Source organism: Mesorhizobium sp. B2-4-1, assembly GCF_006442185.1.
Lineage (GTDB): Bacteria > Pseudomonadota > Alphaproteobacteria > Rhizobiales > Rhizobiaceae > Mesorhizobium.
In genome coordinates this window covers 1-56,476 of sequence record NZ_VFVN01000011.1, presented here as the reverse complement: position 1 = coordinate 56,476, position 56,476 = coordinate 1, and the positions used below count along the sequence as shown (strand labels likewise).

55 protein-coding genes and 3 pseudogenes (1 of these 58 cut by a window edge) are annotated in these 56,476 nt (G+C 63.6%); 39 read left to right on the top strand and 19 right to left on the bottom strand.

Annotated elements, in window-relative coordinates; translation table 11 throughout:
- The 10 genes from FJ949_RS24405 to FJ949_RS24360 form a co-directional block, all read left to right on the top strand.
- Window positions 1-732: the 3' portion of an ABC transporter permease gene (locus tag FJ949_RS24405; RefSeq protein WP_140499911.1), read on the top strand. Its footprint begins 57 nt before the window's first position; only the last 732 of its 789 coding nucleotides appear in the window; the start codon falls outside the window, past its left edge; its stop codon occupies window positions 730-732.
- The gene (locus tag FJ949_RS24400; RefSeq protein ID WP_140499909.1) at window positions 732-1,796 is read left to right on the top strand and encodes an ABC transporter ATP-binding protein; all 1,065 of its coding nucleotides are present in this window, start codon (window positions 732-734) and stop codon (window positions 1,794-1,796) included. The genes FJ949_RS24405 and FJ949_RS24400 overlap by 1 nt, the downstream gene beginning before the upstream one ends.
- Window positions 1,797-1,854: 58 nt before the next feature.
- Window positions 1,855-3,105 (top strand): aconitase X, encoded by a 1,251-nt coding sequence (locus FJ949_RS24395; protein WP_140499907.1) that lies wholly within the window; start codon window positions 1,855-1,857, stop codon window positions 3,103-3,105.
- Window positions 3,102-3,551, top strand: coding sequence for a DUF126 domain-containing protein (locus FJ949_RS24390; RefSeq protein WP_140499906.1), 450 nt, complete (start codon window positions 3,102-3,104; stop codon window positions 3,549-3,551). The genes FJ949_RS24395 and FJ949_RS24390 overlap by 4 nt, the downstream gene beginning before the upstream one ends.
- A gap of 246 nt (window positions 3,552-3,797) precedes the next feature.
- Entirely contained in the window at window positions 3,798-4,394 is a 597-nt protein-coding gene (locus tag FJ949_RS24385; RefSeq protein ID WP_140499904.1) for a thioredoxin family protein, read from the top strand.
- A gap of 27 nt (window positions 4,395-4,421) precedes the next feature.
- Window positions 4,422-6,047, top strand: coding sequence for an FAD-binding protein (locus FJ949_RS24380; protein WP_140499902.1), 1,626 nt, complete (start codon window positions 4,422-4,424; stop codon window positions 6,045-6,047).
- Window positions 6,044-6,370 carry a ferredoxin family protein gene (locus tag FJ949_RS24375; RefSeq protein WP_140499901.1) on the top strand — a complete coding sequence of 109 codons (327 nt, stop codon included), beginning with the start codon at window positions 6,044-6,046 and terminating at the stop codon, window positions 6,368-6,370. Before FJ949_RS24380 ends, FJ949_RS24375 begins: the two co-directional genes overlap by 4 nt.
- A 13-nt stretch (window positions 6,371-6,383) precedes the next feature.
- Window positions 6,384-7,220: an ABC transporter ATP-binding protein gene (locus FJ949_RS24370; RefSeq protein ID WP_140499899.1), complete on the top strand. Its 837-nt coding sequence runs from the start codon at window positions 6,384-6,386 to the stop codon at window positions 7,218-7,220.
- 12 nt (window positions 7,221-7,232) lie between these two features.
- Window positions 7,233-8,132, top strand: coding sequence for an ABC transporter permease (locus FJ949_RS24365; RefSeq protein ID WP_140499897.1), 900 nt, complete (start codon window positions 7,233-7,235; stop codon window positions 8,130-8,132).
- Window positions 8,133-8,168: 36 nt separating this feature from the next.
- Window positions 8,169-9,188, top strand: coding sequence for an aliphatic sulfonate ABC transporter substrate-binding protein (locus tag FJ949_RS24360; protein ID WP_140499896.1), 1,020 nt, complete (start codon window positions 8,169-8,171; stop codon window positions 9,186-9,188).
- 51 nt (window positions 9,189-9,239) lie between these two features.
- Here the strand turns inward: FJ949_RS24360 and FJ949_RS24355 are convergent, their stop codons facing one another.
- Window positions 9,240-10,268 (bottom strand): LacI family DNA-binding transcriptional regulator, encoded by a 1,029-nt coding sequence (locus FJ949_RS24355; protein ID WP_140499894.1) that lies wholly within the window; start codon window positions 10,266-10,268, stop codon window positions 9,240-9,242.
- A 455-nt stretch (window positions 10,269-10,723) separates the two neighbouring features.
- On the opposite strand from FJ949_RS24355, the gene FJ949_RS24350 reads away from it, so the two are divergent.
- The 9 genes from FJ949_RS24350 to FJ949_RS24310 all read left to right on the top strand — a co-directional run bounded on the left by FJ949_RS24350 (window position 10,724) and on the right by FJ949_RS24310 (window position 19,164).
- Entirely contained in the window at window positions 10,724-11,821 is a 1,098-nt protein-coding gene (locus FJ949_RS24350; protein WP_140499892.1) for a Gfo/Idh/MocA family oxidoreductase, read from the top strand.
- A 42-nt stretch (window positions 11,822-11,863) separates the two neighbouring features.
- On the top strand, window positions 11,864-12,778 hold the full coding sequence (locus FJ949_RS24345; protein WP_140499891.1) for a sugar phosphate isomerase/epimerase: 915 nt from the start codon (window positions 11,864-11,866) through the stop codon (window positions 12,776-12,778).
- Window positions 12,779-12,833: 55 nt separating this feature from the next.
- On the top strand, window positions 12,834-13,778 hold the full coding sequence (locus FJ949_RS24340) for a substrate-binding domain-containing protein (protein WP_140499889.1): 945 nt from the start codon (window positions 12,834-12,836) through the stop codon (window positions 13,776-13,778).
- 58 nt (window positions 13,779-13,836) lie between these two features.
- A complete protein-coding gene (locus FJ949_RS24335) occupies window positions 13,837-14,841 on the top strand; it encodes an ABC transporter permease (protein WP_140500161.1) in 1,005 nt (334 codons plus the stop codon).
- A 2-nt stretch (window positions 14,842-14,843) separates the two neighbouring features.
- On the top strand, window positions 14,844-15,620 hold the full coding sequence (locus tag FJ949_RS24330; protein WP_140499887.1) for an ATP-binding cassette domain-containing protein: 777 nt from the start codon (window positions 14,844-14,846) through the stop codon (window positions 15,618-15,620).
- Window positions 15,621-15,624: 4 nt separating this feature from the next.
- A complete protein-coding gene (locus FJ949_RS24325) occupies window positions 15,625-16,806 on the top strand; it encodes an aldose 1-epimerase family protein (RefSeq protein WP_140499885.1) in 1,182 nt (393 codons plus the stop codon).
- Window positions 16,807-16,891: 85 nt separating this feature from the next.
- Complete coding sequence (locus FJ949_RS24320; RefSeq protein ID WP_140500160.1) at window positions 16,892-17,974, top strand: fatty acid desaturase family protein; 1,083 nt, start codon at window positions 16,892-16,894, stop codon at window positions 17,972-17,974.
- Between the two features lie 28 nt (window positions 17,975-18,002).
- Window positions 18,003-18,314 carry a MocE family 2Fe-2S type ferredoxin gene (locus tag FJ949_RS24315; protein WP_140499883.1) on the top strand — a complete coding sequence of 104 codons (312 nt, stop codon included), beginning with the start codon at window positions 18,003-18,005 and terminating at the stop codon, window positions 18,312-18,314.
- Between the two features lie 49 nt (window positions 18,315-18,363).
- Complete coding sequence (locus FJ949_RS24310; RefSeq protein ID WP_140499881.1) at window positions 18,364-19,164, top strand: 3-methyl-2-oxobutanoate hydroxymethyltransferase; 801 nt, start codon at window positions 18,364-18,366, stop codon at window positions 19,162-19,164.
- On the opposite strand, the pseudogene FJ949_RS24305 reads toward FJ949_RS24310, so the two are convergent.
- Both FJ949_RS24305 and FJ949_RS24300 read right to left on the bottom strand, forming a co-directional pair.
- Window positions 19,129-19,560, bottom strand: a pseudogene (locus FJ949_RS24305) (aromatic amino acid lyase); the annotation flags it as partial. The gene FJ949_RS24310 and the pseudogene FJ949_RS24305 sit on opposite strands and share 36 nt — an antisense overlap.
- Window positions 19,559-20,218, bottom strand: a pseudogene (locus FJ949_RS24300) (ornithine cyclodeaminase family protein); the annotation flags it as partial. The pseudogenes FJ949_RS24305 and FJ949_RS24300, both read right to left, overlap by 2 nt.
- 84 nt (window positions 20,219-20,302) lie before the next feature.
- Here FJ949_RS24300 and FJ949_RS24295 point away from each other — a divergent pair.
- From FJ949_RS24295 to FJ949_RS24265, 7 genes are all read left to right on the top strand, one after another.
- Window positions 20,303-21,736 (top strand): DHA2 family efflux MFS transporter permease subunit, encoded by a 1,434-nt coding sequence (locus FJ949_RS24295; protein ID WP_140499879.1) that lies wholly within the window; start codon window positions 20,303-20,305, stop codon window positions 21,734-21,736.
- A 271-nt stretch (window positions 21,737-22,007) separates the two neighbouring features.
- Window positions 22,008-22,994, top strand: a complete 987-nt coding sequence (locus tag FJ949_RS24290) for an ABC transporter permease (RefSeq protein ID WP_140499878.1) — start codon at window positions 22,008-22,010, stop codon at window positions 22,992-22,994.
- 118 nt (window positions 22,995-23,112) lie between these two features.
- Window positions 23,113-24,138 carry a sugar ABC transporter substrate-binding protein gene (locus tag FJ949_RS24285; protein ID WP_140499876.1) on the top strand — a complete coding sequence of 342 codons (1,026 nt, stop codon included), beginning with the start codon at window positions 23,113-23,115 and terminating at the stop codon, window positions 24,136-24,138.
- A 260-nt stretch (window positions 24,139-24,398) separates the two neighbouring features.
- A complete protein-coding gene (locus FJ949_RS24280; protein ID WP_140499874.1) occupies window positions 24,399-26,522 on the top strand; it encodes an SMP-30/gluconolactonase/LRE family protein in 2,124 nt (707 codons plus the stop codon).
- Window positions 26,519-27,568, top strand: coding sequence for a hypothetical protein (locus tag FJ949_RS24275; RefSeq protein WP_140499872.1), 1,050 nt, complete (start codon window positions 26,519-26,521; stop codon window positions 27,566-27,568). Before FJ949_RS24280 ends, FJ949_RS24275 begins: the two co-directional genes overlap by 4 nt.
- A complete protein-coding gene (locus tag FJ949_RS24270) occupies window positions 27,568-29,064 on the top strand; it encodes a sugar ABC transporter ATP-binding protein (protein ID WP_140499871.1) in 1,497 nt (498 codons plus the stop codon). Before FJ949_RS24275 ends, FJ949_RS24270 begins: the two co-directional genes overlap by 1 nt.
- 258 nt (window positions 29,065-29,322) lie before the next feature.
- On the top strand, window positions 29,323-29,730 hold the full coding sequence (locus FJ949_RS24265; protein WP_140499869.1) for a carboxymuconolactone decarboxylase family protein: 408 nt from the start codon (window positions 29,323-29,325) through the stop codon (window positions 29,728-29,730).
- Between the two features lie 11 nt (window positions 29,731-29,741).
- Here the strand turns inward: FJ949_RS24265 and FJ949_RS24260 are convergent, their stop codons facing one another.
- The 11 genes from FJ949_RS24260 to FJ949_RS24210 all read right to left on the bottom strand — a co-directional run bounded on the left by FJ949_RS24260 (window position 29,742) and on the right by FJ949_RS24210 (window position 39,790).
- Complete coding sequence (locus FJ949_RS24260; RefSeq protein WP_181172154.1) at window positions 29,742-30,629, bottom strand: amidohydrolase; 888 nt, start codon at window positions 30,627-30,629, stop codon at window positions 29,742-29,744.
- Window positions 30,629-31,705, bottom strand: coding sequence for a VWA domain-containing protein (locus FJ949_RS24255; protein WP_181172155.1), 1,077 nt, complete (start codon window positions 31,703-31,705; stop codon window positions 30,629-30,631). The genes FJ949_RS24260 and FJ949_RS24255 overlap by 1 nt, the downstream gene beginning before the upstream one ends.
- Before the next feature lie 101 nt (window positions 31,706-31,806).
- On the bottom strand, window positions 31,807-32,688 hold the full coding sequence (locus FJ949_RS24250) for a MoxR family ATPase (RefSeq protein WP_140499866.1): 882 nt from the start codon (window positions 32,686-32,688) through the stop codon (window positions 31,807-31,809).
- An 8-nt stretch (window positions 32,689-32,696) separates the two neighbouring features.
- Window positions 32,697-33,701: a molybdopterin cofactor-binding domain-containing protein gene (locus FJ949_RS31030; RefSeq protein ID WP_140499865.1), complete on the bottom strand. Its 1,005-nt coding sequence runs from the start codon at window positions 33,699-33,701 to the stop codon at window positions 32,697-32,699.
- Between the two features lies 1 nt (window position 33,702).
- Window positions 33,703-35,070 carry a xanthine dehydrogenase family protein molybdopterin-binding subunit gene (locus tag FJ949_RS31025; protein ID WP_140499863.1) on the bottom strand — a complete coding sequence of 456 codons (1,368 nt, stop codon included), beginning with the start codon at window positions 35,068-35,070 and terminating at the stop codon, window positions 33,703-33,705.
- Window positions 35,071-35,080: 10 nt separating this feature from the next.
- A complete protein-coding gene (locus FJ949_RS24235) occupies window positions 35,081-35,563 on the bottom strand; it encodes a (2Fe-2S)-binding protein (protein WP_140499861.1) in 483 nt (160 codons plus the stop codon).
- Between the two features lie 52 nt (window positions 35,564-35,615).
- Window positions 35,616-36,410, bottom strand: coding sequence for an FAD binding domain-containing protein (locus FJ949_RS24230; protein ID WP_140499860.1), 795 nt, complete (start codon window positions 36,408-36,410; stop codon window positions 35,616-35,618).
- Window positions 36,411-36,420: 10 nt separating this feature from the next.
- The gene (locus FJ949_RS24225; RefSeq protein ID WP_140499858.1) at window positions 36,421-36,864 is read right to left on the bottom strand and encodes an SRPBCC family protein; all 444 of its coding nucleotides are present in this window, start codon (window positions 36,862-36,864) and stop codon (window positions 36,421-36,423) included.
- Between the two features lie 117 nt (window positions 36,865-36,981).
- A complete protein-coding gene (locus tag FJ949_RS24220) occupies window positions 36,982-37,809 on the bottom strand; it encodes an AraC family transcriptional regulator (protein ID WP_140499857.1) in 828 nt (275 codons plus the stop codon).
- A 177-nt stretch (window positions 37,810-37,986) separates the two neighbouring features.
- Window positions 37,987-38,985: an ABC transporter permease gene (locus FJ949_RS24215; protein WP_140499855.1), complete on the bottom strand. Its 999-nt coding sequence runs from the start codon at window positions 38,983-38,985 to the stop codon at window positions 37,987-37,989.
- Between the two features lie 61 nt (window positions 38,986-39,046).
- The gene (locus tag FJ949_RS24210; protein WP_140500157.1) at window positions 39,047-39,790 is read right to left on the bottom strand and encodes an ATP-binding cassette domain-containing protein; all 744 of its coding nucleotides are present in this window, start codon (window positions 39,788-39,790) and stop codon (window positions 39,047-39,049) included.
- Window positions 39,791-40,245: 455 nt separating this feature from the next.
- Here FJ949_RS24210 and FJ949_RS24205 point away from each other — a divergent pair, with 455 nt between their 5' ends.
- The gene (locus FJ949_RS24205) at window positions 40,246-41,235 is read left to right on the top strand and encodes a sugar-binding protein (protein WP_140499854.1); all 990 of its coding nucleotides are present in this window, start codon (window positions 40,246-40,248) and stop codon (window positions 41,233-41,235) included.
- Between the two features lie 181 nt (window positions 41,236-41,416).
- A complete protein-coding gene (locus tag FJ949_RS24200) occupies window positions 41,417-42,199 on the top strand; it encodes a FadR/GntR family transcriptional regulator (protein WP_140499852.1) in 783 nt (260 codons plus the stop codon).
- A gap of 136 nt (window positions 42,200-42,335) precedes the next feature.
- Here the strand turns inward: FJ949_RS24200 and FJ949_RS24195 are convergent, their stop codons facing one another.
- The gene (locus FJ949_RS24195) at window positions 42,336-43,274 is read right to left on the bottom strand and encodes an NAD(P)-dependent oxidoreductase (RefSeq protein ID WP_140499850.1); all 939 of its coding nucleotides are present in this window, start codon (window positions 43,272-43,274) and stop codon (window positions 42,336-42,338) included.
- Between the two features lie 118 nt (window positions 43,275-43,392).
- Between FJ949_RS24195 and FJ949_RS24190 the strand changes: the two genes are divergently transcribed.
- Window positions 43,393-44,289, top strand: coding sequence for an NAD(P)-dependent oxidoreductase (locus FJ949_RS24190; protein WP_140500155.1), 897 nt, complete (start codon window positions 43,393-43,395; stop codon window positions 44,287-44,289).
- A gap of 103 nt (window positions 44,290-44,392) precedes the next feature.
- Complete coding sequence (locus tag FJ949_RS24185) at window positions 44,393-45,169, top strand: FadR/GntR family transcriptional regulator (protein WP_140500153.1); 777 nt, start codon at window positions 44,393-44,395, stop codon at window positions 45,167-45,169.
- 33 nt (window positions 45,170-45,202) lie between these two features.
- Here the strand turns inward: FJ949_RS24185 and FJ949_RS24180 are convergent, their stop codons facing one another.
- On the bottom strand, window positions 45,203-45,490 hold the full coding sequence (locus FJ949_RS24180) for a DUF3175 domain-containing protein (RefSeq protein WP_140499848.1): 288 nt from the start codon (window positions 45,488-45,490) through the stop codon (window positions 45,203-45,205).
- Window positions 45,491-45,688: 198 nt separating this feature from the next.
- On the opposite strand from FJ949_RS24180, the gene FJ949_RS24175 reads away from it, so the two are divergent.
- The 7 genes from FJ949_RS24175 to FJ949_RS24145 all read left to right on the top strand — a co-directional run bounded on the left by FJ949_RS24175 (window position 45,689) and on the right by FJ949_RS24145 (window position 53,719).
- Complete coding sequence (locus FJ949_RS24175) at window positions 45,689-46,933, top strand: MFS transporter (protein WP_140500151.1); 1,245 nt, start codon at window positions 45,689-45,691, stop codon at window positions 46,931-46,933.
- Between the two features lie 164 nt (window positions 46,934-47,097).
- Window positions 47,098-48,126 (top strand): LacI family DNA-binding transcriptional regulator, encoded by a 1,029-nt coding sequence (locus tag FJ949_RS24170; protein WP_140499846.1) that lies wholly within the window; start codon window positions 47,098-47,100, stop codon window positions 48,124-48,126.
- Window positions 48,127-48,435: 309 nt separating this feature from the next.
- Window positions 48,436-49,563: a sugar ABC transporter substrate-binding protein gene (locus FJ949_RS24165; protein ID WP_140499844.1), complete on the top strand. Its 1,128-nt coding sequence runs from the start codon at window positions 48,436-48,438 to the stop codon at window positions 49,561-49,563.
- 79 nt (window positions 49,564-49,642) lie between these two features.
- A complete protein-coding gene (locus FJ949_RS24160) occupies window positions 49,643-51,190 on the top strand; it encodes a sugar ABC transporter ATP-binding protein (RefSeq protein ID WP_140499843.1) in 1,548 nt (515 codons plus the stop codon).
- Window positions 51,191-51,203: 13 nt separating this feature from the next.
- Window positions 51,204-52,184, top strand: coding sequence for an ABC transporter permease (locus tag FJ949_RS24155; protein WP_140499841.1), 981 nt, complete (start codon window positions 51,204-51,206; stop codon window positions 52,182-52,184).
- Window positions 52,181-53,167 carry an ABC transporter permease gene (locus FJ949_RS24150; RefSeq protein ID WP_140499839.1) on the top strand — a complete coding sequence of 329 codons (987 nt, stop codon included), beginning with the start codon at window positions 52,181-52,183 and terminating at the stop codon, window positions 53,165-53,167. The genes FJ949_RS24155 and FJ949_RS24150 overlap by 4 nt, the downstream gene beginning before the upstream one ends.
- Window positions 53,168-53,236: 69 nt before the next feature.
- Entirely contained in the window at window positions 53,237-53,719 is a 483-nt protein-coding gene (locus FJ949_RS24145; protein WP_140500149.1) for a gluconokinase, read from the top strand.
- A 62-nt stretch (window positions 53,720-53,781) separates the two neighbouring features.
- On the opposite strand, the gene FJ949_RS24140 is transcribed toward FJ949_RS24145, so the two are convergent.
- Both FJ949_RS24140 and FJ949_RS24135 read right to left on the bottom strand, forming a co-directional pair.
- The gene (locus tag FJ949_RS24140; RefSeq protein WP_013530871.1) at window positions 53,782-54,231 is read right to left on the bottom strand and encodes an Rrf2 family transcriptional regulator; all 450 of its coding nucleotides are present in this window, start codon (window positions 54,229-54,231) and stop codon (window positions 53,782-53,784) included.
- Window positions 54,232-54,488: 257 nt separating this feature from the next.
- The gene (locus FJ949_RS24135; protein ID WP_140499837.1) at window positions 54,489-55,475 is read right to left on the bottom strand and encodes a sulfate ABC transporter substrate-binding protein; all 987 of its coding nucleotides are present in this window, start codon (window positions 55,473-55,475) and stop codon (window positions 54,489-54,491) included.
- A gap of 167 nt (window positions 55,476-55,642) precedes the next feature.
- On the opposite strand from FJ949_RS24135, the gene FJ949_RS24130 reads away from it, so the two are divergent.
- Window positions 55,643-55,918, top strand: coding sequence for an antitoxin (locus FJ949_RS24130; RefSeq protein WP_140499835.1), 276 nt, complete (start codon window positions 55,643-55,645; stop codon window positions 55,916-55,918).
- Window positions 55,918-56,315: pseudogene (locus FJ949_RS24125) on the top strand (type II toxin-antitoxin system VapC family toxin). Before FJ949_RS24130 ends, FJ949_RS24125 begins: the two are co-directional and overlap by 1 nt.
- Before the next feature lie 14 nt (window positions 56,316-56,329).
- Here FJ949_RS24125 and FJ949_RS24120 read toward each other — a convergent pair.
- The coding region (locus FJ949_RS24120; protein WP_181172152.1) for a TOBE-like domain-containing protein at window positions 56,330-56,476 on the bottom strand (147 nt) is incomplete at its 5' end.

The following is a 56,476-nucleotide window of genomic DNA, read 5'->3' as shown; positions in this document are numbered from 1 at the left end:
GCCTTCCTGTATTTGCCCATCATTATCATGGCGCTGATGTCGTTCAACGTCTCGCCATTCTACCAGCTGCCATTCGAGTGGACGACGGAATGGTACGCCTCGCTGTGGCAGAACGACCAGCTCATCGCCGCCACCTGGAACAGCATCGAGATCGCCGTCATCACCACGGTCATCTCGACCGTGCTCGGCTCGGCGGCGTCCCTGGCGCTCTACCGCAATGAATTCCGCGGCAAGAAATTCCTGCAGGCGCTGTTGTTCCCACCGATCGCCATTCCCTGGCTGATCACCGGCACGGCGATGCTGATCTTCTTCTTCGGCATCGGCATTGGACGCGGCCTGTTCGCCATCCTGCTCGGCCATGTCGCGCTGGCGCTGCCCTATGTCATCGTCGTCGTCTCGGCCCGGCTGCAAACCTTCGCGCCGGAGCTGGAAGAGGCGGCACGCTCGCTCGGGGCCAATCAGTGGCAGGTGACGAACCGGGTTACGCTGCCGTGGATCATGCCGGGTGTGATCGCGGGCGGCTTGTTTGCGTTCGCCGTGTCGTTCGACCAGTTCGTGGTGTCCTACTTCCTGGCGACGCCGGGGCAGACGACGCTGCCGGTCGAGATCTACGCCGCGATCCGCAAGGGTTTCACGCCCGAGATCAACGCGGTCTCCACCATCATCATCGTGGTGTCGATGGCGCTGATGCTGCTCACAGCGCGCTTCTTCAAATTCGGCGGAGAGAAATAATGGCGGGCGTCCAGGTATCAAACGTCTCGCGCAGCTTCGGCGCGCACAAGGCGTTGGACGACGTCTCGATCGATTTCGTCGATGGCGGCTTCTACGCGCTGCTTGGGCCATCAGGCAGCGGCAAGACCACGCTGCTCAGGCAAATCGCCGGCTTCGATTTTCCCGACAGCGGCCGCATCGCCATCGGCGGCGAGAGCGTCGAGCGGGTACCGGTCGAGAAGCGGCGCATCGGCATGGTGTTCCAGAACTACGCGCTGTTCCCCAATATGAGCGTCGCCGACAATGTCGCCTTCGGCCTGTCGGTACGCGGCGAGGCCAAGGCGGTGATTGCCACCGAGGTGCAACGCGCGCTCGACCTCGTTCAGCTCGGCTCGCTCGGCGGTCGCAAGCCGCATCAGCTCTCCGGCGGCCAGCGCCAGCGGGTCGCGCTGGCGCGCGCCATCGTCACCAAGCCACGCGTGCTTTTGCTCGACGAGCCGCTCGGCGCGCTCGACAAGGCGCTGCGCGTCGACATGCAAATCGAGCTCAAGCGCATCCAGCGCGAGATCGGCATCACAACCATTTTCGTCACCCACGACCAGGAAGAGGCGCTGACGATGAGCGACCGCATCGGTATCTTGCGCGATGGCCGGCTGGTGCAGGAAGGGCCGCCGGAGGAGATCTACGACAGGCCGAAAAGCGAATTCGCCGCCATCTTCCTCGGGGATGCCAACATCTTTCGCGGCGATACCACCGGCAACGGCATCCGCTTGGCGGACGGCACGACGATCGCCGCCGGGGCCGGCGCCAGGCTTGCCGCCGGCGCAAAGGCAAGCTGCGCCGTGCGTCCGGAGCGTATTCGGATTGCCCTGGATGCCGGAACTTCGGGCGGCGATGCCAACATACTGAAGGGCCAGGTTTGCAAACGCATCTTCGCCGGCAACAACAGCACCTACTTTGTCGAGCGTGCCGGCCAGACGCTGAAGGTCATCGTCCAGAACACCGGCGCTGACAGGCTGGCGGAAGGTCAGCATGTCGTACTACGCTGGTCCCCGCAGAGCACGGTGTTGATCCCTGCGGGGTAGTTCACTGAACTGCTGGCGTTCCTTCGCGCCATAAGATCGAGTAGGGGCCAGAGCGGCAATGACGTTGGAATTGACTGCCGAGGACCAATCCATGCTCGACGGCGAGCAAGGGCCGTCGGCGGCCGCGGCCATGAAGATCCTCGTCGCCTTTTCCAAAGCCGTCGGAGCGGACAGCCTCCTCGACATTGCCGGCGCCCATATCGATGGCTGCCTCTACCATGGCACGGCAGGGCTCGATTTCGTCGAACGGCTGGTCGAGGGCGGCGGCCGCGTGCAGGTGCCGACGACGCTCAATGTCGGCTCATTCGATCTCATCCATCCCGGCATGGTGAAGATGCCCGCGGCGGAGGAAGCGCCGGCGCGGCGGCTGATGAAGGCGCATATCGAGCTCGGCTGCCAGGCGACCTTCACCTGCGCGCCCTACCAGACGCGGTTCCGGCCAGATTTCGGGCAGCAGATCGCCTGGGGCGAATCCAACGCCATCGTGTTTGCAAATTCGGTGATCGGCGCGCGCACCAACCGCTATGGCGATTTCATCGACCTGTGCTGCGCCATGACGGGCCGCGCGCCGGCCTGGGGCCTGCATCTGAGCGAGAACCGGCGCGGCCGCATCCTGTTCGAGCTGGACTTTGCTGAGCCAGAGCCGAGCGACGCCCTGTTCGTCGGCGTCGGACTGATCATCGGGCAACCCAGCGGCGATCGCGTTCCGGTTGTCACAGGTCTGCCACGGCCGCGCGACGAGGACCAGCTGAAGGCGCTGGGCGCGGCAGCAGCGACTACCGGCGCCGTGGCGCTGTTCCATGCGGTCGGCATCACGCCCGAAGCGGGAACGCTCGACGAGGCGTTCCATGGTCAAGCGCCGGAAGAGACGATCCGCATCACGCGCGCCGATATCGATCATGCACTGGCCAAGCTGTCGCGCGTACCCGACGGGGCGCCGCTGGCGGCCGTGTCGCTGGGCACTCCGCATTTCTCGCATGCGGAATGGATGCGCCTGCTGCCCTTGCTGCGTGCCATCGCGCCGGGCAGGGGCATCCCGATCTATGTCAACACCGGTCGCGCGACGCTGACGCGATTGCAGGAGGAGGGCGCGCTTGATGGCACACAGGCGTTCGGCCTGATCCCCGTCGCCGACACCTGCACCTATGTCACTGCGATTCTGGAACGGCTCGACGGCGTGGTGATGACCAATTCCGGCAAATGGGCGCATTACGCTCCGGGCAATATCGGCGTGACGGTTGCGTTCGCGGATATGGCGGATTGCATCCGCTCCGCCGCGGTGGGGCATGTCATGCGGGGCGCGTCATGACCGCGCCGGTGGAACCGGGCGTCGTCCAGCGATCCGGCACCTTCCAACTGGCCGGGAGTGCCGAGGGCCGGGCGTTGGTATTCTCGCAACCGCTGAGCTTCTGGGGCGGCGTTGATGCCACGACAGGCGACATAACGGATCACTCGCATCCTGGCCTCGGCCAGAACGTCGCCGGGAAAATCCTGATCATGCCGAGCGGGCGCGGCTCCTCGTCCTCATCCTCGGTGCTGGCCGAGGCAATCCGCAGGGGCACGGCTCCGGCCGGCATCCTCCTGGAACGGCCTGACCCGATCCTGGCAGTGGGCGCCATCGTCGCGGAATTTCTCTACGGGATCAGCATGCCGCTGGTGGTCTGCGACATTAACGGCATTGTTTCCGGCGAGCGGATCGCGATCGATGTCGGCGGGGATGACAGGGCAATTGTCCGCAAGGAAACCGTTTCCTGACCAAGCTCGACGCGGACGACGAAGGCAGTTGCGGCTTCGCTCCCCGCCAAATCTCATTTCTTTCAAAACGGCCTTCCGTTCGAACAAACTTTTCGCCCGGCCCGAAACATTGGCACGATATTCCAAGCGGCGCGGTTGACCGGAGGCGGGTTGTCTAGCCTATAATTCTACTAAATTCATAGACTAACTTCGTCCGGCGCTGCACGGCATGGTCCGTCTGAGCGGCAGCAAGAAGGGAGCGCATTGATGCCGAAGACAGAATCCAACTCGATCGAGCTTGGCACCAAAGCGGCCGATTTCCTGCTGCCCGACGCACAAGGCGTGCTGCACCGGCTCGGCGATTTCGATGCAAAGCCCGCCTTGCTCGTCGCCTTTATCTCCAACCGCTGCCCTTTCGTCGTGCTGATCCGCGAGCAGCTTGCCGCTTTCGCCAGGGAATATGCGGGCAAGGGGCTGCAAGTGGTGGCCATCAATGCCAACGACCATGAGGCGCATCCCGAAGAGACGCTGGCCCGCATCGGCGAGGAAGTGGAGAAATTCGGCTATTCCTTCCCCTATCTCAAGGATGCCTCGCAGCAGACGGCGAAAGCCTATGGCGCGGCCTGTACACCCGACTTCTTCCTGTTCGGCGCCGGCCGGCGGCTTGCCTATCATGGCCAGTTCGACGATGCGCGGCCGGGCAATGGCAAGGCGGTGACGGGTAACGACCTGCGCGCGGCGGTCGACGCGGTGCTGGAGGGCGGCAGGCCCGCCGCCGACCAGGTGCCGTCGATCGGCTGCAACATCAAATGGAGCGCCGGCAATGAGCCGGCGTGGTTCTCGGGCGCTGCGCGCGCTGCTTAGCGCCTCGCACTCCTTCGCAGAGCATCCATGTCCATGCCTCAAAGATCCGCGTCCGACAGGCTGCAACTCCAGACCGACGTGCTCGTGCTGGGCGGAGGCCCGTCCGCAGCCTGGGCGGCGGTCGCCGCTGCCGAAAGCGGCGCGCAGGTGGTGCTGGCCGACAAGGGCTATCTCGGCACCAGCGGCGCCACCGCGCCGTCCAATACGGGTACCTGGTGCGTACCGCCGGGCGACAACAGGCATGCGGTGGTCGAGCGACGCTGGCAGCGCACCGGCGAGCTTGCGGACCAGCGCTGGATGCTGCGCTGCGTCGACACGGCCTATCGCAACCTGCTCAGGCTTTCCGAGTGGGGCTATCCGTTCCCGAGCGAGGATGACGGCCGGCTCTACATCGCCAATCTGCGCGGGCCCGACTACATGCGCTTCATGCGCCGCCGTGTGCTTCTGGCTGGCGTTACCGTGCTCGACCATCATCCGGCGCTGGAACTCCTGTCGGATGGCGATGCCGTCGTAGGCGCGGCCGGTATCGGCCGGCAGGCCGGCCAGGACTGGCGCGTCGACGCCAACGCAGTGGTGCTGGCGACCGGCGGCTGCGCTTTCCGTGAGCGCATCCTCGGCGGGACTGGACTGACCGGCGACGGCTATCTGATGGCGGCGGAGGCCGGTGCCAGCCTGTCGGGCATGGAGTTTACCGGCAAATACACGTTGGCGCCCTTTGGGTCTTCGCTGAACAAGGGGCTGCCGTTCCGCTGGGCCTCATTCCATCGCGAGGATGGATCGCCGATCCTGGGCCCTGCCGGTGAGCCGCTGCGCAACGGCATCGGCGACCGCGAGGACGAGGTGGCGCGCGCATTGATCGGGGGACCGGTCTATGCGCGGCTCGATCAGGCGGAGCCGGCGCTGCAAGGCTGGTTGCGCCAAGGGCAGCCGAACTGCTTCGTGCCTTATGACCGCGCCGGTGTCGATCCATTCACCGAGCTGTTCCGCATCACCCTGCGCGCCGAAGGCACGGTACGCGGTACCGGCGGCATCGACATCGTCTCCGACGACTGCGCCACCGGCGTGCCCGGCCTCTATGTCGCAGGCGACGCCGCCAGCCGCGAGATCATGACCGGAGCGGTATCGGGCGGCGGCGCCGTCAATTCCTCCTGGGCGCTGGCCAGCGGCTGGTGGGCGGGCAAGGGCGCCTCGATCCATTCGAAGCGTCGCGGCGGCAGGGCGTTCCGCGACACCGTCGAACCACTCGGTCAGGCCGGCCTGCGCCCGGCGGCCTCGCCGCGTGCCGACATCGCTGCAGGCGAGGTCATCGAGGCGGTGCGCAACGAGGTGACGCCGCTCGACAAAAATTTCTTCCGCAACGGCGAGAGCTTGGAGAAAAGCCGGGGGCGGCTGGAGAGTGTCTGGCGCGACGTGCGCGACCATCTGCGGGGCGAAGGGGTGGACCGGGTCCGCGCGCGCGAGGCGGCGTCGATCGCCGCCGCGGGGCGCTGGTCGGTGGCGGCCGCGCTGCATCGGACAGAAAGCCGCGGCATGCATCGGCGCACCGATCTGCAGGGCAAGAACCCGGCCCTCGCGCATCGGCTGGTCATCACCGGCGTCGACGACTTCCGCATTGCCGGGGCGCCGGAGCGCCTGGCGGAGCTGGCGTCATGATCGAGATCGTCTCGGCCGCGCGCTGCGTCGAATGCGACATCTGCGTCAAGGTGTGCCCGACCAATGTGTTCGACGCTACCAAGGACGGCGCGCCTGTGATCGCCCGTCAGGACGACTGCCAGACCTGCTTTCTCTGTGAAATCTACTGCCCGACCGACGCGCTTTACGTGGCCGAGTTCGCCGAGGGGCCGACCGGCATCACGGAAGCGCAGGTCGAGGCACGTCAACTGTTCGGCGGCTACGCCCGCGCGCTCGGCTGGAAGCGCGGCAAGGCCGGCGGCTCTGAATTCGACCCGACGCACCGCATCCGCGTGGCGCAATAGGAAGCGACAGGACATGGACCGCATCGTCGTCAGCGATATCAAGAAGACCTTTCTGCTCAAGCCGGGGCAGTTCGTCACCGTCGACGGCGAGGAGACCGACCGCGTCACCGTGCTCGACGGCGTCGATCTTTCGATCCGCAAAGGCGAGTTCATCACTTTGGTCGGCCCGAGCGGCTCGGGCAAATCTGTGCTGCTCGACATCATCGGCGGGCTGACGCAGGCGAGCGGCGGCGATGTCCAGCTCGACGGCCGGCGCATCACCAGGCCGGATCCCAAGACCGGCTATGTCTTCCAACAATATGCGCTGTTTCCCTGGCGCACGGCGCTGGCCAACATCGAATACGCGCTGGAGGTGCGTGGCGTCGCCAAGGCCGAGCGCACGGTGACGGCGCGCCATTTGTTGTCGTTGTTCGGTCTTGCCGGTTTCGAGGACCGTTTCCCCAACCAGCTCTCCGGGGGCATGCAGCAGCGCGTGGCGATCGCCCGCGCCTTGGCGAGCAACCCGGAAGTGCTTTTGATGGATGAACCCTTCGCCGCACTCGACCAGCAGACGCGCGAGCTCCTGCAGGGCGAGTTGCTGCGGATCTGGGGCAAGATCAAGACAACAGTGATCTTCGTTACCCATTCGATCGACGAGGCAATCTTCCTCGCTGACCGCGTGGTGGTGATGACGGCGCGGCCGGGCGCGGTGAAGGAGATCATAGACATCGACCTGCCACGGCCGCGCGACGGGGACATCCGCGCCAGCGCCGGATTCAACGGATATCGCGGCCGCGTCTGGGACGCGCTGCGCGATGAGGTCAACAAGGCGCAAAAGGACTGGACGCTGTCGCCAGCCTTCAGTCATTGAGGAGGTAGAGCCATGGCTTATCTTACCGAAAAGTTCGGGCCTGACGGCGCTCTTCATCTGTTTGCCGGCGCCGGCGAGACGGCGGCCGCCGCAAGAGTCCCGGCCATCACCGCCCACAGTGCCAAGGTCCGGCGCAAAGGGACGAGCCACGGGACTTTCCTTTACGGCTTGCCGCTGCTCGGCCTGTTCTTTCTCGTGTGGGAAATCGCGCCACGGCTCGGCTGGCTGAACCGCATCTTCTTTCCGCCGCTGAGCGAGGTGCTGGTCGCTTGGTGGAACCTGCTCGCCTCGGGCGTTCTGGTCAAACATATCGGCATCAGCCTGCAGCGCGCTGCGATCGGCTTCGCTCTCGGCGTGGTGGTGGCCATTCCGCTCGGCCTGCTGATGGGGCGCTACTCGCTGTTCGAGAAGATCTCTGACCTGCTTGTGCAGACGCTGCGCAACACCTCGCAATTCGCGCTGCTTCCGGTGTTCATCCTTTTGCTCGGCATCGGCGAGGAATCGAAGGTGGCGATCACCTTCTACTCCTCGGTCTTCTTTCTGCTGGTCAACACGATCAGCGGCGTCAAGTCGGTCGATCCGCTGCTGATCAAGGCGGCGCGCTCGATGGGTACGTCCGACTTCGACCTGTTCCGGAAGGTTATCCTGCCGGCCAGCATCCCCTCTGTTGTCGCCGGCGCAAGGCTGGCGGTGAAGTCGTCGCTGTTCGCGGTGATCGGCGCCGAGATGCTGGCGGCCAAATCCGGCCTCGGTTTCCTTATTCAGAACTCGCAGTTGATGATGGAAACGGCGGACATGTATGCCGGCATCCTGACGCTGACCGTCATCGGGCTCACCGTCAACTATTTGCTCGTCTGGTTCGAGCGCTGGGCGACCGCCTGGAAAGGCCAGTCCGAGTCCTCGCTCATCTGAGCCGTTCACTCATTCCAATCAGCAAGGATTTTCCTCATGTCCAACATTGCATTCGACGGATTTCGCCGGCTGTTCCTGAAGGGCGCCATTGCCGTCGTCATCGGCCTTGGCGGCATGCCCGCCTTCGCGCAGGACAAGCCCGAATTCATCCGCATCGGCAGCACCGCGCCGGGGCACCTCAAATTCGTCCTCGCACAGAAGGACGGCTGGTGGGAAAAGGAGTTCGCCAAGGACGGCATCAAGGTCGAACTTGTCACCTTCAATGGCGGCTCCGAGGCGACGACGGCGCTTGCGACAGGCGCCATCGAATTCACCTATACCGGCAACAATCCCGCGTTGCGCGTCGCCGCCTCCGGCGCCGATGTCAAGCTGATTGGCCTGTCGAGCTATGTGCGGTCGGGCGGCTCGTATATCGTGGTCAAATCCGACTCTCCACTGAAGACGCTGCAGGACCTCAAAGGCAAGAAGGTCGCCTATCTCACCGGTACGGTGCGGCACTCGAATTTCAGCAAGGCGCTGAACAGCGTCGGCCTGACGACCGGTGATGTCGAGGGATTGAACCTGCCTTTCGAGGCATCCGGCCCGGCACTGCTGCGCGGCGACATCGACGCCCTCGTCGAAACGGATTCGACCGCGGCCAAGCTGGTCGACACCGGCGAGGCACGGGTGCTCTTCGACACCAGCACCCATCCGGAATGGAACGTGCCGAACGTCATTTCGATCAACGGCGCCTTCGCGGCGAAATATCCCGACCTGGTCAAGCGGCTGCTGAAGGTCGACATCGAGATTTCGCGCTGGGCCGATGCCCATCCCGACGAGACGATCAAGACATTCGTCGAGGCGACCAAGTCGTCGGAGAAATCGGTACGCAAGACCTATGCGGACGGCGTCTTTCACCAGGATCCGAGGCTGACCGACGATGCGATCGAGGCGCTCAAGGGCGAAGAGAAATTCATGGCCGGTGCCGGGCTTTTGAAGGGCTCGATCGACTACGGCAAATGGATCGACAAGAGCTTTGTCGACGCGGCCGGCGCGGAAGTCGCGGCCGTCCAGTAGCGGGCGTGCTGAACGGGCAGGGGTTCCGGCGCCGCTCCATTTCAGAGAGTATCAGATTTCCGGGATGTTCTCCTTGAAGATCACCTGGAGCCTCGGCTGGTGCAATTCGTAAGGCAGTCTCCGGACCGCATGGGTCAAGGTGTTGAGCGCTTCGCGCGCTTCGACGCGCGGGTTCTGGTCGATGACCGCGTCGAGCGTGCCGTCGAGCAGAAGCTCCTTGGTGCCTTCGGTTACCTCATGGCCGAGGAAAACCATCGATATCGCACGGCCGCGCTCCTTGAGCGCGCGGGCAATGCCGGTGTTGCCCGCGCCGACATTGTAGATCGCGGCCAGGTCGGGGTGCCGCTCCAGAAGGGCTGATGCCTCCGAATAGGCCTTTTCGCGGTCGTCAAGCATCTCGCGCATTTCGACAATCTCCAGATTGGGCGATTCCTCGGCCAATATGTGCCGGAATCCCATCTCGCGTTCCTCATGGCCGCGATAGGAGAGCGAGCCGGCGAACAGCGCCACCTTGCCAGGACGTTCCGACCCCATGAAACGGTTGAGCAGATAGCCGGCCAGGCGCCCGGCGGCGCGGTTGTCGATGCCGATATACGCGACCCTTGGCACATGCAGGATGTCGGAGGCGATGGTCACCACCTTGACGTCGTTGGCCGACAGCGAGCGGATCGCCTCGCGCACCGTCGGATGGTCGAGCGCGATGACGCCGACGCCCTGAGTCTGGCCGCGCAGATCCTGCAAAAGGCGTGCGAGCCGGTCGGGATTGAAGCCCTCTATGGTGGCGATGTGGACATCGAGATCCGGCCGCGCCAAGGCTTGGGCTTCGATGTGGCGATGCAGCATCTTGATGAAGGAATTGGTGCCGGCCGGCAGCGCGAAGTCGAGCCGGATGACATCGCCGGGCAAGGGCTTGAGAGGCGCCCCGTTCGCGCCTTCGGCGATGTAGCCAAGACGCCGCGCCATTTCGAGCACGATTTCGCGCGTGCGCGCCCGCACACCCGGACGGTTGTTGAGAACACGGTCGACGGTGGCGGCGGAAACGCCGGCTTCCCGGGCTATGTCAGTCAGGGTGGAACGCACCGTCTTTCATCTCCTCAATGCATCAGGATCACGCAATGCCGACCGCCGGCCGGGTGGCGACTGCTCTTCGCCATCCGCGATTCTGATGGGAAATGATGTATCCGGCCTTGGCCGATGCGCAAGCAGCCAGGCTAAATCAGATCGCCCGGCAGGATCGCGTCGGCATGGGAAAATAGATTTCCCATCAAATCGAGGCATCATGAGCACTAGATGGATCTCCGTATGATGCATTTCCCTGCCTCGTTGCGATGTTATGAGGTGTTTTGATTATTTATGATGTTGACAGCCTTCCCGTACTGCCGTCAATGTCCCTCATGGCTGTGGAGGAAACATTGGCCCTGAGGGAGGAATTCCAATGCCTGATCCGATCCGCATGCCGCGGCTCCGGTTGCTAGCATCTGGAAGCGCGTTGGCGAGATGACGACGGCCGCGAAGACAGATTCTGGGAGGAAGAGATGGCAGGCAAAGGCTTCGAGCCGGACGTGAAGGTTCGCACCAGGGAATTCAAGATCGGCTGCGTCGGCGCCGGCATGATCATGGCCGAATGCCATCTCGCGGCCTATAAGGAAGCAGGCTTTCCTGTCGTGGCGATCGCTTCGCGCACAAGGGCGAATGCGCAGAAGGTCGCCACGCGCTGGGGCATTCCGACCGTCCACGACACGCCGGAACGACTGATCGAGGATCCGCAAGTCGAGATCATCGACCTGGCTTTCCCACCGGACCAGCAGCCGGCGCTGATCCGCCACGCGCTGGAGCAGAAGCACATCAAGGCGATCCTGGCGCAGAAGCCGCTGGCGCTGTCGGTCGAGGAAGCGGTGAAGCTGCGCGACGAGGCGGCGAAGGCTGGCAAGATCCTCTCGGTCAACCAGAACATGCGCTACGACCAGTCGATGCGCGTGCTGAAGCAGATCATCGACAGCGGCGCGCTCGGCGATGTCGTCTTCGCGCAGATCGACATGCATGCGATCCCGCACTGGCAAGGCTTCCTCGAGGAGTACGACCGGCTGACGCTTGCCAATATGAGCGTGCATCATCTCGACGTGCTGCGTTTCCTGTTCGGCGATCCCGATGAGATCACCACGCTGACGCGCAAGGATCCGCGCACGACTTTCGAACACACCGACGGCATCACCGTCTCGACGCTGCGCTTCCCGTCCGGCGTGCTCGCCGTGTCGCTGGAGGATGTCTGGTCCGGTCCGCGGCAAGAAGGCTACAAGGACGACCAGCACATCAACTGGCGCGTCGACGGCACCAAGGGCGTCGCCAAGGGCACGATCGGCTGGCCGACCGGTGCGGCCTCGACGCTCACCTATGCCTCGGCCGAGACAACGGATGGCGAGTGGGTCAGCCCAAGCTGGGACACGATGTGGTTCCCGCATGCTTTCATCGGCGTGATGGAACAACTCCAGCACGCCGTGAAGACAGGCACGCCACCGGCGCTTTCCGTCGCCGACAACGTCAAGACCATGGCGCTGGTAGAGGCGGGCTATCGCTCGATCGCTTCGGGCCGCACGGTCAAGCTTTCCGAAATCTCGACAAACCCGATCAATTGAAATCACTGGTAACTGAATCGCTTACAGGGAGGAATTCACACCATGATGCAGGCAGGTATTTTCACGGGCTATTTCCCGTACGGCCTCGAAGAGACGGCGAAGAAGATCCGCGGGCTCGGTTTCAACACGGTGCAGCTCGACCTGCATTTCAGGGATATCGACCTGTCCGCCGGGCAGATCACCAAGGACAAGGCCAAGACCGTGCGCGATGTCTTCCGCGACCACAACCTGCCGGTCTGCTGCGTGTCGGGCTACACCAACATCATCCATCCCGACAAGGCAGAGCGCGACAAGCGCGTCGGCTACCTCAAGGAGATCATCCGCAACGCCCGCCATTTCGGCTCGCCCTACGTGATCTCGGAAACCGGCACCTACAACACCGAATCCGACTGGGTGCACCACCCCAAGAACAAGACCGAGGAGGGGTTCGAGGAATGCCGCAAGGTGATATCAGATCTTGCCCAGACGGCCTATGACCATGGCGCGGTCTTCCTGCTCGAAACCTATGTCAACAACGTCGTCGGCTCGGTCGAGGAGACGGTCAAGATGTTCGCGCAGGTCGATCACCCGGGCCTTGGCCTGCTGATGGACCCGACCAACTATTTCGAGACGCACAACATCGACCGGATGGACCAGATCCTGAACCAGGTGTTCGACACGTTGACGGACAAGATCAGGATAGCGCATGCCAAGGACGTCAAGCGCTCGGGCAGCGACAAGTCGGAAAAGCACGCCGACATCGGCGATGAGGATGCCATGGAAAGCCACACCTTCCGCGGCGTCGGCGAGATCGAACTGCCGGCGCCCGGCCTCGGCTCGCTCAACTACGACCTTTATCTTCAGCGGCTTGCCGAGAAGCACCCGAACATTCCGGTCATCATCGAGCACCTGTCGGAAGACGACGTGCCGCGCGCCAAGACATTCCTCGACGGGAAGTTCCGCGCCAACGGCCTGTGACGGCCGGCCGCGCCGCCTGTGCATGGCGGCACGGCTCCAAACAAGGAGGAAAGCAATGTTGAAATTTGCATTGAAATTGGCGGCCGCCGCGACTGTGCTTGCCGGCATCGCGTTCGGGTCGGCCGCGCAGGCACAGGACGGCCAGAAGACCTTTTATCTACTGTCGCATGGCGGCCCGTCGGATGCGTTCTGGATCGACTGGAACGCCGGCGCCACAAAGGCCTGCGACCAGCTCAAGGTGACCTGCAAGATCTCCTTCAGCGGCGGCGACATGGCGGCGCAGAAGGAAGCCTTCAATTCCGCGCTTGCCGCCAAGCCCGACGGCATCGCCACCACCTCGGCGCAGCCTGGCCTGTGGACCGAGGAGGTCAAGGCGGCGAAGGCCGCCGGCATCCCGATCGTGTTCTTCAACACCGACGATCCGGCGACGGGGCGGCAGGCCTATGTCGGCGCCGACCTGAAGGAGGCCGGCACGATCTGGGCAAAGTATCTTGTCGACCACAAAATGGTGAAGCAGGGTGACAAGGTCTTTCTGCCGGTCGAAGTCCCCGGCGCAAGCTACCAGCAGCTCGAGACCGAAGGCATCGCCAGCGTCTTCGATCCGCTCGGCATCAAATATGACGTGGTCGATTGCGGCACCGATCCGGCCGGCATCATCGCCAAGATGACCGACTATATGGTTGCCAACAATCCGCCGGCGATCATCGCGCTCGGCGATTCCGTGGCGGCCAGCGTCAAGCGGGTCTTCGACGGCGCCGGCGTGCCGGCAGGCAAAATCCCGGTCGTCGGCTGGGGCAATTCGAAGGAGACGGCGCAAGCCGTCCAGGACGGTTTCGTCAACGCGGCGGCCTGGCAGTACCCATCGGCGCAGGGCTTCATGCCGGTAGCACTGCTCGGGCTTGCCGCCTCGGGCGAGCCAATCGGCTACGACATCCACACTTTCGGTCTCTACGACGCGTCGAGCGTCGAGCCGATCCTCAAACTCTACGACAAGAAGTGAAAATGGACGCCCGCCGCGCCGGCGGCGGGCGCCTGCAAACAGCATGGTTCAGAACGTCATGGCAGTCACCGCGGAAGAGGGCGCAGCAAGCGCCAGGAGCAGGTCGAGGCTGATGCGCTCGCCGCAATTTTCCTCGTTCATCATCCTCGTCGTCCTTCTCGTGGTATTCGCGATCGCGGACGGCAATTTCCTGTCGCCGCTCAACATCTCCAACATGATGGCGTTCCTGCCCGAGCTCGGCATCATCGCGCTCGGCATGACGCTGCTTCTGACGGCCGGCGAGTTCGACCTGTCGGTCGGTGCCGTATTCGGCCTGGCGCCAGTGGTCGTGATGCTTCTGGTGCAGAACGGCGGGGTGGATATCGGCGTCGCCCTTCTGGCTGGACTTTTACTGTGCATCGCGATTGGGGCGATCAATGGGGTGATCGTCACCAAGATCGGCATCTCGTCATTCCTGGTGACCCTGTCCATGCTGCTGATCGTGCGCGGCGCGGCCCTCTACATCACGCAGGGTTTCCCGCTGAAGTCGTGGGACCAGCCTGGCTTCTTCGTGACGCTGCTTGCCGGCAGCTTCAATATCGGCTCGTTCCGCTTCTACACCTCGCTGTGGTGGTTCGTCGGCCTGTCGTTGCTGGCAATCTACGTCCTGCGCTATGCCAAGCTCGGCAACTGGATCAGCGCCATCGGTTCCAACCGCAACGCGGCAGTGGCCCGCGGCGTGCCGGCGGACGCCGTCAAGATATGGCTGTTCATCGCCACCTCGGTGCTGGCCGGGCTTGCCGGCATGATCAGCGCCTTTCGTATTTCGGCCGCTTCGCCGGTGGCCGGCACAGGCTATGAGCTCGAAGTGATCGCCATGGTGGTGGTTGGCGGCACGGCGCTGACCGGCGGACGCGGCACCATCCTGGGCACCATCGTCGGCGCGCTGATGCTGCGCGCCATCCGTAACGGCATCGTGCTCGTCGGCGTGCCCGGCCTCGCCTACAACATCTTCGTCGGCGTGATCATCCTCGCCATGCTCATCCTGCATGCTTTGCTGCAGAAAAACGCGGCAAGGAGCTGACTATGATGCAAGAAGTGCTTCGGCTGCAGAACCTGCAAAAATCCTTCGGCAGCGTGCGCGCGCTGAAGAATGCCTCGCTGACGCTGAGAGAAGGCGAGATAGTGGCCCTGCTCGGCGACAATGGCGCCGGCAAATCGACGCTGATCAAGGCGATCTCCGGCGTCTTCCCGGTCGATCGCGGTGACATCTATGTGCGCGGGCAGAAGGTTTCGATCCGCTCGACGCGCGACGCGATGGATCTCGGCATCGAGACCATCCACCAGGATACGTCGCTGGCGCCGGATCTCAGTATCGCGCGCAACCTCTTCCTCGGCCGCGAACCGGTCAATTTCAAATGGTTGGGCGTGTTTGCGCCGCTCGATCTCGCCAAGCTGCGCGATGCTGCCTCCTCCCTGCTGAAGCGCGTCGGCATCTCGAAGAAACTCGACGCCGACGCGCTGGTCTCAACGCTGTCGGGCGGCGAGCGCCAGTCGATCGCCATTTCGCGGGCCATGCAGTTCGCCGCCAAGGTGATCATCCTCGACGAGCCGACCAACAATCTCGGCGTCGAGGAAACCCATGGCGTGCTGCGCTTCGTCAAGGAGATGCGTCAGGCCGGCCATTCGGTGCTGCTCATCACCCACAACATCCATCACGTGTTCGAGGTTGCCGACCGCATCATCGTCATGCGCCGCGGCGAGATCGTTGCCGAGCAGACGGTCGCCGATACCGATCTGCTGACCGTGGAAAGCATCATCACCGGCGCCGACCTGTCGGCTCTGATGAAGAGGGCGCAGTGACGGCATGGTAGAGCTTTACGGCAAGACGCTCTCGCGCCGGCAGGTCTCGGAACGCTCCGGCATGCTGTCGCAGTTCGCCGGCGTGCGGCTGATGACGCTCGGCGACGGGGTGGAGCGCGGTGTCCGCATGCTGGAGTTCCGCACCGGCTCCGGCCTGCGCTTCACCGCACTCGTCGACCGCGCGCTCGACATCGCCGATTGCGACTTCAAGGGCCAGGCGATCGGCTGGCACTCGCCGGGCGGTTTTCGCAACCCCGGTCTTCACGACTATGAGGGGGAAGGGGGGCTGGCCTGGGCGCGCTCCTTTTCCGGTTTGCTGGTCACCTGCGGCCTCGACCATATACTGGGTCGGGAAGAGGTGCCGGCCGAGAACTACAACTATCCCGGCAAGAAGACCGTGATCCATTCGCTGCATGGCCGTGTCGGCACCATCCCGGCGCGGCTGACCGGCTACGGTGAGGCGTGGGACGGCGACCGCTGCGTGCTGTGGGCCGAAGGCATCGTCCAGCAATCGGCGGTATTCGGCGAGGATCTGCATCTGATCCGGCGGATCGAGGCGGATGTCGGCGGCAACGAGATCCGGCTGTCCGACCGCGTCGTGAACCATGGCTTCAATCGCACGCCGCATATGTATTTCTACCATGTGAATGTCAGTCATCCCCTGCTTGACGAGGGCTCACGCTACCTCGCGCCAATCCGCGACGTGGTGTGGGCCGGCCATGCCGGCGAGCGCTATGAGGCGCAGAAGGTCGGCTACCGCACCGTGCCGGAACCGCGAATGGGGTTCAGCGAACAGGTCTGGCAGCATGAAATGGACGCCGATGGAAAGGGCGAGGTACCAGTGGCGGTGGTCAACGACCGGCTCGGCCTCGGCTTCGAAATGGTGACGCGGAAAGACCAGCTGCCTTGCGCCTATCAATGGCAGAATTTCCAGGCCGGACACTATGCGCTGGGCATCGAGCCATCGACGCATCATGTGCTCGGCGATCTCGCCGCGCGCGAACGCGGCGAGATGATCTGGCTGGAGCATGACGAAGGCCGCGCCTACGATGCCGTGTTCCGGGTCCTGGACGGCAGGGAAGCGATCGCCGGCGCCGAAGCCAGGATTGCGGCGATCGCCCGCCAGCCCGAACAGGATTATCCTCGGCCTTCCGGCAATTTCCGGAGACTGGCGGGCCCGGCATGAGCGCGACATGTATTCAAAGCAAGCCCTCCGGCCGGCGGACCGGATTGCGAGCGGTGCGAGAAGTTTGGAGGCCCGTGTGAAGACGATGGCAAAAAAGCGGGATTACAGCCTGGTCGGTGAAAGCACCAGAGCCGCGATCGAGACCGGCCTGGCCTCCGCCGAATGGTACCACACCGATGTCCCCCGCAAGGTGATGAAGGAGCTGATGCAGCGTTCCGACGGGCCGGCGATCCGCGACACCATCATCTGGATTGTTGCGATCCTGGCCTCGGCCGCCGGCATCATATGGTTCTGGGGCTCATGGTGGGTGGTGCCGTTCCTATTCATCTACGGCGTGCTCTACGGCTCGTCTAGCGACTCGCGCTGGCACGAATGCGGCCATGGCACGGCCTTCCGCACGCGCTGGATGAACGATGTCGTGTACCACATCGCCTCCTTCATGCTGATGCGCAATCCAGTGCAGTGGCGCTGGAGCCATGCCCGCCACCACACCGACACCATCATCGTCGGCCGCGATGCCGAGATCGCCGTCATGCGGCCGCCGGACCTGTTGAAGGCGGCGCTGGCCTTCACCGGCATCCTCGATTTCCGCTACTCGCTGCCGACGCTCGTGCGCCAGGCGTTCGGCAAGCTGTCCGACGAGGAAAAGAGCTATGTTCCGGAAATGGAATGGGCAAAGGCCGTGACGGCCGCGCGGTGGCATGTTGCCGTGTACATTGCGACGATCGCTGTCGCGGTCGTCCTCAGGTCATGGATACCGGTGGTGCTGATTGGGTTGCCGCGCCTCTACGGCACCTGGCACATGGTGACCACCGGCCTGCTGCAGCATATCGGGCTGGCCGACAATGTCGTCGACCACCGGCTCAACACGCGCACCGTCTACATGAACCCGATCAGCCGGTTCATCTACTGGAACATGAACTATCATGTGGAGCACCACATGTTCCCGATGGTGCCCTATCATGCGCTGCCCAGGCTGCATGAGCTGATCAAGCACGACCTGCCCGTGCCGAACCCGTCGATGTGGCATGCCTATCGCGAGGTCTGGCCGGTCCTGCTCAGGCAGCTGAAATACGAGGACTACTACCTCAAGCGCGAGCTGCCGCCGACGGCCAGGCCCTATCGCGGCGAATTCCATGAGTTCGACATGTCGGCGGCGGCTGAATAAGGATCGCGAATGCTTGCGGGAGACAGAGATGGTCGATTGGATTGAAGCGTGTTCGGTGGACGATGTCGAGGAAGAGGATGTCATCCGCTTCGACCACGGTGGCCGAACCTTCGCGATCTATCGCTCCCCGGACAATGAATTCTTCGCCACCGACGGTTTCTGCACGCATGAGAAGGCACATCTCGCCGACGGGCTGGTGATGGACGACATCATCGAATGTCCCAAGCACAATGGCCGCTTCAACTATAAGACCGGCCAGGCCAAGGGCGCGCCGGTCTGCGTCAATCTTGCGACCTATCCGGTGAAGATCGAAGCTGGCAAGGTGATGATCGAGATCTGAAGCGCGGCACACCGATCCGGCACCGCGGCAAGCAAAAGAGGAACGTTTAATGAGCCGAAAGAGACCGACCGTCGCCGACATGCGCGCCATGAAAGGCAAGCGTCAGCTGACCATGCTGCGCGTGCTGACCCTGGACGAAGCGGAAGCTGCCGAGCGGGCAGGGGTCGATATCGTCTCCGTGCCGCCGGAACTCGTGCTCAACCCGCAATACCGCGATGCGGCACCGAGCCTGTTCACCATGCCGGGAGACAATTTCTACGAAATCGGCACATCGGATGATTTCCTGCGTTGGGCTTTCCGGCTCTACAAGGCCGGCGCCGACGCGGTCTATTGCAGCGCGGGCTACGCCACCATCAAGCGCATGGCGGACGATGCCATCCCCGTCATCGGCCATGTCGGCCTCATTCCATCCCGCGCGACGTGGACCGGCGGCTTCAAGGCGGTAGGCAAGACCGCCGGCGCCGCCATGCAGGTGTTCGAAGCGGTGAAACAGCTCGAGGCCGCCGGCGCCATCGGCGCCGAAATCGAAGTGGTGCCGGTCGAGGTCGCCAAGGCGATCTCCGAGCGTACCTCGCTGATCATGCTGTCGATGGGCGCGGGCACCGGTTGCGACGCGCAATATCTGTTCGCCGAAGATATCCTCGGGCAGAATCGGGGCCACATGCCACGACACTCCAAGGTCTATCGCAACTTCGCCGCTGAATATGATCGGTTGCAGGCGGAGCGGGTGGCTGCATTCTCCGAATATGTCGCCGACGTCAACAGCGGCGTCTATCCCGAGGACAGGCATGTGGTGCACATGGACCCGGCCGAGCTACGCCTGTTCCTGGACAAGGTCGGTCGGGGCTAAGGTCGGCTGCCATCTGTCGCTGGCAAGCGCTGTATGCAGCGCTTCGGCTTCGATGCCGAGCGGCCGATCCTCCTTCAGCGCCGGCACCAGCGCGCGTATCGCCGTATGGATAGCGGCTATGCGCGGCGCCAGCGTCTGCCCGTCGCGCAGGTCGACGGCCTGGGCGGCCGCCATCAGTTCGAAGGCGATCAACCGGCGCCACAGTGCGATCATGGCGGCGCATTTCGAAACGGCCAGAGGCGTTTGCGTGGCATGGTCCTCGAGGTCCTAGGAGACGGGCAGGAAATCGAGCATCACCGGATTGGCCTTGTGGCGGATGGCGGCCAGGATCGATGTTACCGCCTTCTGCAGCGGCACGAAGCCGGCCGATGCGCCGCCGACCGGCGACAGGTATTTCGACCGCGCTCATCGTGCCGTAGGGCAGGACCAGCGCGCCACGCTTGATCCACTCGGTCTTCAGCAGCGGCTGCGGTTCCGGCAGCCGCGAGGCCTCGACGACGATGTCGGCGCCCTCGACGCAACTTTGCCAATCGGCCACCGCCTTGACCGGCTTGCCGAGATCGGTGGAGAGCCTGGCGGCAAAGCCGTCGCGGCTTTCCGGCCGGCGCGAATGGACACGGATCTCGTCGAAGTCGAAGAGGTGGTCGAGCAGCCGCACGTTCCAGTAGGCCGTGCCGCGCGCGCCGATATGGGCAAGCACCTTCGAATTCCTGCGCGCCAGATGCCTGGCGCCGATCGCGGTGACGGCGCCGGTGCGCATGTCGGTGATAACGGTGGCGTCTAGGATGGCGCGCGGCGCGCCGGTGCGCGGATCGAACAGATTGAGGATGCCGAATTCGGAGGGCAGGCCGTGCAGGTAGTTATCGACATAGTCGCCAACGATCTTCACGCCCGCCGCATCGAGCGGCGCCACGTAGCCGCGCAAGACATTGAAATGGCCGTGGAAAGAGGGATCAGGCTCTAGATGAACGCGCGGCTCGATCACCGTCTGGCCGTTGCCTTGTGCCACCAGGCCGGTCTTCATGCGTGCGCGTTCCTCGGCCGCCCCGTTCATCCATAACAGGCCGCGCCGCGACACGAAAGTTTGTTGGCCCTTGCCTGGACGTCGCCGGCCAAATGCTGTTCAAAGCGGTCCGTCATGACTGCCATCCCCGAGACTGAAGTTTTAGCCGACCCAGCCAGCAGTTCGCGGCGTGTGGCGCTGATCGTCGCCATTGCCTTCTTCATGCAGCTCTTGGATTCGACGATCATCTCGACGTCGCTGCCGCAGATGGGCGCCTCCTTCGGCGTGCCGGCGGTGGCGATGAGCATCGGCATCACCATCTATATGCTGACCATGGCGGTGTTCGTGCCGCTGTCGGGCTGGCTCGCCGACCGGTTCGGCGCGCGCAACATCTTCCTGATGGCGATCGCACTGTTCACGCTGGCTTCGCTCGCCTGCGGCTTCTCCGAGAATCTCACCGAGTTCGTCGCGGCGCGCGCCGCGCAAGGGCTGGGCAGCGCATTGATGACGCCGGTCGGCCGCATCCTGGTGCTGCGCAACGCGTCAAAATCGGAACTGCTCAACGCAACCGCGCTCATCACCTGGCCGGCGCTGTTCGCGCCTGTCGTTGGTCCGGTGCTTGGCGGTTTCATCACCACCTATCTCTCCTGGCACTGGAATTTCTTCATCAACATCCCGCTTGGGCTGATCGGGCTGGCGCTGGTCGCCCGCTTCATCCCCGGTGACCGTGAAGCCGATCCCAAGCCACTCGACTGGCCGGGTTTCTTCCTGACATCGGCGGGACTTGCTTGCCTTCTCTGCGGCCTCGAGCGTATCGCGCATCCCGACGACGGCGTGCTGCCGACGGTGCTGCTGGTCGCGGCAGGGATCGTCATCGGCTGGTTGGCGGTGCGGCATCTCCGGCGCGCGCCCCATCCGCTGCTCGACCTGTCCTCGTTCAAGGTGCTGACCTTCGCCATCTCGACGCTTGCGGCCGGCACCATATTCCGCGTCGCGATCAACGCCACGCCGTTCCTGCTGCCGCTTTTGTTCCAGGTCGGCTTTGGCATGAGTCCGGTCGATGCCGGCATGATGATCCTGGCCTATTTCCTCGGCAATCTCGGGATGAAGACGGTGACGACGCCGATGCTGCGCCACTTCGGCTTTCGTTCGGTGATGGTCGTCAACGGCGTCATTGCGTCCGCATCGATCATGGCCTGCGCGGCGATCTCGCCGCAGACGCCGCAGGCGCTCGTGGTGGGGCTGATGCTGATCGCCGGCCTGTCGCGTTCCATGCAGTTCACGGCGCTGAACACGCTGGCCTTCGCCGATGTCGCCGCGGCGCAGCGCAGCTCGGCGGCGACGCTGTCCTCGATGCTGCAGCAGGTGGCAATGCTGTTCGGTGTGGCGATAGCTGCGGCGATCCTCAACCTGTCGCAGATCACCAGGGCCCAGCCGGCGCTGGACCTCGTCGATTTTCGAGTCACCTTTCTGGTGATCGGCGTTATCGGGCTGGTGGCGTCGTTCCGTTTCCTGGTGTTGCCGAGGACCGCCGGCGCCGAGGTTTCCGGCCACATGGCCGGGAACTGAAATCGAATTTTCCCATCCACCGCAGGGTTAAATTCCATCTTCGCCTTGCGCCTTGGTGTCGTGCTTGCGCAAGACGCAGGGATGGCGCAAACAATTGCCAAAAGTGCTGAAGTTTCCGGGCATTGCGCCAGCATCAGCAATCAATGCGTCCACATCGCGAGTCTCGTCGGCAGTCCGTGTTTTGAACGCGGATTCATTTGACGAACCGACGTTGAGCCGATTAGCTTTCTTCCCAGGGGCGGCAGCGCTGCCGCCGGGGTGAAGACAGACAATGAACGCGATCGGTCGGCCGAGTTTCAAGAGCCTGAACCAGGAAGGTATTGTCTTTGCCATAGCGGTGATGCTGTTCATTGCCGCGGCCATAGGCCTGCCGGGCTTCATCGCTCCGAACAATCTCGTTGCCATCGTTCGTTCGGTCTCGGTACTGGGCATATTGGCATTGGGCATGGCGGTCGTCATCATTGGCCGTGGCATCGACCTCTCGGCGGTGGCGATCATGGCGATGTCGGTCGCCTGGTATCTGCAATTGATGAATTCAGGAACGCCTGACGGGCTCGCCTTCGCCTATGTGCTGGCCGGCGTGCTCGCCATCGGCCTGCTCAACGGCTTTCTCGTCGCTTACGCCGACGTGCCGGCGATCTTCGTGACGCTTGCCACCGGCTCCTTCGTCTTCGGCTATGTGCGCTCGCAACTGATCACGCAGGATGCGGTTCCGGTGCCGCAGGGCCATTGGGTGGAACTGCTTGGCGGCCTGCGCTTCCTCGACATTCCCATCGAGGTGTTCGTCTTCGCTGCACTGGCTTTCCTGTTCTTCCTGTTCCTGCGCTACACCAAATGGGGCCGCTACATCTATTTCGCCGGCGATAATCCGGTCGCCGCGCGCAACATCGGTATTCCAGTGCGGCCGATGCTGGTGCTGCGCTATGTGCTTTCCGCCTTCGTGGCGCTGATCGCCGGCCTGCTGACAGCGGCCAGCCTGCATTCGATCAACACCCGCGTCGTCAACTCGACGCTGCTCTACGACATCGTGCTGGTGGCGGTGATCGGGGGCATCGGGCTTTCGGGCGGACGAGGCGGGGTGCGAAACGTGCTGGTCGGAGCGGCGCTGATCGGCATCCTGCTCAATGCGATGACCATCATCGACATTCCGCTGCTCTACCAAAACCTGATCAAGGCGGCGATCCTGCTCGGTGCCATCATCGTCGACGGCATCATCAATCCGCGTGACGAACAGACGGCGCAGCAGGGCGACATCTAGAGCATGATCCCGAAAAGTGGGAACTTTTCGGAAAAGATCATGCTCAAACAGGAAGACTAAACCAAAGCGGACGGTTGGGGCCGGCCGTAAATAACAACGACCAACCAGAGGATGTGACATGAAACTGATCAAAACATTGATGGCCGCCGCGACGGCGCTTGCGGTCACCGCGTTCGTGGCGCCGAGCTTCGCTGCCGACGATCCGGGCCCCGCTGCCTATGCGCAGGCACTCAAGGGCAAACGCGTCATGCTGGTGCCGCTGGCGATGGGCTTCGACCTGGCGCAGGGCTGGGCGCACTATCTGAAGACCGAAGTCGAGGCCTGGGGCGGCACGTTCGAGACGCGCGATCCGAACTGGGTCGTCGATGCCGGCGCGCAGGCGATCACCGATGCCATCTCCTCCGACACCAGGCCTGACGTGCTGATCATCCACGCGCCCGACCTCAATTCCTACTCCAAGCTGATGAAGAAGGCGCAGGCAGCCGGCACCTACGTGATCCTGGTCGACAATCCCGCCAATTTCCCGGCCGATGCCTTTGTCGGCAGCGATTGGGACCGGCTCGGCCAACTCGAGGCGGAAGCCGCGATCAAGGGCTGCGGCGAGAACTCGTCCAAAAAGATCGGCCTTGTGCAGGGCGATCAAGCGAACTCCTCCAGCCTTTATCAGTACGCCGGCATCATGAAGGTACTGGAAAAGCATCCCGAGTTTCAGGTCGTGGCCAAGCCCGACTCCAACTGGGATGCGACCACCTCGCGCAATGTCACGACGACGATGCTGCAGCAGAACCCCGACATCTGCTCGATCATCGACTTCTGGGATGGTGATGCTACTGGCGCGTCGGCCGCGATCCGTGATGCCAAGCTCGAGGGCAAGGTTTTCCTGGTCACCACCGGAGGCGGCGAAAAGGCGGCCGACTGCGACAAGCTGCAGGACGGCACTTATGGCGCGGTTGTCATGACCGACCTTGCCCGGCAGTCGGGGGACATGAACGCCATCATAAAGTTCCTGCTGCAGAGCGGCCAGCCGGCCGGCACGTCGCACACCTACATCTACACGCTGGAGAAGGCGACGACCAAGGCCGACCTCAAGCCCGACAGCTGCTGGGACCTGAAGGCGCTGCAAGCGGAAGCTGCGGCGAAGTAGGTCGCGAGTTTACGCCTGATATCAACATGGCGGCCGGGTTGTACGTGGACAATCTCCAACCTCGGCGCTGCCCCTCACCTTACCCTCTCTTCGTGAAAACGGGGAGAGGGGGGTGTCGACGCTGGAGCCTATCCCTTCTCCCCGTTCTTCACGGGGAGAAGGTGCCGGCAGGCGGATGAGGGGCAGCGGCGAAGTTGAGAATTGCTCCGGAGCGATTACCCGGCCACCTTTTTCTCTTCTCTCGCAATAGCAGTGACCTGATGTCCTTTCGCGAACGCCTCCAGGCCTGGCGCTACAATCTCGTGCCCGACCATCTGGTCGGCGAGATACTGACCAAGCGCTGGACCGACAATGCCATTCCCTTCCTGGCACTGGTGGCAACACTCGGCGTGTTCGGTTCGATCATTCCGGGCTTCTTCAAACTGACCTCGCTGCAGGAATCGACCCGCCAGCTCGGTGAATTCTCGATGGTCGTCACCGGCATGACGGTGGTGATGCTTGGCGGCGGCATCGACCTGTCGGTCGGCTCGATCTTTGCGCTGTCCTGCTTTTCGGCCGTCTATGTCTTCTTCATCCTCGAACAGTCGATCTGGCTGGCGCTGGCCGCTTCGCTTGCCGCCGGCCTCGTCTTCGGCGCCGTCAACGGCTATCTCGTCGGATACCTCAGGCTGCGCGCCTTCCTCACCACGCTGGTGACCTTCATTTTCGGGCGGGCGCTGTTCGACATCCTGGTCACCACCTATGCCGCCGATGTGCAGCTGTCCCAAGCCACCTCCGATGTGCTCGACTTCATCGGCGACGGCACCTTCTGGGGCCTGTCGGTCTCGGTGTGGTTGGCCATTATCCTCGCCATCGTCACTCATATCGCGCTGACGCGCTCGCGGCCCGGCTGGCATGTGCTGGCGGTTGGCGGCTCCCGGCGCTCTGCCCACAATGCCGGCATCCGTGTGCGCCGCACCGTGTTCATGACTTATGTCTTCTCAGGCTTCTGCGCCTCGATCGGCGGCTTCCTCATAGCTTGCCGGCTGAGCGGAGCAGGGCCGGGCACCGGCCTCAACCTCGAGATCATGGCGCTGACCGCGGCGGTGGTCGGCGGTGTCAGCCTCGGAGGCGGGCGCGGCTCGGTGATCAAGGGGCTGATGGGCGCCATCATCGTTTTGACCATGACCAACGGCCTGATCAGGCTGGGCTACGGCACCGGCACCAACCAGATGGTGCTGGGCATCATGCTGGCGGTGGCGGTGACGATCGACATCCGCTGGCTGAAGAACCGCCACAAGGTGCTGAACGAGGTCTATGTCGCGCCGGTCTATCTCAGGATGGGCGAGACGCAGTCGGCGGCGCCCGGCTCCGGCACATCCTACGAACTCGACGACAGGCTGTCGGACGCCGACCATATCGGGCTCGGCGAACTGGAAGGACCGGAAGATGTCATTCTCGACCGTGACGACCACCTCTATTGCGGCACGCGCCATGGCGAGATCGTCCGCTTCTTCGCGCCGGGCTATGTGAAGTCGGAAGTGTTCGCTCATATCGGCGGCTTTCCGCTCGGCCTTGCCTTCGACAAATCAGGCAATCTGATCAGTTGTGTCGGCGCCATGGGGCTCTATTCCGTCTCGCCCGATCGTGAGGTCAAACGCCTGTCGGCCGAAACGTCGCGCTCCTGGACATCGGTCGTCGACGACGCACGGCTGCGCGATCCCAACGACTGCGACATAGCACCGGACGGCCGCATCTATTTCACCGACTCGACCAAGCGCTATGACGCGCATGACTGGGCGCTGGATTCGATCGAGAACCGCGCCACCGGCCGTCTTCTGGTCTATGACCCGAAGGACGGATCGACCAGGACGCTGCTCGACGGCTACCGCTACACCAACGGCGTGTGCATGGCGCATGACGGCAAGTCGCTGTTCTTCGCCGAGAGCTGGGCCTGCCGTGTGCATCGCTACTGGCTGGAAGGGCCGAAGGCCGGCACCGCCGAATGCGTCATCCGGGACATGCCGGGCTACCCCGACAACATCAACCGCGCTTCCGACGGCAATTACTGGATGGCGTGGCTCGGCATGCGCACCCCGAGCTTCGACCTGTCGCTGCGCCATCCCGACATGCGCAAGCGCATGACACGCCGGCTGCCGCAGGACGAATGGCTGTTCCCCAACATCAACACCGGCGGCGTGGTGAAATTCACGGAGAAGGGCGACATCGTCGAGGCGTTGGGCGACCTTACCGGTAGCGCGCATCCGATGGTCACCTCGATGCGCGAGCACAAGGGTTTTCTGTTCGTCGGCGGCATCCTCAACAACCGCATCGGCCGCTACAAGATCTCGGGTGCCGATCCGAACTGGACCAGCCCGGCTTCCTATTGGGGAGCAAAGCGATGATCCTCGATCCCATCCTGGATTTATTTCGCGGCAAGGCGGTGACGATCCCGCCGCTGGATGGCGCTTTCCGACCCAACACGCAGCTTGACGATGCGCCGGCGTTTGCCGAACTGACCGAGCCGGACAATCTGCTGATCTCTGGCGACAAGCTGCTCGCTTCCAGCGGCAACGCCGTTTATTCGATTGCCGCCGGTACCGCGCCCAAGTTGGTCGAGACCTTTGCGTCCACCGTTACCGCGCTGGCGTTCTCGCCATCGGGTGAGCTGACGGTCGGATTGGAAAGCGGCAAGCTCCTGGTCGGCGGTAGGGATGTTTCGCTACCGGCTGGTGTCAGCTGCATCACCGCGCTCGCCTATCCCGGTGACGGCGCTCTGTGGCTGGCCAATGGTTCGGCCGAATTCGCACCATCACAATGGGCGGCCGACCTGATGAAGAAAGGCGCGTCCGGATCGCTTTGGAAGCAGGATGCGGCAGGCGGGACCTTCCGCAAGGTGGCCGGCGCCATCGCCTTTCCCTATGGGCTCCATCCCATCGGCAGGGATGTGCTGGTGAGCGAGAGCTGGCGCCATCAGCTCATCCGCTTCGAGGCGGCAAGCGGCAGCCGCTCGACGGTGTTGACCCATCTGCCCGGCTATCCCGCGCGGCTGTCGCCGGCAGCCGATGGCGGCGCCTGGCTGACCCTGTTTGCGCCGCGCAACCGGCTGATCGAATTCGTGCTGCAGGAGACGCATTACCGTCAGGACATGATCGAGCAGGTGCCGCCGGCCTATTGGATCGCACCGGCTCTGGCCTCAAGCCGCAGCTTCCTCGAACCGCTGCAATGCGGCGGCATCCGCACGATGGGCATCCACAAGCCCTGGTCGCCGAGCCGCTCCTACGGTCTGGTGGTCAGGCTCGACCAGAAGATGCAGCCTCGGTTCAGCCTGCACAGCCGCGCCAACGGCATACGTCACGGCATTTGCAGCGTGGTTGAAAAAGATGGCGAACTGTTCGTCGCCTCGAAGGGCGGCGACTGCGTGTTGGCTGTCGATGCCGGGGGGTTTTGATGGAACCAATCGTGCGCCTGGAGAATGTCACCAAAAATTATCGCGGCGTGCCCGCGGTCAAGAATGTCAGCTTCGAATTGCGCAAGGGCGAGATCCACGCGCTGCTCGGCGAAAACGGCGCCGGCAAGTCGACGCTGACCAAGATCATCGCCGGAGTGGTCGACGCCAGTTCGGGCAAGATGTTCCACAAGGGACGCGAGATCGCTTACGCCTCGCCGCATGCGGCGCTCGAGGCGGGCATCGCAATGGTGTTCCAGGAGACCAGCCTGGTGCCGTCGATGACGGTGGCGCAGAATCTTTATCTCGGCACCGAGAAATTCCTCAACCGGCTGCGCGGCACCTACATTTCCGCGCAGCAGTTCCTGCAGTCGCTGAATTTTCCGGTCGACCCGAACGCCATGGTGGCGACGCTTGGCGCGGCCAAGCGCCAGATGGTCGAGATCGCGCGCGCCGTGCACCACAATGCCGAGATCATCATCTTCGACGAGCCGACCGCGACGTTGACGCCGGAGGAAAAGCGGCACTTCTTCGCGCTGATCCGGCGGCTCAAGGCGCGCGGCGTCTCCATCGTCTTCATCAGCCATGCGCTGGAAGAGGCGCTGCTGATTGCCGACCGTATCACCATCCTGCGCGACGGCGAGTTGGCCATCACCGACGACACGTCGGCCTTCGATCGCGACCGGATCGTTGCCGCCATGGTCGGGCGCACGCTGTCCGGGCAGATCTATCGCCAGCGAGACGAGGCCAGGCTGCGCAAGGCGGGCAAGAAAGTTCTGTCGGTGCAGGACATCTCAATGAGCAATGTCGTGCGCAACAATTCGTTCTCGATCTTCGAAGGCCAGATCACCGGCGTCTTCGGGCTGATCGGCTCCGGCCGTACCGAGACGTTCAAAATCGTGTCCGGCATCTACAAACGCGATTTCCTGCGCGGCGGGGCGATCGAGCTGGACGACAGGCCGGTGCGCTATCTCGTGCCGAGCGAAGCGGTAGCCGACGGCATCGTCTACGTCACGGAGGATCGCAAGAGCGAAGGCATTTTCGAGACGATGGGCATTGCCGAGAACCTGTTCGGCGGGCTGCTGGCAGCCGGCCGCGAAACGGCCTGGGTGATCAACCAGCAGGAAATGCGCGCGCTTTCCGCCGAATGGACCAAGACGCTGAATATCAAGGCGATCAACGACAATGCGCGCGTGGTCGAGCTTTCCGGCGGCAACCAGCAGAAGGTGGTTATCGGCAAGGGGCTGGTGCAGAAGCCGCGCGTCGTCATCTTCGACGAGCCGACGCGCGGCGTCGATGTCGGCGCCATCGCCGAGATCCACCAGATCATCAACCGGCTGGCAGACGAGGGTCTGGCCGTCGTGGTCATCTCGTCCTACCTGCCGGAGATCATGAACCTGTCCGACCGGATCCTGGTCTGCCGCCAGGGCCGCATCGTCGAAGAGTTTTCGCCGGCGGAGGCGACGGAGGAGAAGATTATGTATGCGGCGGTGCATTAGAGGGTGTGTCGGTATTCAGGTGAGGCCGGCCTGCAAACGCCGGCTTCCTGCGCTCCCGGTGCTCACGTACTTCAAGTACGCTCCGCTCCGGTTCTCGGAACCCGTCGTTTTCGACTCGGCCTGACTTGAATCTCGACATACCCTCGCGGTGCTGTTTGCGTCGCAAAAGGCGAATAGGCGAATGAAGTGAATGGATTGGCGGCGGCTGTTCAGCGTCCGATTCAAACGTCCGGCATTGAAAAAACGAAAGGAAACACCATGGCCACCACCAGACTCCTGAGCGATGCCGAGGTGGAGAAAATCCCGGCCTTAAAGGCGGTGTTCGACGACATCCGCGCGACGCGCAAATCCGATTTCGTCAATAATTTCTGGCGCGGGCTGGCCAATGATCCTGCGGCGCTGAAGCGTATCTGGGAACAGCTCAAGGCGGTGATGGTTGCAGACAGTGCGATCGATCCGTTGACCAAGGAGATGATCTACATCGCAGTGTCGACCGCCAATGGCTGCTCCTATTGCGTCCATTCGCACACCGCGGCGGCGCGCGCCAAGGGCATGACAGACGCACAGCATGGCGAACTGGTGTCGATCATCGGGTTGGCGGGACAGACCAACCATCTGGTGACGGCAATGCAGATCCCGGTCGATCCACAGTTCGAGGTGAAGTGAGGAAAGACGCGCTACACCGGCCTGTAAACCTTCTCCGCCGCGTTCCAGAAAATGTCGGCTTCCGCCGCCGTGCCATGCTTCTCCACCGCATCGCGGTGCGCCTTGATCAGTTCGGCGTGGCCGGTCCAGAGCTTCTCGATCGGGAAGTTCGAGCCGAACATCAGATGGTCGCTGCCAAGAATATCGATCGCATTGTCGATGATGTAGGCGATCAGCGCCGGGTCGTTGCGGTGAACGAAGGTGCCGAGGCCAGACAGCTTGGCGTAGAGATTGGGCGCCGCCGACAGTGCGCGCAGGCCGGCCCTCCAGGCTTCGGTGGTTTCCGGTTCCATGCCGGTCAGCATGCCGGCGTGGGTCAGGATGAAATTCGTCTCCGGGTTTTCGCCGACCAGCGTCAGCCCGTCCTTCATCTGGGCGGGGAAGAGCTGCAGGTCGAAGGACAGGCCGTAATCCTTCAGCCGCGCGACGTTGGCGCGGACCTTGGGGTCGATCACCTGGTCGGCCGAGGCGGCGAAGCGGAAGGCCGGGGTCTCGTGCCAGTGCAGTTGCATGCGCACGCCGCGCAGCAGCCTGTATTTCATCAACCGGTCGATCTGCGGCCTGACATCGTCCACCGTCATGTCGGCATAGCCGACGATGGCGTGCGGCCAGCCGGTCTCGTCAGCGGTCTTCTGCAGGAAGGCGACCTCCTTCTCGAAATCCTCCTTGGCCCAGTTGGTCTGGACATAAACGGCTTTTTCGACGCCCGAACCTTTTTGGTCGGCCAAAAATTCATCGATCGGATAGTCGCGGCGGATCGGTTCGTAAGGGCCGAAGATGCGCGGCACCATCGGGCCGACCAGCCATGGTTGGTCCTTCTGGCGCCAGATGTGGAAATGCGCGTCGATGGCTTTCTGCATCACGATACCCTTTTCCAGATGGTCGCGGCCGCCGGGGCGGGGCGTGCGAGCGACAGGATGAAATCGGTGAGGCCGGCCAGCGACGAGCCGTCGACCAGATCGTCGAGGTCGGGCAGGATGGCGCGCAGCGCCGCTGTCGCCGGCTGGAAGCGCGGATCGCCGGCCAGCGGGGTCGCCAGCGACAGCCGGAAGGCGCGGGCGCTAAGCCTGCGCATGGCAATCTCCAGTTCGGCATGGTCGCCGCGCTCCAGCGCGTCGGAGAGAATGACGACCGCGGCGCCGCGCGTGAACGACGAAAAGCGCGGCACCGAGAGGAATGCCAGCAGGGTCGGTCCCATGCGGGTGCCGCCATCCCAATCGTCGACCTGGGCCGCCGCGCGCGCCAGCGCCTGATCGCGGTCGCGGATGCGCAATGCCGAGGTGATGCGGGTGAGCCGCGTGCCGAAGGTAAAGATCTCGGCGCGGTCCGCGCCCTGCACGGCGGCATGCGCCAGCTTGAGATAGTCGGCGGTGTGCAGCTTCATCGAGCCGGAGACATCGATCAAGAGCAGCAGTTTGCGCGGCACGGTCTGGCGGCGGCGCAGCAGCGGCGAGGGGACATCGCCATCTGCGCCGACGATTTCCCTGAGCGAGCGGCGCAGGTCGAGCTTGCCGCGCGAATGGGTACGCACGGTGCGGAAGGAACGTCGGGCGGGCAGGGCCGATGACAGCTTTCGGCGAAAGGCGGTCAGCCTGTCGTCGTCGCGCTGGAAATCGCGTCTGCTCAACTGCTCCAGGGCCGAGGACAGCTCGCCGCCTTCCTGTCTCTGCTCGGCCTCGATCCGTTCGTCGTCAGCACCGCCATCATCCTTGATGCGCGTTTCCTCGTCGGCATCCCCTTCGATCACAGCTGACGCGTTGCCATAGAAATGGCTCTGGAAATGCGCCTCGAATTCGTCGCGGCGGTCAGGCGGCGGCGCCAGCGTGGCGAGTGCGGCCTCGCGGATATCGGCCATCGAGCGGGGGCCAAGCAGGGTCACGGCCTGCATGAAGCCGGAGACTTGTTGCGGGGCAATAGCGAAGCCGTAGCGGCGCAGCAGGCGAGCGAAGCTGAGCAAGGGCGTTGCGGCGCGGGGGAGATGTCCGGCAGGACAGAGGGGGGCGCTGCCCCGCCCGCGTTGCTGAATGACGTCGCGGCTCACGCCAGCACCTCGTCGACGATCCGGCCGAGCTCGGGCGCGATGTAGGACAGATCCTCCTCGTCCTTGATCAGCACGCCGATGGCGCGGCGGAAGGCTTCCGGCCATGGACTGCCGCCTTTTTCGAGAATGGTCGCGGCATTGGCCCATTCGACCGCCTCGGCGATGCCGGGCGGCTTGGCGAGTGGACGCGCGCGGATGGTCTGCACGGCTGTGGCCACGGCGCGTGCCGTTGCCTCTGCGACATCGCCGGCGCGCAGCATGATGATGGCCGCCTCACGCTCGGCATCGGGATAGCCAATCCAGTGATAGACGCAACGCCGCCGGAGCGCTTCGGCGAGTTCGCGGGTGCGGTTGGAGGTCAGGATGACGATCGGCTGTGCGGTGGCGCGGATGGTGCCGCGCTCGGGAATGCTGATCTGGAAGTCGGAAAGAAACTCCAACAGCAGCGCCTCGAATTCGTGGTCGGAACGGTCGATCTCGTCGACCAGCAGGAGGCGCTGCTCCGGCGCCTTCAGGACCTGCAGCAGCGGGCGGGCGATCAGAAAGCGGTCGTCGTAGATATCGACTTCTTGCTCGCCGGCATGGCGGATGGCGAGCAGCTGGCGCTGGTAGTTCCACTCATAGAGTGCATGCGCGGCGTCTATGCCTTCATAGCATTGCAACCGCACCAGATCGCGGCCGAGCAGCCCGGCGATTGCCTTGGCCGCTTCCGTCTTGCCGACGCCCGGAGCGCCTTCGAGCAGCAGCGGCTTGCCCAGCCGGATCGCCAGGAAGATAGCCGTCGCCAGGCTTTCATCAGCCAGATAATGCGAGGCAGCGAGGCGCTCGGCGACCGCTTCTGGCGAAGTCGCGACCGTTTCGGCGTTTACCTCGGGCATGTCGGTCCTCAGGTCGTCGCTTGCGCCTTGAGCGCACGCAAAATGCGTTCCGGCGTGATCGGTAGCGTGTCGATGCGCACGCCGACAGCGTCGAAAACGGCATTGGCGACCGCCGGAATCTGTGGATTGGCGCACATTTCGCCGGGCCCCTTGGCGCCGTAAGGACCATCTGCCGAGGGCCGCTCCAGCACGATGACCTCGGTTTCGGCCAGATCGCCGGGACCTGGCATCAGATACTGATTGAAGTCGGTGCCGCCGTGGTCACGGCTGGGATAATAGGGCTCGGTCGTTTCGTAGAGCGCGTGGCTGATGCCCATCCAGGAGCCGCCGACCAGCTGCTGCTCGACCATCTTGGGGTTCAGCGCACGGCCGATCTCGAAGACGTTCTTCACCGCCAGCACCGTCACCTCGCCGGTCTCGTCGTCGACCTCGACCTCCGCCACGGTGCAGGCATGCGCGTAGCAGGTCGACGGCTTCATCGCGCCGGTCTCCTTCTCCGGATAGGAGCGCGGGATGAGAAACATGCCGCGTCCCGAGATCGAGCGGCCGCGCTTGAAATGCGCCGAAAGCGCGACGTCGAAGATCGAGATCGATTTCTGCGGCGCCCCTTTCACCAGGATGTTGCCCTGGCCGTCGGTCTCGAGGTCGGAGGCGTTGACCTCCAACTCCTCCGCGGCCACTTCCAGCATCACCTGGCGGGCTTCCCTCGCCGCCTGGATGACGGCGTTGCCGGCGCGGTGCGTGCCGCGCGAGGCGAAAGTGCCCATGCAGTGCGGGCCGGTGTCGGTATCGGCGGTGTCGACGACGACGCGGTCGGTCGGCACGCCAATTGTCTCGGCGCAGATCTGCGCCATGATCTGCTTCATGCCCTGGCCGAGATCGACCGATGATAGGGTCACCATGAAATTGCCGGTTGGGGTCGAATGCACCAGCGCCTGGGTGGGATCGCCGCCAAGGTTCATGCCCGTGGGATAATTGATCGCGGCAACGCCGCGTCCGCGCCTGATCGCCATCTCAAGCTCCCTTCGCGTAGGAGGACATCGCCATGTACTTCTCGGCCACGGGCCAGTTGGCGGCGCGCGAAGCCTCCTGCATGCACTCTATGAGGGCCGCCCCTTCGGTCGGCTGGCGATGCGCCTTCATATCGCCGTCGCGATAGGCGTTGATGAAGCGGAATTCGAGCGGATCCATGCCGATCAGCCGCGCCAGCTTGTCCATCTGCACCTCCAGCGCGAAGTCACCGATGGTGACGCCGAAGCCGCGCATGGCGGAGGAGGGGGTGCGGTTGGTGTAGACGCAGTACGTGTCGATCCAGACATTGGGGATGGTGTAGGGGCCGGGATAGTGCCCCGCGCCCTTCTGGGCGCCATAGGGCGAATGGCGGGAGTAGGCGCCGGCGTCGGTGTAGCCGGTGACTTTGCGCGCGACGATGCGGCCGTCCTTCATCACGCCGTCCTTGATGACGACCTTTTCGGCCGCGCGAGGTGACGAGATCTGCATCTCCTCCTCGCGGCTGTAGGTAAAACAGACCGGTCGCCCTGTTAGCTTGGCGCCGAGGATCGCGATCGGTTCGACGATGACATCGACCTTGCCGCCAAAGCCGCCGCCGACCGTGCCGCCGACGAAATGCAGCTTGCTGCCCGGCATCTGCAAAATGATCGACGTGTTGTCGAGGGTGAAGAACATCGCCTGCGTGTTGGTATAGCAGGTGAAGCGGTCATTGCCCTCCGGTGCCACGATACAGCCGGTGGTCTCGGTCGGCGCATGCTCTATCGGCGAGGACTGGTAGCTTTGTTCGAGGACGTAGTCGGCCTCGGCAAACCCCGCCTCGACATCGCCGAAGCGCACCTTGCGGCACTCGCCGCTGTCATAGAGATAGTAGTTCTGGCCGTGATACTCGTTGACGAGGGGCGCGCCGGGCTTCAGCGCTTCCTCCATGTCGAAGACGGCCGGCAGCACCTCGTAGTCGACCTTGACCTTGGCCGCGGCTTCCTGGGCGGCGCGCTCCGTCTCGGCCAGCACCGCCACCACGGCCTCGCCCTTCCAGCGCACCTTGCCGTCGGCCAGAACCGCCTCGTCCTCCGGCCCGATCTGGATCAGGATCAGGATGGTGTAGACATTGTGCGGGACGTCCCTGGCGGTGAGAATTTTCACCACGCCCGGATGTTTTTCCGCTTCGGACGTATCGATCGATCGGATGCGGGCATGATGGTGCGGGCTGCGCACCATCTTCAGATGCAGCATGCCGGGAAAGTTGCGGTCGGCGAAATAGGCGGTTTTGCCGGTGACATGGCCGGGCGAATCCGAGCGGGGCCTCGGCTGGCCGATCTCGTTGAGGTCATCCTTGCGGACGTCCGAAAAATAGCTTTTGCGCAGTTCCATCTTGCTTCCCTCAGGCCGCGTTCTGCGAGTTGGCGCGAGCGGCGGTGAGCACCGCCTGGATGATAGGCTCGTAGCCTGTACAGCGGCATATGTTGCCCGACAGCGCTTCGACGACATCGTCGCGGCTGGGATCGGGCGTGTGGTCGAGCAACACCTTGGCCGCCATGAGCATGCCCGGTGTGCAGAAGCCGCATTGGGTGGCGAAGGCGTCGAGAAAGGCGCGCTGCAGCGGATGCAGGACGCCGCCTTCGGCAAGACCCGATGTGGTGGTGATGGCAGCGCCGTTGCAGGTTTCGGCGAGCGTCAGACAGGACAGCCGGAGCTCACCGTCGACGATCACCGAGCAGGCGCCACAGGTGCCTTGATGGCAGCCGCCCTTCGGCGAAGTGTCGCCGATCTTGTCGCGCAAGGCGTTGAGCAGCGTGGTGCCGCTTTCGACGAATTCGGCCTTCTCAGAACCGTTGAGCGTGAACTGGACGGGAACCTTTGCCATTCTTCCTCCTTGCGCGCCTGCCCCGCAGGGCAAGCGCGCGCCCCGAATGTGACTAGCTGAGCAGCAGCCGACCGAGATGAACCGGCAGCACTTGCGCGCGATACCAGGCGCTGGCGATCGGGTCGGTGATTGGTGCGGTGCCGTCGCCCGCGGCGGCCAGTGCCGAAGCGATGCCGTCCGCGTCCAGTGTCCTGCCGAGCAGCGCTTTTTCGGCTGTCTTGGCTCGCATCGGCCGGTCGGCCATACAACCGAGCGCGATGCGCGCCGAGGATATCGTGCCGTCGCCGGCTTGTTCCAGGATAGCGGCGATACTGAGCACCGAGACGCCCTTGGGCTTTACCCGCGAGACCTTCACGAATCGAAAGCTTCCCTGTGCCGGCCGCGTGAAGCTGACCGAGGTGACGATCGCGCGGCTCCCGCCCCGCTTGGCCAGAAACGCTTCCATCGGCATTTCGCCGTCATTGGTGCTCACCATGGCGTCCAGCGCCAGCAGGGCGACTGCGAAATCGCCATAGGGGCTTGGCGCAAACAGATTGCCGCCGACGGTCGCCATGTTGCGGATCGCCGGACCGCCAACCGCACGCGCGGCCTTGGCAAGCTGGCCGAGCTCGGGATGGCGGGCGATCGCCGCCATGGTCACCGAAGCGCCGATGCGGATCGTGCCGCCGGAGACCGTGATGACCGACAAGGCCGGGTCGGTCGACCTGACAAGGCCGGAGACCGAAACGTCGCCCTCATTGGCGGCGCGCAAGACGAGCGTGCCACCGCCGAGATAGCGCGTGCCGGCGGCTTTCAGCGCCGCGCTGGCGTCTTTCACCGTTGCAAAACTCTGCAATGCCAGCGCCACGGCCCGCTCCTCAACCCTGGCCGGCGAAATGGCTCTTCAGGGCGTTGAAGCCGCCCTGGAAGACATTGGCGCCCATGCCCTCGGCCAGCTTGTCGGCTTCTTCGGGTGCTGCGTCGAAGCTGGCGGTCCATTCGGCATAGGTGCGGTCGCCGTCGGTGACGCGCCGCAATTGCAGCGTAGCCCTGTGGTTGGTGAGCGGCTGCGGCGTTTCCAGGATCGAATAGCTGACGAGGAAATTCTCATCGGAGAAATCGAGCAGCTTTTCGCGCAGCCGCGCGCCGCTGGCCAGCTGGAAGTTGCGCACGCAGCCGATCGTGATGGCGTCCTTGCCGTCCTCGATATGGCTTTCGACCATGCGCGGATGCCAATTCGGCAGTCCGTTGAAGTCGCGGATGCGCGCCCAGACCTTTTCGACCGGCGCGTCGATGACGGTGGAGATGGTGACATCAGCCATATGCTCTTTCCCTTGCAAACATTCTGCTTGGGACGGTAGGCCGACCGTGGTCGCGGTGCTTATCAATGCGTCTTGGGCACGTATCAATCAGTCTGAAAATAGCCGCTTTCCGGCCCGTCAGGACACTGCTCGCGCCGCTTCGCGATAGAGCGTCGGCGGCACGCCGACATGGTCGCGGAAGAAACGCGAGAAATTGCCCTGGGTGGTGAAGCCGAGATTGCAGGCGACCGATATCAGCGGCTCATGCGACCACTGGAGCTGGCGCACCGCTTCCTCCATGCGCAGCGTGTTCCAGTAGACGTTGGGCGTCAAACTGGTCTGTTCCTTGAACAGGGCGAAGAAATGCGGCCGCGACAGGCCGACGCTGCGCGCCACGTCATCGAACGAGATACGCTCGCAGACATTGGCTTTCATCAGCTGGATCGCCTTGCGGACGCGGAAATCCTGCATGGTGTTCACGCGGCCGCGCGGCTCCTGCGGAGCTGAAGCGTCGGCGGCATCCAGCACCGAGTCGATGAAGCGCTCGATCTCGTAACTGGCGACATCGTCGATGCTCTCATTGTCGGTCAGATGATCGAGCAGGCCGGCAGCAGCCTGGTGCAGCCAGGGTTCGAGCGTGATTGCCGCCTGCGCGAAAAGCGGCGCGGACGAGGGCAGGTCACGGCGCCGCCGTGCCCAGTCCGGGTCGATGTAAAAGGCGAGGAACAGGCCTGGGGTGCCGTCCTGCGACAGCACATGGCTATGCGGCTGCAGCGAGTTGATGCCGGCAGCCGTGCCAGGTCCAAGCAGGACCGTCTCACGGCCGATGGTCATCTCGCCGGCGGTGCCTTCCAGCCAGATGATGAGATGTGCCTCGACATGGGCATGGGTGACGAAGTCGCTCGCGACATTCAGGACAGAAACATGTCCGAACCGGCCCCAGTAGAGCCTGATCGCTTCCGTCATGGGTATATCCTCCCGCAGGCGACTGGCCTCCCTTCGCCTGCTTGGGGATTGTGCGGCCGGTTTTCCGTATCCGTCAAGGCATAGCCGCACGCCCGGTATTCGCGGCAGGCCGCTTCAGCCGATTTTCAGACTGAGCGATAGGACCGAAATGAACGCCGCTTCGGCGAAGACAGGCTTTTAGTCGCTTCGCCTGAAGTTGCGGATGCGGTCGAACAGCACCGCCAGCAGGATGGCGCCGCCGATGAAGGTGCCCTGCCAGAAGGCGTTGATGCCGAGCAGGCCGAGGCTGTTGCGGATCACCTCGATGAGGGCGGCACCCACGATCGCGCCAAAGGCGGTGCCGACGCCGCCGGCGAGATTGGCGCCGCCGATGACGGTGGCGGCGATGACCTGCAGCTCCATGCCGTTGCCGAGATTGGTGGTGACGGCGCCCAGCCAGCCGGTCTGGATGATGCCGGCTATTCCCGCCGACAGCGCGGAGATCATGTAGACGGCGACCTTGATCTGGCGCACCGGAACGCCGGTCAGCGTCGCCGCATGCTCGTTGCCGCCAATGGCGAAGATATGCCGGCCGAACTTGGTCCAGCGCAGGATGAAGCCGGTGATCAGCGCCAAAAGGATCATGTAGAGCACCGGATTGGCGATCCCGAACAGCCAGGCGCCGCCGCCCAGCGCCAGCAGCTTGTCGTGATCGGGCCCGAACTGGAAGACGACGGTGTTGTTGGAGGCGACCATGGCGAGGCTGCGGGCGATCGACAGCATGCCGAGCGTGACCACGAAGGGCGGGAAGCCGAGATAGGCGATCAGAATGCCGTTGAAGCCGCCGATGACGAGTGCCGTGGCGATCGAGGCCAGGATGCCGACTTCGATCGAAAACCCGGCATGCATGGTAACGGCCAGCACCATCGAGCACAGGCACAGCACCGAACCGACCGAGAGGTCGATGCCGCCGGTGATGATGACGAAGGTCATTCCCAGCGCGACAATGGCGACGAAGGTGACGTTGCGGGTGATGTTGAAGAGGTTCTTCGGGGTGGCGAAGGCATCCGTCGCAAAGGATAGGAAGATACAGGCGAGGATGACGGCGATCACCACCCAGAACGTCTGGCTGGAGAACAGCCGCGACAGAAAACTGTGCTGTTTCTGCGCGATCGTCTGATCAAGGGTGACTGCCATTATCGACCTTTCCTGCCGGCAGCGAAACGCGCCAGCGCAATGAAATCCGGTTTTGCCGCTCTCACACCACCTGCTCGATGGCGCCGGTGATCAGCCCTGTCACTTCCTCGGGCGAACTCGAGGCGATCGCCTTGTCGGCGACTTTCCTGCCGCGCCGCATGACGATGACGCGGTCGGCGACGTCGAAAACGTCGGGCATGCGGTGGCTGATCAGCACCACGGCGATGCCCTGGTCGCGCAAATGGCGAATCAGGTTGAGGACCTCCGCCACCTGGCGGACCGAAATCGCCGCTGTCGGCTCGTCCATCAGCACGATCTTGGCCTGTGACAGCATGGTGCGGGCGATCGCCACCGCCTGGCGCTGACCGCCGGACATCTGCTTGACGAGGTCGCGCGGGCGCGTCTCGGATTTGAGCTCGGCGAATATCTGGCCGGCGCGCTTGTACATGGCGGCATAGTCGAGGATACGGAAGGGCCCGACGCCGCGGCGCAGTTCGCGGCCGAGATAGACATTGGCCGCCGCCGTCAAATTATTGCACAGCGCCAGATCCTGGTGGACGATCTCGATGCCGTGCTGGCGGGCCTCGACCGGCTTGTGCAGGATCAGATCCTTGCCGTCCATCTGCATGGTGCCGTGGCTCGGGCGGAAATTGCCGGCGATCATCTTGACCAGCGTCGACTTGCCGGCGCCGTTGTCACCCATCAGGCCGACGACCTGGCCGGGCTCGATCGACAGCGACACGTCGTTCACCGCCTGGATGGCGCCGAAATGCTTCGAGATGTTGGTGAGTTCGAGAACCGCCACCAGCCTTTTGCCTCCCATGTCTGGCCGTCTGTCCCGGAAGGGGCGACGGCTTCGGTTCGCTACCCCAGCTCCTCCCGGAAGCAGCGACGCGGTCATTTACGCAAATGCCTGCATGGGCGTCAATTGTCTGACGAATAAGATTTGGGCAATTGTCGGACGAATGAGATCCCGCCTTTCGGGAAAAATCCGTTTTGTAGGACAAATAGCAATTGACGTTGGCGGCAAGCCGTTATTAGTTGAGCGTCGGAGGAAGATATGCCGGCTTTGACGACGTTGTTTGGCGGCGCAACCGGTAGAGGATTATCGACCGTGCCGGCATCGTTGCCGGGCTGGTCGCATCTGAAAATACTTATCGGCCTGGCCTGACGGCACGAGCGCTTGCTTCTGTCATCTCGCATTCGGCCGATCTGTGTGGCGGGCACGCCGTGTCCGTCTGTTTCCAAGGGAGGACTGACATGAGGAAAACAGTTTTGCTCGCCGCCGTCGCCGCCATGGCGTTGGGCGCCGGGCCGGCTTTGGCCAAGAAGCAGCTCGTCATCGTGGTGAAAGGTCTCGACAATCCGTTCTTCGAGGCGATCCACCAGGGCTGCGAGAAATGGAACAAGGAAAACGCCAGCTCGGAATATGAGTGCTTCTACACCGGTCCGGCGTCGACTTCCGACGAGGCCGGCGAGGCGCAGATCGTGCAGGATATGCTGAGCAAGCCGGACACGGTGGCGATGGCGATTTCGCCGTCCAACGCGCCGCTGATCGCGCAAACGATCAAAAGCGCCAACCCGTCGATCCCGATCATGACCGTCGATGCCGATCTTGCCAAGGAAGACGCAGCACTTCGCAAGACTTATCTCGGCACCGACAACTATCTGATGGGCAAGAAGATCGGCGAATACATAAAGAAGGCCAAGCCGAAGGGCGGCACGATCTGCACCATCGAGGGCAATCCGGCGGCCGACAACATCCTTCGCCGCGCGCAAGGCATGCGTGACGCGCTGTCGGGCAAGGAAGGACTTGCAGCCCTTGCCGGCGAAGGCGGCTGGACGGAAGTGGCGGGCTGTCCGGTGTTCACCAACGACGACGGCGCCAAGGGCGTCCAGGCGATGACCGACATCCTTGCCGCCAACCCCAAGCTCGATGCGTTCGGCATCATGGGCGGCTGGCCGCTGTTCGGCGCGCCGCAGCCCTATCGCGATCTGGTTGGACCGCTGAAGGACAAGCTGGCCAGCAACGACTTCGTCATCGGCGCCGCCGACACGATCGGCGACGAGGTGGCGATCGCGCGGGATGGCCTTGTCACCGCGCTGGTCGGCCAGCGGCCGTTCGAGATGGGCTACAAGGCGCCGTCCGTGATGATCGACCTGGTCGAAGGCAAGAAGGTCGACGATCCGGTGTTCACCGGCCTCGACGAATGTACCAAGGATACGGTCGACACCTGCATCCAGAAGTAGGCGTCTCGATCGGGGCGCCCGTCAACGGGCGCCCCGCCACCTCTGCTGACGAACAGGGACACGCATTTCAGGGGCAGCGGCTCCGGCTTTGGCGCGCCCGTGGTTCGAATTTTCGGCAATGGCATCGGCGCACCCGACAGTTCCTGACCGGAACAGGTACGGCCGACGCATTGGAACGTGGATGCCGGACGAAAAGTCAAACAAGCGAGCCATTCGGACCAAGGCACAGGCCGGCCGCCGTCCGGCCGCCATGCGCCGGCCCGATGCGGCGCACTTTCCCGGTGCCAGCGTGCACGCCTCGCTGGCCAGCGAGATCGGGCTCAGGATCGTGCGCGGCGACTATCCGCCAGGCACCATCCTGCCCAACGAAGCCCAATGGTCGCGAACGTTCAACGTCAGCCGCTCGGCGGTGCGCGAGGCGATCAAGATGCTGATGGCCAAAAGCCTGCTCGCTTCGCGCCCCAAGATCGGCAGTTGGGTCGAACCGAAGGAGCGCTGGAACCTGCTCGACCGCGACGTGCTCGCCTGGTACGCGACCGCGCCGGACCGTGAGGTGTTCCTGCGGACGGTACAGGAGTTCCGCCACATCATCGAGCCGGAAGCGAGCGCCTTTGCCGCGGTGCGGCGCAGCGACGAGCAGATGGCCGAGATCAGCCAGGCCTGCCGCGAGATGGGCGAGGCGGCAAGCCTTCAGGAGCGCATCCGGGCCGACACGCGCTTTCATCTTGCCATCCTGCGGGCCTCCGGCAACGATCTGCTGGTGCCGCTCGGCGTGCTCATCGAGTCGGCGCTCGACCATCTCTTCGTCTTCACGACTCAGCAGGTCGGCGACCAACGGCGGGCCCAGAGGCTGCACGAGGCGATCGAGAAGAATATTCGTTTGCAGCGCCCCTCAGCGGCGCGCAACGCCGTGCACAAGCTGCTCGCCGATACCGATGAAGGGATCGGAAGAGGGCGAGGGTGATCGACGCTCGCGCTTGGTGATCACCTTTCTATGGACAATGCGTAGCCTTCTGCGGCCTTTCGCAGGCTCCCGGCGTTCGAAGCTCGAAAAGCCAAGCTATTGGCTTTTCATCCGGTGCGCGGACCGCTTCTCACCCTTAAATCGTCTGTTTCTTTCCATCTTTCATCGGCATCAGATCGACACCGTTGACCTTGCCGATATGGGTGGCCAGCATCGGCACGTACTGCTCGGCCGGTCCGGTGGCGTGTGCTCCGGCGAAAGCGTTCTTGGTGGCGTTGCCGAGGGGGTTGGCAATGCCGGCAGAACCCGCCATCGATTCGAGGTAGGTCAAGTCCTTGAAGGCGTTGGCAATAGTGAATTTGTGGGCGTCGCGGTCGCCCTCCAACGTCCAGCGCATGAAGGTCTGGTAGAAGCCGCAATCCATGCGGCCGTTGCGGATGACGCTGTCGAAGCGCTGCGGCGAGATGCCGACCTTCTCGGCCAAGGCCAATGCCTCGGAATAGATCGCCGCATAGCCCAGCGAGACGAAATTATTGAGCAATTTCATGCGGTGGCCGTCGCCGGTGTCGCCGATATGGACGATACGGCCGGCCCAGGTTTCGATCACCGGTTTGACCCTGGCAAAGACGGCGTCGGGTGCGCCGACCATGGCGTCGAGCGTGCCTTCCCAAGCCTCCTTCGGCGTGCGGCTGAGCGGTACATCGACATAGTTGACGCCGAGCGCCTTGAGTTCGGCGGCCAGCGCAACGGTCGAGACTGGGTCGGAGGTCGAGCAGTCGACGACTACCGAGCCTTTTCTCAATCCTTCCTTGAGACCGCCGGGGCCTCGAATGATGGCTTCGACCTCACGCGAACCGGTGACGCAGATGAAGACGATCGTCGATGCCGCCGCCACGTCGCGGGAGGTCGAGGCTTCGTGGGCGCCGCGATTAGCCATATCCTCCGCCGGCTTGCGATTCTTGCGGCCGAGGAAGGTCAGGTGATAGCCTTTATCGACGATGTTCTTGGCGATGCCATGACCCATCAGGCCAAGGCCGATGAAGCCGATCTTCTCGCTCGCGGCGGTCGTGTTCATGCTGTCTGTCCTGTGTTGCGATTATCGATAATGTCGCCGCTCTTTTAGCCGCAAGCGGTTGCAGAAAGCAATATTGTCTGACAATACACATAATTCCTGAGCTTTCGTGGAGACCAGAATAATGAAGCGGATCATGTTCACCGGCGGCAGCGGCAAGGCCGGGCGCCACGTCGTGCAATATTTGGTGGAGCAGGGCTGCCAGGTGCTCAACATCGACACCAAGCCGCTCGACAATCCCAAGGTGCGCACGCTGATCACCGACATCACCGACAGCGGGCAGGTGTTCAACGCGCTGTCGAGCTATGCGGGCTTGCATGAATTCGACCCGTCGCTGCGCCCCCAGCCCGTCGACGCCGTGGTGCATTTCGCCGCGATCCCGCGCATCATGATCACGCCCGACAACGAAGTGTTCCGCATCAACGCGCTCGGTACCTACAATGTCATCGAGGCGGCGGTGAAGCTCGGCATCCGCAAGGTGATAATCGCCTCCAGCGAGACCACCTACGGGCTGGTCTTCGCCAACGAGCCGCGCACGCCGAAATATTTCCCGCTCGACGAAGAATACGACGTCGATCCGATGGACAGCTATGCCCTTTCCAAGGTGGTCAACGAGAAGACGGCACGGGCCTTTGCGCAGCGCGACGGTGCCGACATCTATGCATTGCGCATCGGCAACGTCATCGAACCGCACGAATACTCCCTGTTTCCGAAATGGTTCGCCGATCCCGGTTTCCGCAAGCGCATCGCCTGGAGCTATGTCGATGCGCGCGACCTCGGCCAGATCACGCTGCGCGCCATCGAGAAGGATGGGCTCGGCTACCAGGTGTTCAACGCTGCCAATGACGACACGTCGTCGGACCTGCCGACCGCGGAACTGCTGAAGCGCTTCTATCCCGGTGTGCCGGTCAAGGGTGAGCTCGGCGAATTCGAGACGCTGCTGTCCAATCGCAAGGCGCGCGACATGTTGGGCTTTCGGCCGGAACACAGCTGGCGCAAATACGTGAGGATCTCTTGAAAACAGGCCCCGCCGGGGGTTGAGCTGTGCACAGAAGCCGGCTTTGCGGGTGAACCCGCTTGCCGTGCTTGACAGCTTGCTCAATCCGGACTTTCTGGAGCCTATGCGGGACGCGAAGCCGAACAAGGAAAAATCGCCGGCAAAAGCGGCATCGGCCGAGCGTCAGGCCGGCGTTCGCCGCACCGATGCGGCGCGCATTCCGGGTTCCAGCGTGCACACCTCGCTGGCCAGCGAAATCGGGCTCAGGATCGTGCGCGGCGACTATCCGCCCGGCACCATCCTGCCCAACGAAGCCAAATGGTCGGAGACCTTCAGCGTCAGCCGCTCGGCGGTACGCGAGGCGATCAAGATGCTGATGGCCAAAAGCCTGCTCGCCTCGCGCCCGAAGATCGGCAGCTGGGTCGAGCCGAAAGAACGTTGGAATCTGCTCGACCGCGACGTGCTTGCCTGGTACGCGACCTCGCCGGACCGCGAGGTATTTCTGAAGACGGTGCAGGAATTCCGCCACATCATCGAGCCGGAGGCATCCGCTTTTGCCGCCATGCGGCGGACCGACGAGCAGATGGCCGAAATCAGCCAGGCCTGCCGCGAGATGGGCGAGGCACCAAGCCTGCAGGAGCGCACCCGCGCCGACACGCGCTTTCATCTCGCGATCCTGCGGGCGTCTGGCAACGACCTGCTGGTGCCGCTCGGGGTGCTGATCGAATCCGCCTTCGACCATCTCTTCACCTATACGACGCGGGAACTCGACGATTTGCAGCACGCACAGAAGATGCATGAGGCGATCGAGAAGAACATCCGCCTGCAGCGGCCCGACGCGGCGCGTGCCGCGGTGCGCAAGCTGCTCGCCAACACAGACGGCGTGATCAGGTCACGATAAGCCGTTCCAGGAATCCGTCACGCGGCTTTCTGCCTACTCTTCCTTCTCACGTCCGAACGCCGCGCGCAGTTCGTCCTTGGCGTCCTCGAGCACCTTCTTCTGCTTCGCCGGCAGGTTCTTGCCGGCACGGTTGATGTAGAAGTTCAGCATCGACATGGCGGACTGGAACGGTTCGGCCTTGCGCCGGTCGCTGTGTTCGGCCGACCGCTTGAGCGAAGCCGCGATCTTCTTCGGGTCGTGGGATTCGAAGACATGGTCTTCGAGATCCATGGCATTGCTGTGCTCGGTCACCTCAGCCGACCATTTCCGTTTCGCGGTCATGGCAATCTCCTTCGCGTTGAGCCGATTGCAAAACGTCCTTCATCGTCGCACGTTCCGGTGAGCCCGGAACCGGCGAACCCTGGAACCATGGAATTACCCACGTGGCGCTGCTCGGCGCCGCGAATGCGCCGATAGTGGTGGAAGGACCGTCGGCCGCTAGGCCGCATGACCGCGACCATGGTCAATGTCGATGACGGAATGGGAAACAGCTTGGCCTCGATCTTCTCCTCACCAGCAGCCGGCAATGCGGTCGTCGACAGCTCGCATGCATGGATACGGCTGGCGGTGTCGATGCTTTTGTCAACAGTCGGCGGCGTCGGCATGTGGGCCGTGGTCGTGGTGCTGCCGGCCGTGCAGGCCGAGTTCGGCGTCGACAGGGCCGACGCCGCTCTGCCCTACACCGCGACCATGGTCGGCTTTGCCGCCGGAAACGTTCTGGTCGGGCGCGCCATCGACCGTGTCGGCTACTGGATCCCGGCGCTTGTTTCCTCGATGGCGCTGGTTGCCGGCTTCCTGCTGGCGGCGCTGTCGACCTCGATCCTGCAGTTCACGCTCGCCCAGGGCTTGCTGATCGGGGTCGGTACATCGGCGATCTTCGGGCCGCTGATCGCTGACATCTCGCATTGGTTCAACCGCCGGCGCGGCGTCGCCGTGGCGGCGGCCGCGGCCGGCAGCTATCTCGCCGGAACGATCTGGCCTACCGTCATGCCACCCCTGATGAAGGCGGAAGGCTGGCGCTTCACCTATGTGGCCATCGGCATCTTCTGCCTGGCGACCATGGTGCCGCTGGTGCTGATGCTGCGGCGCGGCGCCCCGATCGCGGCCGCCGGTTCCGCGGGCAGCCGGCTGGTGCAGCCGATCTCGTTGTCGCCGACGGCACTCCAGGTGCTGCTTGTCATTGCTGGTCTTGGCTGCTGCGTGGCGATGTCGATGCCGCAGGTGCATATCGTGGCCTACTGCATGGATCTCGGCTACGGCGTCGCGCATGGCGCCGACATGCTGTCGATCATGATGGCGGCCGGCGTGGTCAGCCGCGTGGCTTCGGGCTTCGTTGCCGACCGCATCGGCGGGGTGAAGACCCTGCTTATCGGCTCGGTGCTGCAATGCCTGTCACTGTTCTTTTACATTCCCTTCGACGGGCTTGCCTCGCTCTACGTCGTTTCGCTGGTCTTCGGCCTGTCGCAGGGTGGCATCGTGCCCTGCTATGCGATCATCGTGCGGGAATACATGCCCGCCAGGGAGGCCGGCCAACGCGTCGGCATTGTCATCATGGCGACCATTTTCGGCATGGCGATCGGCGGCTGGATGTCGGGCTGGATCTACGACCTGACCGGCTCCTACGCCGCCGCGTTCCTGAACGGCATCGCCTGGAACCTGCTGAACATCTTGGTGATGGTGCTGGTGCTTTGGAAGGCAAGACGCGGCGCAACGGCGATGGCCTGAGGCAGAGCGGAAGCACTCGCCCGCAAGCGCCTCGGCTTGACAACGGGCCGGGGCTGCGCGACGCCAGAGGCGAGTGGTGCGGCACAGGCTGGTGAAATGGCGACAGCAACGTCGATCGTATTGCGGCAGCGCCTTGGCGGCCACGCACCGCATGGAGCCTGTCCTTGATCAAGCCGCGCTCGCGCCGAGGCGGCGGCCGCCCGACCATATCAGACGTCGCGCGCAAGGCGGGCGTAGGCGCCATCACCGTATCTCGCGCCTTGCGCGAGCCGGAGCGGGTCTCGCAGGACCTGCGCCGCCAGATCCAGGCCGCCGTCGACGAGCTCGGTTACGTGCCGGATCCCAACGCGCGGGCGCTGGCCTCGGCCCGCGCCGAGGTGTTCGGCGTGCTGGTGCCGTCGCTTACCAACAACGTCTTTGCCGAGGTGGTGCGTGGCATCTATGACAGCCTGTCGGATAGCGCCTTCCGCATCCAGCTCGGCAACACCCACTATTCCGGCCTCGAGGAAGAACGGCTGCTGCAGGTGTTCGGGCCGCAAAGGCCGGCGGCGCTGATCGTGGCCGGCATCGACCAGACTCCGGCCTCGCGAAAACTGCTGGAGAACGCAGGCTGCCCGGTGGTGCAGGTCATGGAAACCGGCCCGGATCCGGTCGATATGATGGTCGGCTTCTCGCATCTGGACGGGGGCAGGGCGGCGACTGAGCATCTGCTCGAAGCGGGTTACCGCCGCATCGGATTCATCGGCGCGCGCATGGATCCGCGCTCGCAGCGGCGCTTGGCCGGATACCGCATGGCAGTGGAGAAAGCCGGCCTGTTCGATCCACGACTGATCACCACCACGCCGGTGCCGTCCAGTGTGACGCTGGGACGCGAACTTTTCCGCGACGCGCTGGCCAAGATGCCGACGCTCGACGGCGTATTCTGCAACAATGACGACATCGCGCTAGGCGCGCTGTTCGAGTGTCATCGCGCTTCGATCGGTGTGCCCAAGAGGATCGGCATCGTCGGCTTCAACGATCTCGACATGATGCAGGTGGCGTTTCCCTCCGTCACCAGCATCCGCACGCCCCGCTACGAGATCGGACGGCGGGCAGTGGCCATGGCGCTGGCGGCGATAGGAGGCGAGCCTCCGCAGCAGCGCGTCGTGGATCTCGGTTTCGAACTCATGCGCCGCGAGAGCACGGCGCGCTGAACACGCTTTCGCGATCAAGAGAAAGGGCGCTTTACACACCGTTCATGGTAGCGCTACCGTCGTCGTCGGACAGGAAAGAGAAATGCAACGGTACGGCGCCTGTCTATTATACATAAGCGACAACTAATTCTTGTTTATTATGTATAATATGCTATTTTCCCAGCAACCTGGGAACGACGGGGGAGGAGGCATCGCCTAGACCATTGGCCATCGGAAAGGCAGGTACGGCAAGGCAGGAGGAGCCGGAGCCGACCGTGCGAAATTCACATCGCGAAACCACGTCAGAATTACAAAATGGGAGGATTATCGATGATCAAGTCACTGGTAGGTGGCATCGTTGCCGCCAGCACATTCGTCATGCTCAACTCGGCCGCCATGGCCGCCGGCCCCGAGATCGTGCCGGGCCCGGCCGCCCAAGCCGACTGCTTCGCGCCCTGGAGCGCGGACACGAAATTCTTCAAATATCCCAAAAAGGAAGGCCCATACCGCATCGCCTTCGCCAATGGCTATATCGCCAACACCTGGCGCATCCAGATGGTGCAGACCGCAAAGGCCTATGCCGCCCAGCCGGACGTCAAAGCCAAGATCAAGGAATTCAAGGTCGTCTCGACCGGCGAGGACGTGCCGGCGCAGATCTCGGCGATCAACAACTTCATCGATTCCGGCTATGACGCGATCGTCACCGACGCGCAGAACCCGACTGCCTTCGGCCCGGTCATCAAGCGCGCCAAGCAGGCTGGCATCGTGCTGGTCGCCTTCGACAACATCCTCGACACCAAGGATGCCATCAACGTCAATGTGGACCAGAAGGGCCTCGGCGAATTGTGGGCCAAATGGCTGGTCGCGAAGGTGCCGAATGGCGGCAAGATTCTCGAAGTGCGCGGCGTTGCCGGCACCTCCGTCGATACCGATCGCCACAACGGCATCCACGAGGTGCTCGACGCTTCCGGCAAGAAATGGGACGTCACCGAAGTCGCCGGCAAGTGGGACGACGGCGTGGCACAGAAGGTCACCGCCGACGCGATCGCCACCAACGGGCCATTCGACGGCATCACCGGCCAGGGCGGCGACACCGGCATCGTGCAGGCGATGATCGACGCCAAGCATCCGTTTGTGCCCTTTGGCGGTGAAACCGAAAACGGCTTCCGCAAGTTCTGCGCGGCGCATTCGGCCGACGGGTTGAAGTGCTCTTCCGCGGGCTCGGGCCCGGCCCAGGTCGCCGTCGCCATCAAGACCGCGATTGCAGCGCTCGAAGGCGAAGTGGTGCCGCAAGAGGTGAAGCTGCCGCTGGCGATCGCCGAAGATCCGAACATGAAGGAAGGCACGGATTACTTCCCGAAAGAGTCGGACAATTTCTTCGTCGGCAACTCCTTCCCGACCTGCGGCATCAACTTCAGCGCCCAGGAAATCATGGGTCAGACCAAGGAAAATCAGTAGTTTCCAGTGGATATCGTTTCGGCGCCGCGGCTAAGCCGCGGCGCCGGTTCTTGAATGTTCGAGCGCCCTGGGAGGGTTGATGGACGTTGCGGCTCCGCTCTTGCGCATGGAAGGCATATCGAAGCGCTATGGCGGCGTGCGGGCGCTGGAGAAGGCCGACCTGTCGGTCGAGGCCGGCAGCATCCACGCCATCCTCGGCGAAAACGGCGCCGGCAAGTCGACGCTGATCAAGATCATGGCGGGCGTCGTTGCGCCCGACGAGGGCCGCATGGTGCTGGACGGGCGAGAGGCGACCTTCGCCTCGCCGGGCGCCGCGAACAAGGCCGGCATAGTCTGCATCTTCCAGGAGTTGTCGCTGATTCCCGAACTCAGCGTCGCCGACAACATCGTCATATCCGATCCGCCGAAACGCTTCGGCATGATCGACCGCAAGGCGCAGCGGCGCATCGCCGAGGACGCGCTGGCGCGTGCGGGAGCATCCGACATTCATCCGCTGGCGCTGGTCAAGGACCTGCCGCTGTCACGCCGGCAGATGGTCGAGATCGCCAAGGCATTGGCCAGGAAGCCACGCATCCTGATCCTCGACGAGGCGACCTCGGCACTGACGGCGGCGGATGTGTCGAAGATCTTCGCCGTGCTGAAGCGGCTGCGTTCGGAAGGGCTGGCGCTGCTCTACATCTCGCACCGCATGAACGAGATCGCCGAATTGGCGGACCAGTGCACGGTGTTCCGCAACGGCCGCAATGTCGCCAGCTATCCCGCCGGCTCGAAGAGCGACAGTGAAGTCGTCGAACTGATGATCGGGCGCGAATACAGCCATATCTTCCCGCCCAAGCCGACATTCGCGCCGGCCACCACCGCGCCGGTGCTCGAAGCCCGCAAGCTCTCCTGGACGGATCGCCTGCACAACATCTCGCTGTCGGTCAGGGCAGGCGAGGTGGTCGGCCTCGGCGGCCTCGACGGGCAGGGCCAACGCGAATTGCTGCTCGCTTTCTTCGGCGTCCTGCGTGGCCTTTCCGGCCAGATCCTGGTCGACGGTAAGCCAGTGGGCATCGCCAGCCCCGCCGCCGCACGCGAGAACGGCATCGGCATGGCGCTCATTCCCGAGGATCGCAAGACCGAAGGCCTGATGCTGCCGATGACGGTGCGCGAGAACCTGTCTTTCGCCGCGCTCGACCGGCTGTCGAAAGGCGGCATAATAGACCGCGCCGCCGAGCAGCGGCTTATCGACGACATGGTCGGCCTGCTGGCGATCAAGACGGCCGGCCTCGACATTCCGGTCGGCGCGTTGTCGGGCGGCAACCAGCAGAAGGTCGTCATCGCCAAATGGCTGATGCGCCAGCCGCGCATCATCCTGCTCAACGATCCGACGCGCGGCATCGATGTCGGCACCAAGCAGGAGCTGTATCAGCTGATGCGCAAGCTGGCGGACGCGGGGGCGGCAATCCTGTTCTATTCGACCGACTATGACGAGCTGATCGGCTGCTGCGACCGTGTGCTGGTGCTCTATGACGGGGCGGTCAAGCGCGAATTGGTGGGCGCCGAAATCACCGAACGGGCTCTGATATCAAGCGCGCTCAACATGCCTGGCGGGGATAGCCCGGTGAACCGGGGAGCGAACGCGTGAAAGGGATTTTGGCGTGAAGGATTGGCGCTACTGGTTGGCGGAGCAGCGCGGAACGCTGCTGGCGCTTGGCATCTTCATCGTCATGTTCGTCATCTACACCGCGAACCATCCGGCCGGCTTCACCGCCAATGTCGTGCAGACGGCGGCCAACAAGGGCGTGCTGCTGGCCTTCGTCGCCATGGCGCAGACGCTGGTGGTGATCACCGCGGGCATCGACCTTTCCGTCGGCATGATCTTCCTGTTGACCAACTGCCTGGCCTCGTGGCTGGTGGTGGGCACGCCGGTGCAGACGGCGCTTGGCGTGTTGGCGGTACTGGCCGTCGGACTGCTGTGCGGGGCGATCAACGGCGCCATCGTCATCTACGGGCGGCTGCAGCCGATCGTCGCCACGATCGCCACCGGCGCGGTCTATTATGGCATCGGGCTTCTACTGCGGCCGTTCCCGGGCGGATCGGTCAACGAGGATCTGGCTGACGCGCTGACGGGCCGTGTGTTTGACGTGGTGCCGGCCAGCATGGTTGTGCTCCTGGCCGTCGTGTTGGTGATCTGGGTGCCGTTCAGCCGTTCGGTGCTTGGCCGCGCGGCCTATGCGGCAGGGTCGTCGGAAATGGCGGCCTACATGTCAGGCGTGCCCATCCGGCGCGGCAAGTTCGCAGCCTATACGCTGGCGGGGCTGCTGGCCTCGATCGGCGGCCTGTTCCTGACGTTCTTCACCTATACGGGCGAAGCGGCCTATGCCAGCGGCAACTCCTACACACTGTTTTCCATTGCCGCCGTGGTGCTGGGCGGCGTCTCGCTGTTCGGCGGCAAGGGGAGTGCCATTGGCGCGATCTTCGGCGCGCTCGCCTTCCGCACCATCGGCGATCTGTTGTTCGTCTTCGATTTCGATCCGCTGTGGCAGCCGCTGTTCCAGGGCGTTATCCTGCTGATCGCCGTCAGCCTCGGCGCCTTCGCCCTGTTTCGGGTCCGCAACCGGCTGGAGTGGTTCCTGTGAGCGAGACGACATTGGGTGGCCTCGCCGGCCGCATGCCGAAATTCATTCGCCGCGCCGATCCCGCGGTGTTGACGGCCTTTGCCTGCATCGTGGTCCTGCTCCTGCTGGGCAGTCTTTATTCGCGCAGCTTCCTGTCGCCTGAATATCTCTTGCAGCAGCTCAAGGTGGCCTCGTTTCTCGGCGTCATCGCCACCGGCATGATGCTGGTCATCCTGCTCGGCCAGATCGACCTGTCGGTGCCGTGGTCGGTGGCGGCGGGCGCGATGATGGCTTGCGCTGCGGCCGCCTATGGCCCGGCCGGCGTTGCGTTGGCCATTCCATTCGGCATCTTGTGCGGGGTGCTGATCGGCATCGTCAACGGCATCGGCGTCGCCTATTTGCGCATTCCCTCCATGATCATCACCCTCGCCACCAACGCCGTCGCGCAAGGGCTGATGGTGGTCTACACCGGCGGCTTCTCGCCCCAGGATTCGGCCACCGGCGCCATGCGCTACCTGGCTACCGGCTTTGCCATTCCGGGAGTTCCCAACGCGGTCATCATCTGGGCGCTGATCGGCGCCGCAATGGTGTTCGTTCTGACCCGCACCGGCTTTGGCCGCACCGTCTACGGCATCGGCAACCGCGAGCGTGCCGCCTACCTCTCCGGCATCGACACAAGGCGCGTGGTGATGATCGCCTTTGCCGTCTCCGGCGGGCTCTCCGCCTTCGGCGGGGTGCTGCTTGCCGGCTACGCCTCCAAGGCGGCGCAGTCGATGGGCGACGCCTATCTCCTGCCGTCGATCGCGGCCGTCGTGCTGGGCGGCACCTCGATCCTTGGCGGGCGCGGCTCCTATCTCGGCACTGTCGCCGGCGTCATCCTGATCACGCTCCTGCAATCCATACTGTCGGTCATGCAGATGCCGGAGGCGGGTAGGCAGATCATCTACGGCGTCGTCATCGTCGCCATGCTGCTGCTCTACGGCCGCGCGCCGGCAAGCCGCTAGACCATCGTGGCGGAAAGGACAGTTCAATCGCCGACAGGCACCAACGGGCCGGCGCCGGTCATCGTGGCAATGGGCGTCGCCGGATGCGGCAAATCGGTCGTCGGTGCAGCGCTGGCAACCGCGCTGGGCGCGGTCTTCATCGAGGGTGACCGTCTTCATCCCCCCGAGAACGTCGCCCGCATGGCAAGCGGTCAGCCGCTTACCGATCAACTGCGCGAAGGCTGGCTCGATGCAATCGGCGAGCGCATCGCAGCGTCGGCCGGTGAGGGGCGGGGCGTGGTCGCTGCCTGCTCGGCGTTGAAGCGAAGCTACCGCGAGCGCCTGCGTGGCATTTGCCGAGACATCGTCTTCCTCTATCTGGAGATCGATCCGGCGATGGCTAGGCTGCGGGTCGCCAGCCGCAAGGGTCATTTCATGCCGGCAAGCCTGGTCGACAGCCAGTTCGCCATTCTCGAGCCGCCGGCGGCGGATGAGCGGGCGCTGACGCTCGATGCGACGCACCCGATCGTCGATCTCGTAGCCGAGGCGGTGCGCGTGACGCGGCGGTTCTGAACCTTGATCGGCGCCATACCGGCATGCGACTTACGCCGGCAAGCGCGGCGCATGCGCAGGATCTAGATCTGGGACGTCAACTCGACCGGAAAATCATCATTGTCGGCATCGCGCATGGCGGCAAGGCTGCGGTTGTCCAGCACCTCGGCGATTGCCTGGCGCACCTCGAGCATCATGTGCCGGACCTGGCACGTCGCTTCGTCGCAATCCTCGCAGCGCTGATACTGCGTGCGGCTGGCGCATGGGATCGGCGCCAGCGGCCCGTCCAGCACACGCACGACATGGCCGATCTTGATCTCCGAGGCCGGGCGGGCGAGGCGATAGCCGCCTTCCTTGCCTTTGCGGCTCTGGACGAAGCCGGCATTGCGCAGCTCGCCCAGAATGGCATCGAGGAATTTTTTCGGGATGTTGTTGGCGACCGCGATGTCGTTGACGAAGGCCAATTGGCCAGCCGGCAAGCCGGACAGATGCACGAGGGCCTTGAGGCCGTATTTGCCTTTTTTAGTCAGCATGCCCGAGTCAACCCATGAAGCCCCAACAATCCGCATCTGGCGGCTGTTTGTGTGCAAATGATGACGGGGCTTGTGGAGCGCTGCCGTTTCGCGAACAAGCCGATTTGTCGGCACGTTAGGCGCAAACGCGTTGATTCTTCGTAACCTTTTGCGCGGCTGGCGTCGTATTTGCCATATTTTGCCGCAAACGGCGAAAGCCGGCAAAGCGCCGGCTTTCCTGATTTGCTTACCGTACGTGCTATCGCGCCGTGAAAATCCTACCGGCTGCCATAGGCCTGGTCGAGCAGGCCGCCGGCGGCGAAATGCTCTTTCTGGATGTTGTCCCAGCCGCCGAAGACGTTTTCCACCGTCAGCAGGCGCACGTCCGGGAAGTCGGCCTTGTGTTTGGCGGCGACGGCCGTGTCGCGGGCGCGCAGGCCATTGTCAGCGGCGATGTCCTGCCCCTCGGGCGTATAGAGGAAATCGAGATAGCTTTTGGCCAGATCACGCGTGCCATGTTCGTCGGCGACCTTGTCGACGATCGCCACCGGGAATTCTGCCAGCAGGCTGACGGAAGGCGTGACCTGCTCGAATTTGTCGTCGCCATACTCCTTGCGGATGCCGCGGGTTTCGGATTCGAACGTGATCAGCACGTCACCGATCTCGCGCTGCACGAAAGTGGTGGTGGCTGCGCGCCCGCCGGTGTCGAAGATCGGCACGTTGTTGAACAACTTGGTGATGAATTCCTTCACCTTGGCGTCGTCGCCCTTGAAGGCCTCCTTGGCGTAGGCGGTCGCCGCCAGATAGGTGTAGCGCGCATTGCCCGAGGTTTTCGGGTTGGGGAAGATCACCTGCACGTCGTCGCGCACCAGGTCGTTCCAATCCTTGATGTGCTTGGGGTTGCCCGCCCGCACCAGAAAGGACGGCAGCGAATAGAAGGGCGAGGCGTTGTCGGGAAAATCCTTCTGCCAGTCGGCCGAGACGAGGCCCTTCTTGACCAGGAAGTCGATGTCGGTGACCTGGTTGAAGGTGACGACATCAGCGCCGAGCCCTTCGGCGATGGCGCGTGCCTGAGCCGAGGTGCCGGCATGCGACTGGTCGATGCTCACGCCCGGGTGCTTCTCGATGAATGCCTTGTTGACCTGGACGAACAGTTCGCGGCCGACGTCATAGGAGGCGTTGAGCAGCTTGTCGGCAGACCAGGCTTGGGAAGATGCGAGGAACAGGCCGGCGACGGTGGCGACGCCGAGGAGAAATCGCTTCATGAAATAAGGCTCCGTGTAGTGCTTAATCACCTCACCATAGTCCTGCGCCACTTGCCCGACGAGGCACGTGCAATAGTTTCGCGGTGCCACCGTAAGAAAAAATGTCGTCATGAACGCTGTCATTAGAATTTTGTTCCGCCCAATATGCATATACAAAGGAGGCAACCATGCGCCAACACCGCCATTCAACAACGCGGCCGTCGAAGGAGGCGAAGCTGTTTCGCAATAACCGCAGCCAGGCGGTGCGCATTCCTGTCGAGTTCGAGCTCCCCGGCGAGAAGGTCCTGATCAGCCGTGAAGGCGACCGCCTTGTCATTGAGCTGATCCGCAAAGCTGGGCTCGGCGCGTTGCTCGCCCAATGGGCAAACGAGCCGCCGCTCGGCCCCGAGGACGATCTTCCCGAAATCAATGATGCGCCAGTCGAATCCGAGGACATTTTTTGATGCGGTTCATGCTGGACACCAACATCATCAGTGACATGATCCGAAATCCGGCTGGCAAAGCCGCCAATGCAGTGGACCGCGAGGGAGACGACGCCATTTGCACAAGTATCGTGGTTGCCTCGGAATTGCGATATGGCTGTGCCAGGAAGGGATCAACCAAGCTGCTCAAAAAAGTCGAGCAATTGCTGGCTGAGATTCCGGTCTTGCCGCTCGATGTGCCGGCGGATGCAGAGTATGGCGCCCTTCGTGCAGAACTGGAGGCCGCCGGCCAACCCATTGACTATACGACCTTTTTATTGCTGCGCACGCCTGCGCTGTGGGCATCACTTTGGTAACGGCCAATACGGGCGAGTTCATCCGAATCCGCAACCTCAAGATCGAGAACTGGCTGGAGTAGTGCTCGGTCTAATATCAAGCAGCCGGAAACAGCTTCCAGCGGCCCGGGCGGAACGCTACCCGGCTCTTCTGCGCCGCGGGATGGTCGACGGGCAGCTCGATCTCGACGCGCTGGCGTTCGCCGCCGATCTCGAGTTCCACCCGGCGGGTGCCGGCGACGCG

Coding starts and splice junctions, on each gene's coding strand:
- FJ949_RS24200 (WP_140499852.1), top strand. CDS start 41,417: ATGCCGGACGAAAAGTCAAACAAGCGAGCCATTCGGACCAAGGCACAG.
- FJ949_RS24265 (WP_140499869.1), top strand. CDS start 29,323: ATGGCCACCACCAGACTCCTGAGCGATGCCGAGGTGGAGAAAATCCCG.
- FJ949_RS24280 (WP_140499874.1), top strand. CDS start 24,399: ATGTCCTTTCGCGAACGCCTCCAGGCCTGGCGCTACAATCTCGTGCCC.
- FJ949_RS24235 (WP_140499861.1), bottom strand. CDS start 35,563: ATGGCAAAGGTTCCCGTCCAGTTCACGCTCAACGGTTCTGAGAAGGCC.
- FJ949_RS24145 (WP_140500149.1), top strand. CDS start 53,237: ATGGGCGTCGCCGGATGCGGCAAATCGGTCGTCGGTGCAGCGCTGGCA.
- FJ949_RS24310 (WP_140499881.1), top strand. CDS start 18,364: ATGAGCCGAAAGAGACCGACCGTCGCCGACATGCGCGCCATGAAAGGC.
- FJ949_RS24225 (WP_140499858.1), bottom strand. CDS start 36,864: ATGGCTGATGTCACCATCTCCACCGTCATCGACGCGCCGGTCGAAAAG.
- FJ949_RS24335 (WP_140500161.1), top strand. CDS start 13,837: ATGGCAGTCACCGCGGAAGAGGGCGCAGCAAGCGCCAGGAGCAGGTCG.
- FJ949_RS24270 (WP_140499871.1), top strand. CDS start 27,568: ATGGAACCAATCGTGCGCCTGGAGAATGTCACCAAAAATTATCGCGGC.
- FJ949_RS24345 (WP_140499891.1), top strand. CDS start 11,864: ATGATGCAGGCAGGTATTTTCACGGGCTATTTCCCGTACGGCCTCGAA.
- FJ949_RS24275 (WP_140499872.1), top strand. CDS start 26,519: ATGATCCTCGATCCCATCCTGGATTTATTTCGCGGCAAGGCGGTGACG.
- FJ949_RS24350 (WP_140499892.1), top strand. CDS start 10,724: ATGGCAGGCAAAGGCTTCGAGCCGGACGTGAAGGTTCGCACCAGGGAA.
- FJ949_RS24375 (WP_140499901.1), top strand. CDS start 6,044: ATGATCGAGATCGTCTCGGCCGCGCGCTGCGTCGAATGCGACATCTGC.
- FJ949_RS24340 (WP_140499889.1), top strand. CDS start 12,834: ATGTTGAAATTTGCATTGAAATTGGCGGCCGCCGCGACTGTGCTTGCC.
- FJ949_RS24365 (WP_140499897.1), top strand. CDS start 7,233: ATGGCTTATCTTACCGAAAAGTTCGGGCCTGACGGCGCTCTTCATCTG.
- FJ949_RS24330 (WP_140499887.1), top strand. CDS start 14,844: ATGATGCAAGAAGTGCTTCGGCTGCAGAACCTGCAAAAATCCTTCGGC.
- FJ949_RS24360 (WP_140499896.1), top strand. CDS start 8,169: ATGTCCAACATTGCATTCGACGGATTTCGCCGGCTGTTCCTGAAGGGC.
- FJ949_RS24400 (WP_140499909.1), top strand. CDS start 732: ATGGCGGGCGTCCAGGTATCAAACGTCTCGCGCAGCTTCGGCGCGCAC.
- FJ949_RS24140 (WP_013530871.1), bottom strand. CDS start 54,231: ATGCTGACTAAAAAAGGCAAATACGGCCTCAAGGCCCTCGTGCATCTG.
- FJ949_RS24315 (WP_140499883.1), top strand. CDS start 18,003: ATGGTCGATTGGATTGAAGCGTGTTCGGTGGACGATGTCGAGGAAGAG.
- FJ949_RS31030 (WP_140499865.1), bottom strand. CDS start 33,701: ATGGCGATCAGGCGCGGACGCGGCGTTGCCGCGATCAATTATCCCACG.
- FJ949_RS24395 (WP_140499907.1), top strand. CDS start 1,855: ATGACGTTGGAATTGACTGCCGAGGACCAATCCATGCTCGACGGCGAG.
- FJ949_RS24380 (WP_140499902.1), top strand. CDS start 4,422: ATGTCCATGCCTCAAAGATCCGCGTCCGACAGGCTGCAACTCCAGACC.
- FJ949_RS24285 (WP_140499876.1), top strand. CDS start 23,113: ATGAAACTGATCAAAACATTGATGGCCGCCGCGACGGCGCTTGCGGTC.
- FJ949_RS24290 (WP_140499878.1), top strand. CDS start 22,008: ATGAACGCGATCGGTCGGCCGAGTTTCAAGAGCCTGAACCAGGAAGGT.
- FJ949_RS24195 (WP_140499850.1), bottom strand. CDS start 43,274: ATGAACACGACCGCCGCGAGCGAGAAGATCGGCTTCATCGGCCTTGGC.
- FJ949_RS24370 (WP_140499899.1), top strand. CDS start 6,384: ATGGACCGCATCGTCGTCAGCGATATCAAGAAGACCTTTCTGCTCAAG.
- FJ949_RS24385 (WP_140499904.1), top strand. CDS start 3,798: ATGCCGAAGACAGAATCCAACTCGATCGAGCTTGGCACCAAAGCGGCC.
- FJ949_RS24135 (WP_140499837.1), bottom strand. CDS start 55,475: ATGAAGCGATTTCTCCTCGGCGTCGCCACCGTCGCCGGCCTGTTCCTC.
- FJ949_RS24250 (WP_140499866.1), bottom strand. CDS start 32,688: ATGCCCGAGGTAAACGCCGAAACGGTCGCGACTTCGCCAGAAGCGGTC.
- FJ949_RS24390 (WP_140499906.1), top strand. CDS start 3,102: ATGACCGCGCCGGTGGAACCGGGCGTCGTCCAGCGATCCGGCACCTTC.
- FJ949_RS24205 (WP_140499854.1), top strand. CDS start 40,246: ATGAGGAAAACAGTTTTGCTCGCCGCCGTCGCCGCCATGGCGTTGGGC.
- FJ949_RS24295 (WP_140499879.1), top strand. CDS start 20,303: ATGACTGCCATCCCCGAGACTGAAGTTTTAGCCGACCCAGCCAGCAGT.
- FJ949_RS24260 (WP_181172154.1), bottom strand. CDS start 30,629: ATGCAGAAAGCCATCGACGCGCATTTCCACATCTGGCGCCAGAAGGAC.
- FJ949_RS24220 (WP_140499857.1), bottom strand. CDS start 37,809: ATGACGGAAGCGATCAGGCTCTACTGGGGCCGGTTCGGACATGTTTCT.
- FJ949_RS24325 (WP_140499885.1), top strand. CDS start 15,625: ATGGTAGAGCTTTACGGCAAGACGCTCTCGCGCCGGCAGGTCTCGGAA.
- FJ949_RS24130 (WP_140499835.1), top strand. CDS start 55,643: ATGCGCCAACACCGCCATTCAACAACGCGGCCGTCGAAGGAGGCGAAG.
- FJ949_RS24160 (WP_140499843.1), top strand. CDS start 49,643: ATGGACGTTGCGGCTCCGCTCTTGCGCATGGAAGGCATATCGAAGCGC.
- FJ949_RS24175 (WP_140500151.1), top strand. CDS start 45,689: ATGGGAAACAGCTTGGCCTCGATCTTCTCCTCACCAGCAGCCGGCAAT.
- FJ949_RS31025 (WP_140499863.1), bottom strand. CDS start 35,070: ATGGAACTGCGCAAAAGCTATTTTTCGGACGTCCGCAAGGATGACCTC.
- FJ949_RS24165 (WP_140499844.1), top strand. CDS start 48,436: ATGATCAAGTCACTGGTAGGTGGCATCGTTGCCGCCAGCACATTCGTC.
- FJ949_RS24215 (WP_140499855.1), bottom strand. CDS start 38,985: ATGGCAGTCACCCTTGATCAGACGATCGCGCAGAAACAGCACAGTTTT.
- FJ949_RS24185 (WP_140500153.1), top strand. CDS start 44,393: ATGCGGGACGCGAAGCCGAACAAGGAAAAATCGCCGGCAAAAGCGGCA.
- FJ949_RS24320 (WP_140500160.1), top strand. CDS start 16,892: ATGGCAAAAAAGCGGGATTACAGCCTGGTCGGTGAAAGCACCAGAGCC.
- FJ949_RS24180 (WP_140499848.1), bottom strand. CDS start 45,490: ATGACCGCGAAACGGAAATGGTCGGCTGAGGTGACCGAGCACAGCAAT.